Annotated in this window: 33 protein-coding genes (1 of these 33 only partly in view); 15 read left to right on the top strand and 18 right to left on the bottom strand. The window is 43.5% G+C overall.

Annotated elements, in window-relative coordinates:
* The 3 genes from RM049_RS19750 to RM049_RS19740 all read left to right on the top strand — a co-directional run.
* Positions 1 to 291: addiction module protein (locus RM049_RS19750; RefSeq protein WP_322705358.1), on the top strand; the 291-nt coding region annotated here is incomplete at its 5' end.
* Positions 288 to 446: a hypothetical protein gene (locus RM049_RS19745; protein ID WP_322705357.1), complete on the top strand. Its 159-nt coding sequence runs from the start codon at positions 288 to 290 to the stop codon at positions 444 to 446. The genes RM049_RS19750 and RM049_RS19745, both read left to right, overlap by 4 nt.
* Positions 447 to 848: 402 nt before the next feature.
* A complete protein-coding gene (locus RM049_RS19740) occupies positions 849 to 3,572 on the top strand; it encodes a CHAT domain-containing protein (RefSeq protein ID WP_416212650.1) in 2,724 nt (907 codons plus the stop codon).
* Positions 3,573 to 3,741: 169 nt separating this feature from the next.
* On the opposite strand, the gene RM049_RS19735 is transcribed toward RM049_RS19740, so the two are convergent.
* Positions 3,742 to 4,146, bottom strand: coding sequence for a four helix bundle protein (locus tag RM049_RS19735; protein WP_322705355.1), 405 nt, complete (start codon positions 4,144 to 4,146; stop codon positions 3,742 to 3,744).
* Positions 4,147 to 4,325: 179 nt separating this feature from the next.
* Here RM049_RS19735 and RM049_RS19730 point away from each other — a divergent pair, with 179 nt between their 5' ends.
* The 3 genes from RM049_RS19730 (at position 4,326) to RM049_RS19720 (ending at position 8,822) form a co-directional block, all read left to right on the top strand.
* Positions 4,326 to 5,294 carry a DUF1822 family protein gene (locus tag RM049_RS19730; RefSeq protein WP_322705354.1) on the top strand — a complete coding sequence of 323 codons (969 nt, stop codon included), beginning with the start codon at positions 4,326 to 4,328 and terminating at the stop codon, positions 5,292 to 5,294.
* Positions 5,295 to 5,477: 183 nt separating this feature from the next.
* Positions 5,478 to 7,820 (top strand): CHASE2 domain-containing protein, encoded by a 2,343-nt coding sequence (locus tag RM049_RS19725; RefSeq protein WP_322705353.1) that lies wholly within the window; start codon positions 5,478 to 5,480, stop codon positions 7,818 to 7,820.
* 198 nt (positions 7,821 to 8,018) lie between these two features.
* On the top strand, positions 8,019 to 8,822 hold the full coding sequence (locus tag RM049_RS19720) for a DUF928 domain-containing protein (RefSeq protein WP_322705352.1): 804 nt from the start codon (positions 8,019 to 8,021) through the stop codon (positions 8,820 to 8,822).
* 273 nt (positions 8,823 to 9,095) lie between these two features.
* Here the strand turns inward: RM049_RS19720 and RM049_RS19715 are convergent, their stop codons facing one another.
* Positions 9,096 to 11,201 (bottom strand): M3 family metallopeptidase, encoded by a 2,106-nt coding sequence (locus RM049_RS19715; protein WP_322705351.1) that lies wholly within the window; start codon positions 11,199 to 11,201, stop codon positions 9,096 to 9,098.
* 534 nt (positions 11,202 to 11,735) lie between these two features.
* On the opposite strand from RM049_RS19715, the gene RM049_RS19710 reads away from it, so the two are divergent.
* Entirely contained in the window at positions 11,736 to 12,692 is a 957-nt protein-coding gene (locus RM049_RS19710) for a hypothetical protein (protein WP_322705350.1), read from the top strand.
* A 315-nt stretch (positions 12,693 to 13,007) separates the two neighbouring features.
* Here the strand turns inward: RM049_RS19710 and RM049_RS19705 are convergent, their stop codons facing one another.
* Together RM049_RS19705 and RM049_RS19700 are read right to left on the bottom strand one after the other, a co-directional pair.
* Entirely contained in the window at positions 13,008 to 14,828 is a 1,821-nt protein-coding gene (locus tag RM049_RS19705) for an ABC transporter ATP-binding protein (RefSeq protein WP_322705349.1), read from the bottom strand.
* Between the two features lie 88 nt (positions 14,829 to 14,916).
* On the bottom strand, positions 14,917 to 15,717 hold the full coding sequence (locus RM049_RS19700; protein ID WP_322705348.1) for a DUF6816 family protein: 801 nt from the start codon (positions 15,715 to 15,717) through the stop codon (positions 14,917 to 14,919).
* A gap of 116 nt (positions 15,718 to 15,833) precedes the next feature.
* Here RM049_RS19700 and RM049_RS19695 point away from each other — a divergent pair, with 116 nt between their 5' ends.
* Positions 15,834 to 16,172: a carbon dioxide-concentrating mechanism protein CcmK gene (locus tag RM049_RS19695; RefSeq protein WP_322705347.1), complete on the top strand. Its 339-nt coding sequence runs from the start codon at positions 15,834 to 15,836 to the stop codon at positions 16,170 to 16,172.
* 5 nt (positions 16,173 to 16,177) lie between these two features.
* Here RM049_RS19695 and RM049_RS19690 read toward each other — a convergent pair whose 3' ends face one another.
* From RM049_RS19690 to ffh, 5 genes are all read right to left on the bottom strand, one after another.
* Positions 16,178 to 16,582, bottom strand: coding sequence for a ChuX/HutX family heme-like substrate-binding protein (locus tag RM049_RS19690; protein ID WP_322683193.1), 405 nt, complete (start codon positions 16,580 to 16,582; stop codon positions 16,178 to 16,180).
* Positions 16,583 to 16,859: 277 nt separating this feature from the next.
* On the bottom strand, positions 16,860 to 17,813 hold the full coding sequence (locus RM049_RS19685; RefSeq protein ID WP_322672512.1) for a PhoH family protein: 954 nt from the start codon (positions 17,811 to 17,813) through the stop codon (positions 16,860 to 16,862).
* 349 nt (positions 17,814 to 18,162) lie between these two features.
* Complete coding sequence (locus RM049_RS19680; protein ID WP_322672513.1) at positions 18,163 to 18,594, bottom strand: KH domain-containing protein; 432 nt, start codon at positions 18,592 to 18,594, stop codon at positions 18,163 to 18,165.
* Positions 18,557 to 18,817 (bottom strand): 30S ribosomal protein S16, encoded by a 261-nt coding sequence (gene rpsP, locus RM049_RS19675; protein ID WP_322672514.1) that lies wholly within the window; start codon positions 18,815 to 18,817, stop codon positions 18,557 to 18,559. Before rpsP ends, RM049_RS19680 begins: the two co-directional genes overlap by 38 nt.
* A 411-nt stretch (positions 18,818 to 19,228) precedes the next feature.
* Entirely contained in the window at positions 19,229 to 20,695 is a 1,467-nt protein-coding gene (gene ffh, locus RM049_RS19670) for a signal recognition particle protein (RefSeq protein ID WP_322705346.1), read from the bottom strand.
* 226 nt (positions 20,696 to 20,921) lie between these two features.
* Between ffh and RM049_RS19665 the strand changes: the two genes are divergently transcribed.
* Positions 20,922 to 21,602: a DsbA family protein gene (locus tag RM049_RS19665; protein WP_322705345.1), complete on the top strand. Its 681-nt coding sequence runs from the start codon at positions 20,922 to 20,924 to the stop codon at positions 21,600 to 21,602.
* A 195-nt stretch (positions 21,603 to 21,797) separates the two neighbouring features.
* Here RM049_RS19665 and RM049_RS19660 read toward each other — a convergent pair whose 3' ends face one another.
* From RM049_RS19660 to metH, 5 genes are all read right to left on the bottom strand, one after another.
* Complete coding sequence (locus RM049_RS19660; RefSeq protein ID WP_322705344.1) at positions 21,798 to 24,968, bottom strand: GAF domain-containing protein; 3,171 nt, start codon at positions 24,966 to 24,968, stop codon at positions 21,798 to 21,800.
* Positions 24,969 to 25,607: 639 nt separating this feature from the next.
* Complete coding sequence (gene rpmB, locus RM049_RS19655) at positions 25,608 to 25,844, bottom strand: 50S ribosomal protein L28 (protein WP_322680645.1); 237 nt, start codon at positions 25,842 to 25,844, stop codon at positions 25,608 to 25,610.
* Positions 25,845 to 26,031: 187 nt separating this feature from the next.
* Complete coding sequence (gene htpG / locus RM049_RS19650; protein WP_322705343.1) at positions 26,032 to 28,020, bottom strand: molecular chaperone HtpG; 1,989 nt, start codon at positions 28,018 to 28,020, stop codon at positions 26,032 to 26,034.
* Between the two features lie 220 nt (positions 28,021 to 28,240).
* Complete coding sequence (locus RM049_RS19645; RefSeq protein WP_322705342.1) at positions 28,241 to 28,882, bottom strand: class I SAM-dependent methyltransferase; 642 nt, start codon at positions 28,880 to 28,882, stop codon at positions 28,241 to 28,243.
* Positions 28,883 to 29,268: 386 nt separating this feature from the next.
* Positions 29,269 to 32,796, bottom strand: coding sequence for a methionine synthase (metH, locus tag RM049_RS19640; RefSeq protein WP_322705341.1), 3,528 nt, complete (start codon positions 32,794 to 32,796; stop codon positions 29,269 to 29,271).
* 601 nt (positions 32,797 to 33,397) lie between these two features.
* Between metH and RM049_RS19635 the strand changes: the two genes are divergently transcribed.
* The 4 genes from RM049_RS19635 to RM049_RS19620 all read left to right on the top strand — a co-directional run bounded on the left by RM049_RS19635 (position 33,398) and on the right by RM049_RS19620 (position 37,537).
* A complete protein-coding gene (locus tag RM049_RS19635) occupies positions 33,398 to 34,027 on the top strand; it encodes a DUF4126 domain-containing protein (protein ID WP_322705340.1) in 630 nt (209 codons plus the stop codon).
* A 661-nt stretch (positions 34,028 to 34,688) separates the two neighbouring features.
* A complete protein-coding gene (locus tag RM049_RS19630; RefSeq protein WP_322705339.1) occupies positions 34,689 to 34,823 on the top strand; it encodes a hypothetical protein in 135 nt (44 codons plus the stop codon).
* Positions 34,824 to 35,047: 224 nt separating this feature from the next.
* Positions 35,048 to 35,926: a peptidoglycan recognition family protein gene (locus RM049_RS19625; RefSeq protein ID WP_322705338.1), complete on the top strand. Its 879-nt coding sequence runs from the start codon at positions 35,048 to 35,050 to the stop codon at positions 35,924 to 35,926.
* Between the two features lie 354 nt (positions 35,927 to 36,280).
* Positions 36,281 to 37,537 carry an FAD-dependent hydroxylase gene (locus tag RM049_RS19620; RefSeq protein WP_322672523.1) on the top strand — a complete coding sequence of 419 codons (1,257 nt, stop codon included), beginning with the start codon at positions 36,281 to 36,283 and terminating at the stop codon, positions 37,535 to 37,537.
* A gap of 34 nt (positions 37,538 to 37,571) precedes the next feature.
* Here the strand turns inward: RM049_RS19620 and RM049_RS19615 are convergent, their stop codons facing one another.
* Positions 37,572 to 39,095 carry a site-2 protease family protein gene (locus RM049_RS19615; RefSeq protein WP_322683201.1) on the bottom strand — a complete coding sequence of 508 codons (1,524 nt, stop codon included), beginning with the start codon at positions 39,093 to 39,095 and terminating at the stop codon, positions 37,572 to 37,574.
* A gap of 194 nt (positions 39,096 to 39,289) precedes the next feature.
* Between RM049_RS19615 and RM049_RS19610 the strand changes: the two genes are divergently transcribed.
* On the top strand, positions 39,290 to 40,021 hold the full coding sequence (locus tag RM049_RS19610) for an MBL fold metallo-hydrolase (protein WP_322705337.1): 732 nt from the start codon (positions 39,290 to 39,292) through the stop codon (positions 40,019 to 40,021).
* Positions 40,022 to 40,280: 259 nt separating this feature from the next.
* Here RM049_RS19610 and RM049_RS19605 read toward each other — a convergent pair whose 3' ends face one another.
* Complete coding sequence (locus RM049_RS19605) at positions 40,281 to 41,468, bottom strand: RNA-guided endonuclease TnpB family protein (protein WP_322705336.1); 1,188 nt, start codon at positions 41,466 to 41,468, stop codon at positions 40,281 to 40,283.
* Between the two features lie 267 nt (positions 41,469 to 41,735).
* Positions 41,736 to 43,658: a DNA primase gene (gene dnaG, locus RM049_RS19600; RefSeq protein ID WP_322705335.1), complete on the bottom strand. Its 1,923-nt coding sequence runs from the start codon at positions 43,656 to 43,658 to the stop codon at positions 41,736 to 41,738.
* 193 nt (positions 43,659 to 43,851) lie between these two features.
* Here dnaG and RM049_RS19595 point away from each other — a divergent pair, with 193 nt between their 5' ends.
* A complete protein-coding gene (locus RM049_RS19595) occupies positions 43,852 to 45,204 on the top strand; it encodes an N-acetylmuramoyl-L-alanine amidase (protein ID WP_322705334.1) in 1,353 nt (450 codons plus the stop codon).
* Between the two features lie 104 nt (positions 45,205 to 45,308).
* Here RM049_RS19595 and RM049_RS19590 read toward each other — a convergent pair whose 3' ends face one another.
* Positions 45,309 to 45,476: the 3' end of an LLM class flavin-dependent oxidoreductase gene (locus tag RM049_RS19590; RefSeq protein WP_322705333.1), read on the bottom strand. 933 nt of this gene lie beyond the right edge of the window; the window shows 168 of its 1,101 coding nt (coding positions 934–1,101); its start codon lies off the right edge, out of view; its stop codon occupies positions 45,309 to 45,311.

Below are 45,476 nucleotides of genomic sequence, written 5' to 3'. Positions count from 1 at the left end.
AGAAGGAATAAAGCTGTACTGAGTTTTTTTCACGCAATCAAATATGAGTCCTATAGGCATTGGGAAGAAACGGTAGAGAAACTTAGGCTTGAACTTTCTCAGCTATCCATAGAAGAGCGTGCAGAGCTTGCTTACTTTTTGATCCATTCTTTAGACAAAGAAGTGGATAAAGATATAGACCTTGCTTGGGATATTCAGTTAACACAAAGGTTGGAAGATATTAGTAGTGGAATAGTTTCTGGTGAACAGTCAGATAAGGTATTCACTGAACTGCGAGACAAGTATTCGTGAAGCCGATTATTATCCACACCAAAGCACGAGAAGAGTTAGATAATTTCGGCTACTACGAGAAGCAAAAAGCAGGTCTAGGGCTAGATTTTTTATCTGAAGTGGAACAGTCTATTAGCAAGATTCAGCAAAACTCGAACATAAAAGCGCTGTATTAAATTGTAGGGCTGCGTCGTTATGTGATTCAGCATTTTCCTGATCTCATCTTCTATGCAGAAATTGAAGAGTTTATCTGGATTGTTGCAATAGCACATAGCAAGCGCAGACCGGATTATTGGAGAAGGCGATTTCAGTGAGTTTTTGATTAAGGTTAGCGATCGCTTTTTAACTACAACAGATTACATGATGAGGTAGAGATAATCGTAGGGGTACCACCAATATGTTGTGCCTCTACCCGTGTACTTCATTTATTTTGTTAATCAAGTTTCACCGCGATCGCTATAAATAAGAAAATTGTGGAAGCTCAAAGATTGATCGGGAATAGAGATGGTAACATTAGCCTGTTAGCCTAATAGTTCATCCTATGTGTTTCTGGTTATCACCTACCTCTCGTCATGCTTATGGCTAAAACAACTAGGATTTTTGGCGCAAATTCTCTAAAGTTTAAAAGCAGGGGTCGAGAAACGGCAAGGACGCGCTGGCTCACCCCCCTAACTCACTTTTTACGTTTGCCTTTGTACTTCCTGGTCGCTTTGCTATGCATTCTCGGTTCACCAGTGCTAGCAAAAGTTCCTGGCTCAATCAATTCTTTATCCCAACTGCCAATAAATAGTATAGTATCGCTGGCTGTGCCCACTGATGCCGCCTCACTCTTACAGCAGGGCAAAGTTTTATACAGTAATGGCAACTTTGCCAAAGCTGTAGAAGTTTTACAACAGGCTATCCAAATATATAAGCAGCAAGGGGAGAGCCTTGCACTAGCAGCCACATTGGGTAATCTTTCCCTAGCTTACCAGCAACTCGGTGCATGGAATCAGGCGCAGCAGGCAATTACAGAAAGCTTAAATGTACTCCAAGAACCGGATAAAAACCAAAATCTGCAAATATTTGCCCAATCACTAGATATTCAAGGTCGTCTGCAATTGGCAATGGGAAAGTCCGAAGCGGCTTTGGCAACTTGGCAGCAAACAGAAGAAATTTACAAACAAGCAGATAATCAAAGTGGTGTGGTGCGATCGCTAATCAATCAAGCACAAGCTTGGCGCACCCAAGGATTTTACCCGCGCGCGATCAAAACACTCGATCGAATAAGTCAGACGTTAAAATCTCAACCAGATTCTCTAGAAAAGACAGTGAGTTTGCGATCGCTCGGTGATGCTCTTTTGGTATTGGGCGATTTGAAAAAGTCACGTCAAGCATTAGAAGAAAGTCTGATAATTGCTCAAAATCTCCAATCAAGCGCTGATATTGGGGCTAGTCTGTTCAGCTTGGGGAATAATGCCCGTAAACAAAATCAAAAGGAACAGGCGATCGCCTATTATCAAAAAACAGTCGCACTATCTCCCTCACCCCTCACAAAAGTTCAAGCACAACTCAATCACCTGGGACTACTGATCGAAGATAAAGAATGGGCAAAGGTGCAAACTCTTTTGCCGTCGATTGAGTCCCAACTCAGGCAACTCCCCCTCAGCCGTGCGAGTATTTACGCTCATGTTAACTTTTCAGAAAGTTTGGCAAAAGTCAAGAGTGGTGTCTTACAAGCATCGAGTCATAGTTTTTACTCAGGATTAAGTACAAAAGATTCAGCAAAATTACTCGCTAGTGCCATCCAGCAATCCCGCAGCTTAGAAGACAAGCGGGCAGAGGCTTATGCTCTAAAGAGTTTAGGCGGCTTGTACGAAGAAACCAGACAGTGGCCAGAAGCGCAAGACCTGACTCGGCAAGGATTAGCTTTGGCACAAAGTAGCAATGCACCAGAAATTACCTATAGCTTGGAGTGGCAGTTAGGTAGATTGCTTTGGGCACAAAAAGATATTAATGGTGCGATCGCCGCTTATGATGCTGCTGTAGACACTCTTGAATCTCTCCGCAGAGATTTAGTAGTCAATAAAGATGTAGTAAACCAGGATGTACAATTTGATTTCCGGGACAGTGTAGAACCCGTCTACCGCCAGTCAGTAGAGTTACTGCTGCAATCTCAAAAAGGAAAACCAAATGAAAAAATATTGGATAAAGCACGCCAACGGATTGAAGCACTCCAACTAGCAGAATTAGACGACTTCTTTCAAGAAGCTTGTCTGCAAGGCCAGAAAGTAGCCCTTGATCAAGTAGTAGACAAAGACAATACCAAGGCTGCCATCCTTTATCCAATTATTCTTCGTGACGAACTCCAGGTAATTGTCAAAATTCCCAAACAATCTCTGCAAAGCTATAGTACCAAGATTTCCCAAGGGGAAGTAGAGCAACTCTTAATAAAACTGCGAAGAAATCTTGTCGATCCAACTGCTACTAAGATCGTCCAAACCCAATCGCAACAAGTTTACAGTTGGCTGCTTAAACCCATTGAGTCACAATTGCAGCAAAGTGGTGTCGATACGTTAGTGTTCGTCCTAGATGGGCCATTACGCAATTTACCAATGGCAGCTCTTTACGATGGTAAACAATATTTAGTAGAGAAGTATGCGATCGCCCTGAGCGTCGGTCTACAACTCCTCGACCCGAAACCGCTAATTAAACAGCAGCTCAGAGCGCTAACCGCAGGACTGACTCAGCCGCCGCCAGGATTTCCCAAGTTTGCACCATTGCTGGCGATCAAATCTGAATTTGACGGTATTACGAAAGCAGGAGTTTCGACAACTAGCCTATTGGATGGGGATTTTAAGAAAAAGAATTTGGAAAGTGAAATTGATGCTGCTTCATTCAACATAGTGCATTTGGCAACCCACGGTCAGTTTAGCTCCCGCCTCGAAGACACTTTTATTTTAGATTTCGATGGTCAGATAAATGTCAAAGATTTTGATACTCTCTTCCACAGCCAGGGTAAAACCGTAGTAGAATTATTGGTTTTGAGTGCTTGCCAGACAGCAACAGGAGACAGCCGTGCAGCACTGGGTCTTGCAGGAGCAGCTGTCCGAGCTGGGGCACGTAGTACCATCGCTTCTTTGTGGCAAATTGATGATGAATCAACAGCGATGTTTGTTAGTGCCTTCTATCGAGAACTCAAGAGTGGCAAAATCACCAAAGCCGAAGCAGTCCATCGTGCCCAACTACAACTGCTGAAACATCCCAATTACAGAGCGCCAAGCTTTTGGTCTGCTTATGTATTGATTGGTAATTGGTTGTGATTTGAGGATTGGCGACTGGGGACTGGGGATTGGGGACTGGGGACTGGGGATTGGGGATTAGGGACTGGGGATTGGGGATTGGGGACTGGGGACTGGGGACTGGCGATTGAGGATTGGGAATTGGGGACTCGTTCATCTAGCTCAAAACCTCAAATCTCTCAATCACTAATCACCAATTACCTAATCTAGTGCCATACTCTTCTTTACCTTGTTGTTGGGAACGAATGAAACGACAGTAACCGTTAAGACCTTTTTCAATCTGGTCTTTAAGTTGACTAACCCAGTGTAATTGTTCTGTATTGCAGTACCCCAGGCTTTCAGCAATAATGAAAGCACTTTTAGTCTCAGTTAATGAACCACGAGCAATGTACATAAAACGCAATCTATCTAGATAATGAGAACGTCCGTAGCTCTCAGCTATGTTCAGTAAAACACTACAAGCCGATCTTCGTAATTGATCGCTCAAATTGTAACGCTCAAAAGTTGGCAACCTATCTGCTAGTCGATAAGCTGCTTTTAGTAGCTTGACGCTATCTTGATAGAAGTCTAAAGACTTAAAACCTCTATCTCCCATATCATCTTAATAATATACAAACAATCCCTCAATTTTATGGGATATTTTTACCTAATCCCCAGTCCCCAGTCCCCAGTCCCCAATCCTAATTATCTTTTTCCAGTATTCAGTTTTGTGGCATAAATTTATTGAATGCGGGTGATATATACATAGCAGCATTGAACCCTAGAAATTGACTTATGAATAACTCCACCTATCAGCTAGATGATTTCGCTTTAACATTGCCAATTTCCCAAACAGCCCGCGTAACAGCCCAGCAATTTGCTAACCAGCAACCAAATCTTGAAAAAGCAGAGCAAGTCCGGCTGAATACTTTAGCTGTATGGGTGGTGAATGACTACTTGCAGATGATGGATATTCCTACCGATCTTCAAGCTAGTGACAGTTGGAACCCGATTGTGCGCCTTTGTGGGGATGTCGCTGATTTAGAACTGCCCTCAATTGGCCGTCTGGAGTGTCGCCCTGTCCATCTGCATCAGGAGATATGTTTTATTCCTCCAGAAACTTGGGAAGAACGGGTGGGTTATTTAATAGTTCAATTTGATGAATCGCTCGAAGAAGCAAGGCTGCTTGGTTTTATCCCTAGTGTAGCAACCCAAACAGTTCCTTTAGCGCAACTGCAACCATTAGAAGCGTTTATCGATCGCATCTGGGAACTGCGTCAATCTCCACTGAATTCATTAGTGAATTTGAGCCAATGGTTTGCTGGTATATTTGAGACTGGTTGGGAAACTATTGAATCGCTGTGGAATGTGCCGGAACTTATGCCAAATTATGCCTTTCGCAGTGTTGAAACTTTAGAATTAGATACCCTCAAACAACCAGAATCAATTACTAAACGGGCAAAAGTGATTGATTTAGGTATCCAAATCCACAACCAACCTGTGATGTTGATTGTAGAAATCAGCCCCGAAAAAGATCGACAAACTAGTATTCATCTCCAATTGCACGCCACTGGAAATCAAATTTACTTGCCACCAGGAGTTCATCTCACTGTTATAGATAGTTCAGGAGCAATATTTCTTGACGCTCAATCGAGAAAATCAGACAACTACATTCAGTTGCAGTTTCGTGGTGAACCTACAGAGCAATTTAGTGTTAGGGTCGCCTTGGATAATACCAGTATTACCGAATATTTCCGAATTTGAAATATGTAACTATCTTCCTTGTTTGTCAGTAATTTATTAAGTGATAATTCATTAATTGAAAATTAAAAATTAAAAATCCAAGCTAGTTTTTGGGGATTTTGAAAAAAATCTGTAGATACTTGTGAAGCTTGCGATCGGACATTAGAACAGGGCACGATCTTGCATGGGGAAATAGCGACGGTTATGGGTAAATTAGTGGCGATCAAATTTGGAGAGGGTAGTTTTGAGCAGGGGTTTGCTGTCACCCTCCAAATTGGTGAAGAACACGAGCGTGCTACAACCGAAATCACTGGGAGGCTCCCTTCATTCCCGGAAATGCCGCTCTATTATAGTCATTGGCAGTCTAGTTATCGGCAGATAGGTAATCGTTATCGCCTCCATGCTGACAAAATGCAAGTGACGAATGTATCGATGGTGCAAGACTGCGAAAACGCTTCTCATATTTTGCGGGCACGCTTTAATACCTGGCTGCGAGCAGAGGAATTTCGCCCTTTGAGGGAAAAATGGTTAGAAAGATTATCATCCAGCGACGAAGTACGGGTAATTTTGCAAACAGAAAATAGCCAATTGCAGCTATTACCCTGGCATCTGTGGGAGTTATTAGAACGCTATCCCAAAGCTGAAATTGCCCTTTCTTCACCATCTTACGATCGCATTCACAAGCCACGCACTCTCAATCAATTAGTCAATATTTTGGCAATTGTAGGCAATAGTAAAGGGATTGACACCCAAGCCGATCGAGCTTTACTGCAACAGTGTAGTAACGCACAGGTGAGCTTTTTGGTAGAACCACAACGTAAGGACTTGACTGAGCATCTCTGGGGAAAAAACTGGGATATTCTCTTCTTTGCCGGACACAGTTCCAGTCAAGGAAATGGCGAAAGCGGACGAATTTATCTGAATAGAACTGATAGTCTTACCATTGGCGAGTTAAAGTACGCTCTCAAAAAAGCCATTGAAAATGGTTTGCAATTAGCTATATTTAACTCCTGTGATGGCTTGGGATTGGCGCGAGAATTAGCTGATTTGCAAATTCCTCAAATAATTGTCATGCGCGAACCCGTCCCAGACCAGGTTGCGAAGGAGTTTTTAAAATATTTTCTCGAAGGCTTTGCCGGTGGCGAGTCTTTATATCAAGCGGTACGCCAAGCGCGGGAACGCTTGCAAGGACTTGAAGATAGATTTCCTTGTGCAACTTGGCTACCAGTAATTTGCCAAAATCCGGCGCAGATACCACCGACTTGGGATGAATTAAGGTCTACAAAATCTGAAGATGAAGAGCCAGCAAGTTTACCTTTGTCTAACAAACGCAGATTTAAGAGAACTGTGTTATCCAGCTTGGCAGTTACAGCCTTGGTTTGTGGCGTGAGATTGGTGGGATTGCTAGAAAATCCAGAGATTCAAGCCTTTGATTTAATGATGCGATCGCGCCCCACAGAAGGACTCGATCCTCGACTGTTGATTATCACAATTGACGATGAGGATTTAGCAATTCAAAGACAAAATGGCGAGTCCTTAATTGGAGCTTCTATTTCTGAAAAATCTCTGAATAAACTCTTAGCAAAACTGAATCAATACCAACCCAGCGCGATCGGCTTAGATGTCTACCGTGATTTTCAGGCCAAAGAGCCAGATTTAATTACTCGTCTCCAGCAAACTCAGAACTTGGTTGGCGTATGCAAGGGGAGCGATCGCACAGGAAATATCAAAGGCATTAAGCCGCCACCAGAAATCCCTCCAGCAAATCTGGGATTCAGTGACTTTATTCACGATCGCGATGGAGTTATTCGTCGGCATCTTCTGTTCATGAATCAGGAGACCACATCATCGTGTTTTACTCCATATTCCTTCAGTTTACAACTAGCATCCCTTTATCTGCACCCTTTAGGAATTCAAACAAAGTTCACCCCTGAAGGAAATTTGCAGTTGGGTAAGACTATTTTTGAGAATCTGAAGTTTCGTACTGGTGGCTATCAAAATATTGATGCTAATGGCGGTCAAATCTTACTCAACTATCGTTCTTCAAAAGAAATAGCCGAACAGGTAACGCTAACGCAATTTTTATCTAGTCCAATTAACCCCAACGCCATCAAAAACCGGATTGTTTTGATTGGTGTGACTGCAAAGGGGGATTCTCCAGACACTTGGTCTACACCTTATGGCATTCCTTTAGACGAGCAAATGCCAGGAGTACTGGTACAAGCTCACATGGTCAGCCAGATCCTTGGTGCAGTCCAGGATGGGCGGCCGTTGCTGCGAGCTTGGTCATGGTGGGCAGAGGTAATCTGGATTTGGGGCTGGTCTTTGATTGGGGGAGTCCTAGCTTGGCGCAGGTTTTCTTTACCCTGGTTGGCGTTGGCAATGGGTGTTGCTTCTAGCGTTTTGTATGTAGTTTGCTTTGGTCTGTTAATTTCAGGTGCTTGGGTGCCTTTCGTACCGTCGGCTTTATCGTTGTTAGCTATGGGAGTTTTAATGTCAATTTATAGTAATTCAAAAACAAAAGTGCGGGCGGGGAATGGGGAATAGGAGCAGGGGAGCAGGGGAGCAGAGGAGCAGAGGAGATGAGGGGACAAGGGGACAAGGGGACAAGGAGATAAACAAAACTCCTAACTCCTAACTCAGCACGGGCTAAACCTTAGCTTTCCGCTAACAGCACTCCTAACGCCCAGTGCCCAATCTAAAATCTAAAATCTAAAATCTAAAATCCGATGAGGTCAGGTTTCTATGAATTCAAATTCACAACCGATAAAGCTGTTTTTAGTAGTAGCTTTTAGCTGTACAAGTTTATCAGTTAGTCTGACTCCAGTACTGGCGAAACCAACCCCTAATCGCTCTGATACTAAAACAATCCTTGCTCAAGCTAAAACCTTTAATCAACCTCCAATTCCAGCTGGCTCCCCTCCTGGAGGTCGCGTTCGTGGTGGAGCGAAGCGCACCGGGCCGGAGGGATGTCCACTTACTAAACCTGACCTGACTGCTTTAGTCCCCTTTACTCAGGAAGCTAACTCAGTGATTAATGTCTGGGGACAAACAACAGTAGAACATCCAAGTTGGTTTTTCTATGTGCCATATACCAAAGATTTGCCCTATACAGTTGAATTTGTGTTGCAAGATCCAGATGCTAACGAGGTATACAAAAAAGCGATCGCTCTACCGGATAAGCCCGGAGTCATCCGCGTTTCTTTGCCTAGTACTGCTCCCACTTTAGCAGTAGGCCAACAATACCGCTGGTTTTTCACAATTAACTGTGACAAGCAACAGAATGCTCCCCCAAGTTTTGTTGAAGGGGTAATAAAACGAGTTAACCTCAGTCAACCAACAGTCAAACAACTAGAAACGGCAGAACCTCTAAAGCGCTATGCTATCTATGCCCAAAATGGGATATGGTACGAGGCACTGACAACGTTGGCTGAACTGCGTCAAAAAAATCCTCAAGATGCAGCCCTGAAAGCAGAGTGGCGAAATTTGTTAAGCAGCATCCGTTTAGATGATGTTGCCGGAGAACCCATTCTTCCAGGAACACCTTAAACTAGGAAAAAATTTTTAATATAGCAAGGGACTGGGGACTGGGGACTGGGGACTGGGTGAAAAGCCTTTTTGTGTCTAAGTTTTATCGTCTGTTGATGTCCTAACCACCTTGACTGTTGCTATACCAATTTGAAAAAAGAATGGAAAAAATAGACCATTTGTAGAGACGCGATTCATCGCGTCTTGACTTTACACCGATTCATCGATTGAATTGGTATAAGCAAAGATTTGATGTAGAGACGTTGCAATACAACATCTCTACAGTTGTGTTGTTTAGTTTGCAGCAGCACTTACTAAACCATTGTGCCTGAGCAAAGCGATCGTACTTGGTTCGCGACCCCGGAAAGTTTTAAACACCTCCATTGGATGCTTGCTACCACCGAGTGCTAGTACCGTATCCCGATAACGCCGACCTGTCACTTTTATAGCTTCTTCATTTTCTAGCCCAGCTTCTTCAAAAGCGGCAAAAGCGTCAGCACTAAGGACTTCAGCCCATTTATAACTGTAGTAACCTGCTGCATAACCACCCTCAAAAATGTGCCCAAAAGAACACAGTATTGAATCTTCTGGAAGTGGTGGTAAAACAGTAGTAGTCTTAGCTATGCGATGACGCACATCTGCTGGAGTTTCATTGCTGCCAGAACGATAGCGGTAATGTAGTTCTAAATCAACACTGCTAAGGTGAATTTGGCGTAACATACCAGTACCACTCATATAATTACGCGCCGCTAGCAGCTTTTGATAATAATGCTCTGGTAGAGCTTCTCCAGTTTCGTAGTGTTTAGCCATACCAAACAAAGTGGGTCGCTCATAACACCAGTTTTCCATAAACTGACTGGGTAGTTCCACTGCATCCCATTCCACATTATTGATACCTGCGGCTCCCGCATAGTCAACCTTGGTGAGCATGTGGTGCAATCCATGACCAAACTCGTGGAACAAAGTCTCTACTTCATAGAAAGTCATCAAACTCGGCTTACTATCTACTGGGGGAGTTTGGTTACATATCAAATAAGCCACAGGCAAACGGATGGCAGTTGCATCATTTTCATTTTTGGCACGATTGATGCATACATCCATCCAAGCACCACCACGTTTTTCTGCTGGACGGCTATAGGGATCTAAGTAGAAGTAAGCGATGGGAGAACCAGTTTCATCGGCTATTTGAAAATAACGGACATCTTCATGCCATACTGGGGCTTGGCCATCAGCAGGGGTTACTGTAACACCAAATAGCCGCTTAACAAGTCCAAACAAGCCATCTAGCACTTGGGGAAGGGGAAAATAGGGACGTAATTCTTCAGCGGTAAAGGCAAATTTTGCTTCTCGTTGGCGTTCTGCCCAAAAGCTGATGTCCCAATGTTTTAAATCTTGATATTCTTCTCCATAAGATGCAGCAAAAGCTTGGAGTTCTTTTAAGTCTTTGACAGCAGCATCATAACTGGCCTGGCGTAGTTCTTCTAATAGTGCTTCAACTGCCTCAACGTTAGGAGCCATTTTACTTGCAAGGCTCAACTCGGCAAAACTCTTAAAGCCAAGTATATCTGCGAGTTCTTGCCGTAACTCCAAAATACGCACAATTAACGGGTTATTATCTAAATCGCCACTAGAAGCGCGAGTGATATGAGCTTTGTAGAGCTTTTCACGCAAATCTCGACGGGTACTGTGCTGCATGAAAGGGCCGTAGCTGGGGAAGTCTAAAGTAATGCGCCAAGGGCCATTTTCTGGTGTGGCGTTCTCTTCTCCCGCTGCTCGTGCAGCTTGAGCGGCTAAACTCACCAAACTTGGTGGTAAACCGTCAATTTCTGCTTTTGTTGTCAGGGTTAAGCTAAAGGCTTTCGTGGCATCAAGTACATGGTTAGAGAATTTGGTAGAAAGTTCTGCCAACTCCATCTGAATGGCATTGAAACGGTCTCTTGCTTCTCCTTTTAAGCCAACACCAGAAAGTTCTGCATCTCGAATGGCGGCTTCTACAATGCGCTGTTGGGCTAATTCTAAAGTTGCCCAACTATCACTGCTACGAAGTGCCTTAAAAGCATTGTAGATGGGTTGGCTTTGACCGAGTTTGTTGATAAATTGTACGACTAGTGGCTGTACGATTTCATGAGCTTCGCGCAGTTCCGGGCTATTTTTAACACCCATTAAATGATTTACCGCCCCCCAACTCCAGGTAAGCCGTTCTGTCAGCTTTTCTAAGGGTTCTACTAAACCACTCCAAGTCGGCTGTACATTAGCCTCTAAGGTGGCAAGTTGCTGGTCAAGTTCTGCTAGCAACTGATTGAAGGCGGGTACTACTCGTTCTGGTTTAATTTCTGTAAATTGAGGTAAACCAGTGCCTTGGAGTAAGGGATTATCGGAAATAATGGTACTTGCACTCATGATTTTGTGTGAACTGCGAACGAAAAAAAATCATTGTTGATTTTTATTTATATATCTTCTAATGTAACGATCGCTGTGCTATTTAGTATTGCCATTGTGGCAAAAAGGTAAAAAAAACGATAATTCCTCACAAAAGTATCCCGATACGACTATTTTGTTTAGTTTATGAACCTTGCGATCGCATATCGTCGGCACTTGGCATCGGAAACAGAGTGTATTCACCTACCTCACTCTGACTAAAGGCAATGCCTGCGGCGGGCTACGCCAACGCAAAAAGACGCGATCGTGTATTATGTCAAACAGGTGACTCCTTCGTCAGCATGGGCGTTACCTGAAAAGCAGAGTTTCAGCCGGAGAATTGCACGTTTTCAAGGCTCAGAAGCGTACAAATTAACTGAGCGTCAGCGAGCGTCCTTAGCAAACCGAAAAAGAAGGCTCCAGATTTCCACATTTGTGATATTATTTGGCAACTCATCTTTTTACTCGTAAAATCGAAGACAAGATCAAGGTCAGTAGAAAAGAGTCCCTAAATTAATGAATACGTTAATCAGTCAGGGTGGAAGAGCTATCACTAAATTTCAGGTGATAGACCGGATAAACGATATAGCTTGGCAAGCTCACCAAGGCAGCGTTGCGGCGATTATTCAGTTATTGAACGAAAAGCTAGCCCAGTCGTGTGTCAGAACTAGAGCCATTTTTTCTGATGGTGTCTTACAAATTCTGTGCGAGGCAGCTAAAGTAGAGCAACTTGAGCAATCTCCCCTGGTAGAACAAATCCAGCAAATTCTTGAGTCTATCGCCCCGCGTCACATTCGCCGCGTCAAGATCAACAGTCGGATTGTTCGAGAACAACAATTGCTGTGGTTAAAAGAAATAGATAGCGATCGCGAAAATCAATTGCTTTGGTCACAGGAAATTACATTAATTCAGCCAAATGTTGTAAAGCAATTAATTAAAGATTTCACAGAAGCTCAAGCTGAACTAGGAAAACCAAATTATCCTAAAACTCAAGTCTCTCGTCCTTTAGTACTCATTAACAAAGAAAAATACAAAAATAAACCTAAAACAAAGATATTAGCAGCAGCAGGTTTATGCTCGCTGTTATTGCTTAGTTGGGTTGTTTATGCCCAGCTAGGTAATAAATTGAAAAACCTAATACAACCAGAAACTTCCAAATCTTTAACTACAGAAAACACTAACGATAGCAAAGCCCAAACACCGTCTCGCGCTCCTAACAATACCTTTTCTGAGCCTTCTGACGATCCATTTCAAATATCTGTGCGAATTGCCAACCAAGCTTCTGCATCTGGAAAAACAGCTACAACCTCAACTCAGTGGTTAGAGATTGCTGCTAAGTGGCAACGGGCTTCAGATTTAATGAGTACGGTACCACAAACCCACAGCCGTTATCAAGAAGCTAAAATTCGTACTCAACTTTATAAAAAATACAGTGAGGCGGCACAGAAAGAAGCAGATAAGAGTAAATCTTAGTTTTTTCTGATTGGAAGACTTCGATTAGTGATTAGTATCCAGTAGCGATCAATGGATCGTTTACTTTACTTATCGCGCTTCATCCAAGCGCGTAAAACTAATTTCAATGGCTAACGCTTTTCTTGGGGAATAGGAGCAAATTCCCCATTTGATAATATTAGTTATACCACCGAACAGACGCGAAAGGGTTTTAGATAACACATATTTAATTTTTGAAGATATCTATAAAGAAATCGACCTTATTGTGAATAAAGTCGATTTAATCAGGTGGATTCATTTATGGGGTTAATCCAAAATCCAAAATGTGTATGTCCCCTAACTCAGGAGTTCTCCTGTTTCTTGCAGGGAGTGCAAGCGGCGGTAAATACCCTCGTAACGCAAGAGTTCATCGTGGCTACCCACTTCTACAATCTTTCCTTGCTCTAGAACGACAATTTTATCAGCTTCCCGGACTGTGCTTAAACGGTGGGCAATAACAATGGTAGTGCAAGTGCCCTGAATCGATCGCATCGCTAGCTGAATTGAACGCTCAGACTCATAATCTAAACTAGAGGTGGCTTCGTCAAAAATCAGCACGTCTGGTTCCACTAACAATGCTCTAGCAATTCCCAAGCGTTGTCTTTGTCCTCCAGATAACCTGACACCTCGTTCTCCCACGACAGTGTAATAACCTTTGGGTAAGTGCTGCACTACTTCATCGACTCTGGCAATTCTACAGGCTTCTTGAACCTGCTCGAAAGTGGCATTCGTTCTGCCATAAGTCAGGTTATCCAAGATAGTACCGTTGAAAACGTCTACTTCTTGGTGAACGATCGCTAATCTCCGTCTATACTTACCGACATCCAAAGTGCGAATATCTTGACCATCAATCAGAATTTGACCTGCTTGAGGTTCAAAATATCGCAACAACAATTTCACTAAAGTAGACTTACCAGAACCGGAACGCCCCACTAATGCCACTGTTTGGTATGGCTCAATCAACAAGTTGATATCTTGCAAAACTTGGCGGTTGGCTTCATATCCAAAAGTGAGGTGTGACAACTCAATTTTTCCAGTAAATTTATAAGGTGATTCTAGTTGCTTACTCTCTTCTAAAAGAGTTGCTGAATCAGATGCAATTGGCTCTTGCAGAAATTCGTGAAACCGTAGCATGGAAGAATAACGACGGGCAAAAACTTCTGCCAAGCTACTAATAGGTTCTAATTCGGCATAAGCCATGCTAGAAAGAGTTAAGGTCATGACAAAGTGACCGAGAGAAATTTTTCCATTTACTGTTGCTGCTAAAGTCAAACCCAGTATTGCAAACACACAAAACTGAATTACAGTTCTTTGCCAAGTACCCAATATCGTATAACCTTTGTGAATGCGATAATTAAGCACCATTAGTTCGCGATCCAAACGTTGCTTTTGGCGTTTTAGTTCATTAGCTTCTGTAGCAAATGCTTTCACCGTTTTGATATTGGTGATTAATTCAGAAGTGCGGCTTTCGGTGTTCTCTCCATACTTATCTACACGACTTTCGGACTCAATCAACTGCTGTAAATGCTTCAAGCTGAAGCTGAGAATAATTACAAAGGAAATTAGATATACAATTGCAATCCGCCATTCAATGAACAAGATGAACACAAAAATCCCCAGTACACGAGCCAGTTTAGGAATCAACTGTCCGGCGATTTCGGGATATGCCCAAGTGTGGTTAGAAACACCTCTAGCTACTCTTCCGGCAATGCGTCCAGGGTTGTTTTCATCATAAAATTCTAGTGGCAGAGTCAGAACTTTAGCGATCGCTGTTTCGTTTTTCTCTCGACGCGACCTGAAAGCTATATCCCAATGAAACCAATTGGTTAACCAGGGTTGTGTTGGCGCTCTCACTACGGTGACAACGAAAATTAAACCCAGTAATACACCCAAAGATAGAGTTTTATTAACTGGGTAATTGGTGATGTCCGAAAAAGTTGCGATCGCACTTTGAAGTGGTTTGTCCAAGGGTTGAGCAGATAAAATGTTTAAAATCTGTCCGATCGCATAAGGGACAACCAAATCAATAACTTCGTAAACGCTGGATGCTCCAATACTAAAGAGACTCAGCTTCCAATCAGAGCGAAAGTAATTGACAATATCTTGAAATTTGGCCATGATGCACACCGTCCAAGAGCGCGATCGTAAACTTGGAATTTATATACTACAAATGTGTTACAGAAGTAGTCAAGAGCTAGATGACAAATCACTCTTTGGGAGTAGTTGGTAGCTCTTGAGGGAAAAATTCGAGGCGATAGCGGTAGAGAGCAACTGGTCGAAAACCAGCTTTAAAGTAATCTGGATCTTGGGATGAAAGATAGACAGCAGTAACTTGATCTGCTTCAATCACCGGATTAGATGTTGAAACTTGATGATAAGCCGTAGTAGATTCTACAGAGTTTAAATAGGGGCGCGAACCGCCTTTAAATAGTTGTTGAAACACTTCTGTGGTGATGAACTTGCCATCAGGGGTAGTTTCTGTAGCACGTGCAGTCACAATAGAAACTAGTTGGCGACTGCTACGCAAGAACGTAATTTGACGATTAGGTGAATCTGGATCTACTTTGACTGATAACACTGCTTTATCCCCTAAATAAGCTCTTACCAAATTCAAGCTATTAAACGCTCTATCCGCTACTAAAATTGGGGATTTGTCACCTATCTGAGTAAGTATTTTTAATCCAGAAATAGGTGGTTGCTGTTTCACAAATCTTACTACAAAACTCACAGGCTGATTTAATTGCCGATGATTACCTTCAAACCCTGGTGTTACAATTTCTGGTGCTAAAGGTGCAGCTAAATCTACTAAGGTACTTGTAACTTTCCAAGTTCCAGCCATCCATTCAGGGTAAACTAAATCACCCGAAGCAGGTTGCACTGAAGTTAGTTTTTCCCATTGAGGAAAATTTGCTAACCTTTGAGATAACTCTCCTGCAAAAGCTTCACCATCCCACATAAGGAATAAAAACAGCAAGCAAAAACTCCAAATTACCTTGATTACAAGCATTAGCAGTTTTGTATTTAATGGTTATTGTTTACCGATTAAAAATTAAGTAATTTTCTGTAATAAATTAAAACTTTGTAGTGAGATAATTAGCCCTATCCCAAATTTATAGTGATAGCATGACATTGGCATTAGGTATGATTGAAGTTTATGGCGTTCCCACAGCAGTGGAAGTGGGAGATGCCATGTGTAAAGCTGCCCGTGTAACCCTTGTTGGTTATGAAAACACTGATTTGGGACGAATTACTGTCTTAATTCGAGGAGCTATAGGCGAGGTGAATGTAGCAGTGACAGCAGGATTAAAGGCGGTGCTGCGAGTTGACGGTGGCGAGGTACTTTCTAATCACATTATTCCCCGTCCCCACGAAAATTTAGAATATATTTTACCGATTCATCGCAGCGTTAATATCGAGCAGTTCAGTGCAGATATCCGATTTCCTCCACCCCTATCAGTTTAGCTGTATTAAATTTCTGCTGGTAAAGGTTGCCAAACTTCCCCATACTTCTCTTTTAAAGTTTCCCAAGCTTCCACTTGTCCTAGTTCATATTCTCCTGGTTTACCCCATTGTAAAAATAAGCTTAAAGCAGACTCCTGTTTATCATCTAAAAACCGAATGGCATAGGTTGTAAAGTTACCTCTTTTCGCTTCACCTGTTTCAAATTTAACCTGAATAATTCTGTCCATATTCAAATGAAATTCAAAGCCTTCGGTGTGCATATTTGCATACTTACCCTTTGGTAATTCTGCATAAAATAGCTTTTCAATCTTGCCCCGTGCTTCTAATACAGCCGCGCTGCTAGTAACAATTAAACGCAAAGTTCCAAGAGTCTCACAAGCTTCTAAAAAGTCTTTTAATGTTGTGGTCATTTGTCATTTGTCCTTTGTCATTTGTCGTTGGTTAAACGATGATTCATAGTACCAATTCAATTAATGATTGCAACATATCCTTGGGTAAAGACGCGACGCCAGTCGCTACAACGGGGAGGCAGCGCGGTCTTGGGGGTTCCCCCCATGAGCGACTGCCGTGGGAACCCCCGCAACGCGCTGGCTCATGAATCGCGTCTCTACAAATGGTTTATTTGTCGCATTCTTTTTTCAAATTGGTATAACTAATGCCCAATGCCCCATGCCCCATTCTCAATCTCTATTTTTCGTATTGTTCATAAGCCGCAACAATGCGCTGAACTAGCGGATGGCGCACGACATCTTTTTGAGAAAATTCGCAAAAAGCAATACCTTCAACGTGTTTTAAAATTTGTAAAGCTACTCCTAAACCCGATTGTTGGTGAAGTGGTAAATCAGTTTGTGTCATATCGCCTGTAATCACCATCCGCGAACGGAAACCCAAACGAGTTAAAACCATTTTCATTTGAGCAGGTGTAGTATTTTGCGCTTCATCTACAATTACAAAAGCGTTATTAAGGGTGCGTCCCCGCATATAAGCCAGTGGTGCGACTTCAATTACACCGCGTTCCATTAAACTGGGTACTTTTTCTGGATCGATAAATTCATAAATAGCATCGTAAAGTGGACGAAGATAGGGATTAACTTTCTGCTGTAAGTCTCCAGGCAAAAAACCGAGCTTTTCACCAGCTTCGACAGCAGGGCGAGTTAAAATTAGCTTTTCAAATTGGTTGGCAAGGAGTGCTTGGACGGCGACAACAACAGCGAGATAAGTCTTGCCAGTACCAGCAGGGCCAATTCCAAAGGTAAGATCGCGTTTGCGGAGTGCGTCGATATATTGACGCTGGCGGAAGGTTTTGGCACGGACTTCTTCACCCCGGCGACTTTTGGCGAGGACATTTCGCTGTAAATCTTGTAGTTCCCCTTGCCGATCGCTATCTATGGCTTGACGGGCTGTTAAAATATCCGCACTGGAAATAGTATTGCCTTTAATCCAGAGGTCTTCAAGCGATCGCACTAATCGAGAAGCCAAATCAATTTGCTTTTCAGTACCAGAAATTACTAATTCCTGTCCGCGTAGCACTAAAGTGGCTCCTGTTTGCTGAGATAAGATTTTGAGATTTTCTTCTCCATCTCCAGCTAGAGCGATCGCACTGGTAATATTCGGCAGCTGAATTGTTAAGGCACCTGCCATAGTATTTCTTAATTGGTGAGGATCTGTATTTGACAAAGGTTAATTTTTCTCGCTAACGGCGAATTTATACTTTTATTACCTACATTTTGAAAAATATTTGCAACAAATTAATCATCCATAGGGGCGTACAGCTTGCCCTCATCCCCTAACCCCTTCTCCCAATATGGGAGAAAGGGAACTGGAGAATTTACTCCCTCCCAACATGGTAGAGGGGCTGGGGGTGAGGGCATAGCCCCTACTGGTGAAGAGTTCAAAAAAAGATTTAAAAATCTTTTTGTTACTTTCCATCTTTATAAAAATTCTGAGCGGAGGTAACAACAACCGCTCAGATTTACTCTCTAGTTTCAACCTAACGGAGGCGCGGTTTAACAATGGGTTTAGGCCCATCATTTCGCGGTTCTCTCTTAATCGGCGGTGGCGATCGATCTTCAGTGTCTTCATCAAAAGACATACCCTCCCGGCCCGGAGTGGTGCTGCCGTAGATATCCAGGTATGTTGATTGCCCAGCTGCGGCTGCGGCTGCGGCAATTACTGTACGAATTGCCTGAATATTGCGTCCCCCTCGACCAAACACTTTTCCTTTATCTGTGCTTTCAAAGGCGATGCGAACCCAAACCCGGTTGAGGGCCTGAGAAATTTCACAATCGACGCTTAATGTTTCTGGAGATTCCAAAAACGGCTGTACCAAAAACCGAACCAGCTCAACATAGTTGGGGCTAGCTGTTGGGAGTTTTGTTCCGAAATTATGATGCGGCTGTTGCACTGACCTGCTCAAAAACATTAGCTTTTACTAGAATGCGACGAACGGTATCAGTGGGTTGAGCGCCTTGTTGTAGTCGCTTGACGATACCGGGAACGTCTAGTCGCACTTCATCAGTTCTGGGGTTATAATAACCCAATTCTTCTAAGGGACGGCCATCGCGGCGAGCGAGGTTGTTAATGGCGACAATGCGGTAACTTGCTTCCCGCTTTTTACCGAATCGTTTCAAGCGCAGTTTGATCATGGTTGAAGAATCATTCTCCTGTAGTTAGATATTAATTAGCAACTAATTGGTGAGGAAGTAACCTAAATCTGGCTGCTGCCGATAAATTAAGGGTTAGTTTCCTCTGCTAATAAATTCTGAGGTCGAAATGCTAATTTTAGCACTGCCTAGCATTTGCTGCTATTTGTCATTAGTGATTTGTCCTTTGTCATTGGTCATTAGCGAATGGCACAATTGTAAAGCTATAAGCTTTACCCTAACGGGTTAAGAGCCTGGAGGCGGAGCCTCCAGTGGCTTGACCAGAGGCAGAGCCTCTTGGAATACATTCCCAGTCTTCAGACTGGGAACGAGGTGACACAAGCCTTTCGCCTTTTCGTTAGTGCCATTCGGTCATTAGCAAATTACCAATGCCCAATGCCCCATGCCTAATGACTAAAGATTGCCAAAGCCTTTTTTCTTTTTATCTTTGGGTTTTTTCTTTTTTGTGGCTGAGGCACCATCATAACCTCGCCATCCTGGGGCTGCGGGACGATTACCAGCACCGGCGAAGGCGTTGCCCATACCGCCGCCACCGCCGAACATTCCCGGCATTCCAGGGAAGCCACCTTGACCCATTTGCTGCATGAGCGATCGCATTTTTTGGAAATCACCCACCAGTTTGCTGACATCTGACTCTCTATAGCCTGAGCCAGCAGCAATCCGCCGCCGCCGACTGGGAGAACTGGCTAATAAATCGGGGTCGTGGCGTTCTTGGCGAGTCATGGAGTTAATCATCGCCTCACAGCGCTTTAACTGGGTTTCTCCCTGTTTGAGTTGATCGTCTGAAAGCTTGTTCATCCCTGGGATCATCTTGATCAAGCCTCCCAGAGAACCCATGTTCTTTAGCATCCGCAGCTGCTTGAGAAAGTCAGTAAAGTCAAACTTTGCTGACAAAATTTTCTCCTGCATTTTCTCAGCATCAGCTAAGTCAAACTCTTCCTGGGCTTTTTCTACCAAAGTTAGCACATCGCCCATTCCCAAAATTCGGGATGCCATGCGATCGGGATAAAACGGTTGCAGTGCCTCGACTTTCTCACCCACGCCCACAAATTTAATCGGCGCTCCCGAAATCTTTCGCACCGAAAGCGCAGCACCACCACGGCTATCACCATCTAACTTGGTGAGAATTGCCCCAGTAATTCCAATCTGTTCGTGGAAGGTGCGGGTAAGATTGGCGGCCTCTTGACCAGTCATTGCGTCCACCACCAACAGAGTTTCATGGGGTTGGACTGTTGCTTTGATGCGGGCTAATTCCGCCATCATATCTTCGTCAATTTGCAGGCGTCCAGCAGTATCAATAATTACTGTGTTGACACCTTCTGCTCTGGCGCGTTCTACACCTTGCCTTGCGATTTCTACGGGATCGGCGTCGCTTCCTAGTTCAAATACTGGTACGTCAATTTGCTTACCCAACGTCACCAACTGGTCGATCGCTGCTGGGCGATATACGTCTGTCGCCACCAACAAGCAGCTACGCTCTAATTTTCTCAGATGTAAGGCTAACTTAGCGGTAGCTGTGGTTTTACCAGTACCTTGCAACCCAGCCATCAGAATAATAGTAGGCTGTGCCTGGGCTTCTGCGATGGGAACATTTTCTTCTCCCATCACCTGCACCAGTTCATCATGAACAATTTTGATGAACTGTTGGTCAGGTCGCACGCCACTAATTACCTCGGCTCCCTGTGCCTTGGCTTCGACTTCGCTAATAAAATCTTTTACTACCTGGAGATTGACATCTGCTTCCAACAGGGCGCGGCGCACTTCGCGCAATGCATCTTGAATGTTGGATTGAGAAATTTTGTCCTGTCCCCGCAGTTTTTTCCAGGCGGATTCTAAACGGTCAGATAATGCATCAAACATAATGTAATTACAGGTAGTTCGCCAATGGGGAATTCTAAACCGCCGATGAATGCGATCGCGAATTTCCGCTAAAGTTTTAACGTGCTATCTACCAGCTTAGTATTTTTCACCGCGACTGTAGCAATCAGATACGGATTGGGGATTGGGGACTCTGATGATTGAATATTGCCTACTGCTGCGATCGCTAGTTCGTAATATTATCAGTTAGGTAGCTACGGTAGCCAAGATGTCGCAGCGAATCAAAGTATACTCATACTCGATTTACCACTCGTCAAATTCATATATTGGTATCGCTCTTGCTGAAAAAGCATTGCAGGGTTTACCTGTTGATATTGAACGACGACCAATTTACATACCAAAGGAGCGAGGTATAAAGATAGTTGATTTACAAGGGCGAAGTGAAAACGCCCTGTTATCGTCGTATCACAAAGAAGATTGTCTGCGGTGGGCGAAAAAGTACGGCATTGAAATTCGGCTAAAAGAATTTGAAGAATTTGGTAGGTGGGTCAAGCGCTGGGAGAAAATGAAATTTGGTCGCGAAGAACTTCCCGCGAGAGCATATTACGCTGCTTGTGGAACTGGGAAGGAGCATCTGCTGGATGCCGCCTTCTTTCGAGCGACGTACATTGACCAACTTGATGTCAACGATGAGTCTGTGATTAAGAAAGTCGCAGATGATGTTGGGTTGAATGGCGATCGCATTCTTGAGTTAATCTACGGGGAAGCAGCAAAACTTGCAGCAGTTGCGGCTTTGGCAGAATACGAACAGTTTGGCTGTCCCGGAGTCCCAACTTGGGTAGTCGAAGGTGAGAGGTTTTGGGGAAAGGATCGTGTTGATTGGGTAACAGAAAAGGTAAAACAATTATGTAATACTGCTGTTACCAAAACAATAGTGAGTGCTGAGTGATAATTTTTCAGGTGAGTTGGAAAAATCATCACTTTGCTTCTTTGTCTATTCCTGGTCTAACTCCTTGACCTGATACCAATTTTATATGAGGCTACACATTATTTTGACCCCTCCCAACCTCCCCTTGGTAAGGGGAGGTGCCGCAGGCGGTGGGGTTCTTTCTATGCGCCTTCATAAAGAATTGCTATTAGCTAGTTATTTTTTAGTTGTTACCTGACGAATCGGCAACTCAATCACAAAGTCTGTACCTTTGCCAAGCTCAGATTGGCAGTATATTTTACCGTTGTGTTTTTCTGTAACTATCTGATAGCTGATAGACAGTCCCAAACCTGTACCTTTACCGACAACCTTAGTAGTAAAAAATGGATCGAACAGTCGAGAAAGGACTTTTTCATCTATGCCGAGTCCGTTGTCGGCGATGCGAATGACAATCCAATCTTTATTGAGCAGGGAGGTAGAAATTCGGATTTTGCAGGGGTTTTTTGCCAGTGCTTCAGAAGATTCCTTTGTGGTTCGTTCTTCTAGAGCATCAATGGCATTGGACAGCAAATTCATAAATACCTGATTCAACTGACCGGGATAGCATTCTATTAGAGGTAAAGTACCATAATCTTTGCTCACATGAATGGTGAGGCTATCAGCTGAAGGCTTCAAACGGTTTTGTAAAATCATTAATGTACTGTCGATGCCTTCGTGAATATTTGCTGGTTTGAAGTCAGCTTCGTCTAGGCGCGAGAAGTTCCGCAAAGATGTGACAATTTCCCGAATGCGTTCAGTGCCGACCTGCATGGACTGGAATAATTGAGGTAAATCTTCGACCAAATACGCTATTTCGGCTTTTTTGAAGAACTCTTGGATTTCTGGTGCGGCATCAGGATAATGATGCCAATAAAGTTGCACATAGCGAAGCAATTCTTGCGTGTATTGATGAGCGTGTTCTAAGTTGCCGTGGATAAAATTAATCGGGTTATTAATTTCATGGGCAACTCCCGCCACCAATTGCCCCAAACTGGCCATTTTTTCAGCGTGGATAATTTGCATTTGGGCAGTACGCAGTTCATTCAGTGCTTGGGCGAGTTGATTCGCTTCTTCACGAGTTTGACCCAGCAAACTGGATTGTTGAAATAAGTTGGCTTGACGCAGCGCTACACTGAGTTGAGCCGCCACTTGGGTGACAAATTCCAATTCCGCTTCTTCCCAATGACGTGTATGGGTGCATTGGTGAATGCACAATAACCCCCACAGTTCATCCCCTTCCATCAATGGCACAATAATCTGTGCTTTGACTTGGAATCGCTCAATCACATCCAGATGAGGTACTTTCGAGCCAACGCTGTTGACATCAGATATTACTTGCACTTGCCCTTGGCGATATTGCGGTGCATATTGATCGCCGAAGCAATAGTCTTGCACCTTCACGGCGAGGGCAGAATCGAACTTGGGTAAGACATCCTCAGCAATAAATTCACCGCTACAGAAACCAACATTCGGATCGAAGCGGAAAATGCCAACTCGATCTGTATTTAGCGATCGCCGCACTTCCTGTACTGTAGTCTTAAGGATCGTCTCCAAATCCAAAGATTCCCGAATTTTGACGACCAAATCAAATAAAATCCGGCGCTGTTCAGCCGATTGTTGCAGTTCATCAGCGCGAGTTTGAATTTGAGTCACCATTTGAGAACTTTGCAGTGCCACTCCCAGTTGGCTAGCAACCTGTCCCAAAAATTCCACTTCCACACTATCCCACTGGCGCGGTGCGGAATGTTGATAGGCAGCCAGCAATCCCCACAAATTCCGTCCTACAAAAATTGGGGTTAACGCATAAGCGCGAATCTTGAACTGCTCCAAAATCTCTAGGTGACAGCGCGAGTGTCCAGCTTGATAAATATCCTCTACAGCAAAATTTTCGTTGTTGCGGTAGCGTCCGCCTTTGGTTTCTTGAAGGTGGGTATCTTCCCAAACGAGATTTTTGCCAAAGGGATTAATACTGTCCCACTGTGCCTCAACCATACCAAAATTACTGACGAATTCGCCACTCCAGTCTGGATTAAAGCGATAAACGCCAACCCGCTCAACTCGCAGCAGTTTACATACTTCTTGGCAAGTAGTTTTTAGAATTAAATCAATATTTAAAGAGGAGCGAATTTTCCCAACCACTTCAGTTAATGCTCGTTGCCTTGCGATCGCATCTTGTAGGGCAGAAGCCTGTTGTTTTGACTGAGCCAAATTCTCGGCTTGCTGAATCGCGACTCCCAATTGTGCCCCTACCTGTCCGAGGAACTCCACTTCGTAATTTGCCCATTGACGCGACCCAGAGTGTTGATATGCTGCTATCAATCCCCACAGTTTTGGGCCGATGAAGATGGGCGCTAAGGTATATGCCCGAATCTTAAATTGCTCCAGAATATCAATGTGACAACGCGAGTGTCCGGCTTGGTAGATGTCGTTGACAACAAAACTTTCGTTATTGCGGTAGCGTCCACCTTTCGTTTCTTGGAGGTGGGTATCTTGCCAAACGAGATTTCTGCCAAAGGGATTGATTCTATCCCACTGCGCCTCTACCATGCCGAATTGGCTGACAAATTCGCCGCTCCAATCTTCATTAAAGCGATAAATTGCTGCCCGCTCTAACTTCAGGAGTTTGCAGAGTTCTTGACAGGCAGTATCTAGAATAATTTCAGTATTTACAGAGGAGCGAATATTTCCTACCACTTCCGTCAACGCACGTTGGCGTGCGATCGCATCTTGCAGTTCTGCTGTGCGTTGTTTGGTTTGTTCTAGGGTTTCTGTCTGCTGCATTGCTACACCAAGATGGCTGGCAGCTTGGGCGAAGAATTCGACTTCGTGAGGATACCATTGCCGAGGAGCGGAGTGTTGATAAGCTGCAAGCATTCCCCACAATTTTGCACCAATAAAAATCGGTGCGATCGCATACGCCCGAATCTGAAACTGTTCTAATACTTCAATATGACAACGAGCGTGCCCTGCATCGTAAATATCAGCTACAGCAAACGGCTCATTTTTGCGATATCGCCCTCCCTGAGTTTCTTGCAAATGTGAATCTTCCCAAACTAAATCCTGTCCAAAGGCGGTCAATGCATCCCAAGGATGTTCTGCAAAGCCCAAGCGATCGATAAAACTACCGCTCCAATCTTCATTGAAGCGGTAGATTGCAACTCGCTCAATCTTCAATTGCCGACAAATATCTTGACAAGAAGTCGAACAGAGAGATTCTATATTTACAGATGCACGAATCTTAGCCAGAATCCTCGCCAATATTTTTTGATATTGAACCGTTAGCTGTAGCTGTTTGTGACACTCTTGCAGGCCTAAGTGATTCGACGTTTCATAACTGTTCGCTGTCATAAATTATAAATAAAATAGACTACCTACTTTAAGTATTCCCTTGTTTATTTGTAATTGCTCAACTAGTCTTAGTTAGTGGAGAGTCTTGATTACTTGTAGTTTGCTCTGCGGTTTTTAGTTTCTGGATTTTCTTTCATAGCTTTACTATCAAGGCTTCTTTTGCCTCCTTTGATAGTTGTTTGAGGTCGGGCAGTTTTTCTATTTATTCAGTTAATCTCTATCTCGGTCTCTTGTTAAGAGTGTTGAGCAATTACAAAATCAATTCATAATTAATTTTGGGTATAGAGCGGTCTAACTTCAATTATGAAAAATAGAAAACTGGTAAGTATTTTTATTCAGAGACACCGGGATTTATCCGTAGTGTAAAAATTACATAAAGAACTCATATTTGATTGCGTGAAAAAACTCAGTATAATTCAAAGAGTCTTTTTGGTCTTGCCTCTTGCCTGCAAAACCAAGTTAGTTCTCCAAATCAAAATGGATTCCTATATTTCTCTCTTACTGCCAACAGAATTCAAAATATAGAGAGCCTGCTACTCAAGGTGTAATAAACACTAGGGGCACACAGCTAGCTGTGCGCCCCTACAAATCACCTATATTCCAACTTACAAAAGTTTCAGGTTATGAAATCCAGATTACTTAGTAATGATTTAGGTTAATGCCAGCTTCTTTTGCCATTGCTTCTAACCCATTAATTTGTAGGGTTTTAATTGCTTTGGTAGACAACTTTAATCTTACCCAGCGATTTCCGCCTTCCCACCAAACCCGCTTGTCTTGCAGATTAGCGTGCTGAAGGCGTTTAGTACGGCGGTGAGAGTGGGAAACAGAAAAAGCGTTATTTGCCTTCTTACCAGTTAGTTCACAGCGACGGGACATAGCTACTATCTCCAGATTGTTATTTTAATACAGCCTTTCCATTTTAGGTCTTAGGCAGCAGAAGTGGGGAGATGAGGAGGGGGAGGAGGGGGAGCAGGGGGAGCAGGGGAGGCAGGGGAGCAGGGGAAGAATAACTATTAGTTATTGAACCAATGCCCAATGCCCAATGCCCAATGCCCACTCACCACTACTTACTCGCTTGTTCCGTCAGCTTGGTGAGTACCTCATTCGATCGCTCGACGAAGGATTTCATTCCCTCAGCGTCAAATCCTTTCTGAGACATCAGCGCTAAATCGTAAACGTGTTGACAAATCAAGTTGACTAACTGATCTGTAGACGATTCACCGTTACCTTGAATGATACTACCTTGGTTAATATTTGCCAGATTTTGAATTAGCGGGTGAGCAGTATTCACCAGCAAAATGTGGTCTTCGGGAAACTCTGCTGACTGCTGCTGCATCATGGCGTTCATTTCTCGCAGGCGGCGGAGAATTTCTGGTAAAAGCACGATCGCAGGTGGTGTACCTTGAGGATCGTCTGATTTCAAAGCTTCGGTACGGATGTTGAGTTTGGGTTTGTTGAGGGATTTCTCAAATAACTCTTTGATCGTCTCACTCCGAGTTTTGTTCGTCTTGGGATCGACAATTTCCTTATCTTTATCTTGTTCCAGCAGAGTATTATCTAAGTCTGAGTCTACCCGCGTAAACTTCACATCCTGATATTCCCGCTCTAGAAAGTTGATAAAGTGGGTGTCGATGAAGGAGTCCATAAACAGGACTTCCAAGCCTTGATTTTTGTGCAGTTCTATGTATGTAGATTGGGTTGCTTCATCGGTGCTGTAGAAAACCCGATTTTCGTTGCGTTCTTTGTTGCGTTCTAGATACTCTTTCAGCGTAGTATAGGGAGCGCTGGGAGTTGAGTTCTCTGCACTGGGTGAAGGAGTGACATCTTGCCAAGCATCCCCGTCTGAAGATTGGACTTCAACCACTGGCGTTTCAGCAGCAGGCTTTTCTGTCAGCTTGGCGGTGGTGCGGAAGACGATAATATCTTCGATTTGTTTTTTGAATTTCTCGTCGTTGAGAACGCCGAATTTTACAAAAGTGCCGAGGTCTTTCCACGCGCTAATGTATTGTTCGCGGTTATCGCGGAAAAGTTCTTTGAGGCGATCGCCTACTTTTTTGGCAATGTAGTCACCAATTCTCCGCACGGTGCGATCGCCTTGCAAAGCACTGCGCGATACGTTTAGGGGAATATCGGTACTATCAATCACACCCCGCATCGGCATCAAAAATTGCGGGATAATTTCTTCGCAGTTGTCGCTAACAAAAACTTGATTGCAAAATAGCTTGATCTGCCCTTTGGTAACATCTACATCCGGTCTCATTTTCGGGAAATACAGAATCCCGTTGATGATAAAGGGATAGTCTGTATTTAGATGTACCCATAACAAAGGTTCTTCCTGAAAAGGATACAGGTAGCGGTAAAACTCTAAATAATCTTCTTGAGTGAGATTATTCGGAGACTCTCGCCACGGTGCTTTTTGCTTATTTATTACTTCGCCATCTAGTTTAATCGGGACTGGCAAAAAGTCGCAGTAGGTCTTGACAAGATTCTTGATTCGTGCAGATTCGAGAAATTCCTCTTCTTCCCCTTGCAGGCTGAGAATAATAGTAGTACCGCGAGTTGTCCGAGAAGATTCTTCGAGAGTGAAAGCTGGCGAACCATCACAAGACCAGTGAACCGCCTGCGCTCCTTCTTGGTAAGATAAAGTATCAATTTCTACCTTTTGCGCCACCATAAAAGAAGAGTAGAAACCAAGACCGAAGTGGCCGATTATCGGTTGATCTGATTTGCCTTCATATTTATGAATAAATTCTTCAGCACTAGAGAAGGCGACTTGATTGATATATTTCTTAACTTCATCTGCGGTCATCCCGATACCGTTATCGGAAATTGATAGAGTTTTCTTATCTTTGTCAATGGCAATTTCAATTTCTGGTTCGCCGATATCTCCAGCATAATCGCCAGCGCGGGATACCATTTTTAGCTTTTGGATGGCGTCTACAGCGTTGGATACCAGTTCCCGCAAGAATATTTGGTGATCTGAATAGAGCGACTTCTTGATGATCGGGAAAATATTCTCAGTATGAATACTGATAGTGCCTTGTTCTAGCATAATTGGTAATTTTCGATGTTAGTATCTGAAACGATGATAGTAGGTAATACAACCTAGCCATCTGTTTTCCAGGATAAACCCGGAGAACATAGAAGGGTATGATACCAATTAGGATTTTAAAAGCATAGCTGAGGCGATCGCACCTTTTTTGAGCATTGTTTGCCGCCATTTTCTGATTCGGATTCCCCTACTTCCGACTCCCCACTCCCCAGATTGCTGTTTAAGTATTACTAAAATTCTTCTCCAACACCAAAAAATAATGGTATGGATAAGTGGGATCGATAAATTCTTGCTTAACAGTTAACCCAGCTTTGGCAACAGAGTTTAAAATCCGCGTTTTCGGATATCCTTTTAAACCCATTTCCCAGCAGTGTTCGTCACAGACTGGTGTTGTACTCCAGAATTTTGGCACATTGAATAGTAAATGCCTTGGTCTGCCGGAGAAAGAGGTTTTCACATGAAACGAGAGGTATTGAGTGCAATAAGGAATTGAAATCACCAAAAATTTCTTGGTTGCTTCGGCAAGTTTTCTCAATGCTTCTTCTGACTGTTCATAGGGAAAGTGTTCCAGCACTTGAAATAAGACAATCGCATCAAATTTATCTTTTGGCAATGAAAAATCTGTAGTCAAATCCAAAATTATTTCTGGTTTGAGGCTGGGGTCAATATCAGCAGTGGAGACGTTGTATCCATTATTCTTCAGGATGTCTGTTAATAGAGAATTAAAAATCCCAATTTCCAGAACGTTTTTTACCTGATTACCCAGCGAAAAAATTAGACGCAACTGGTGATGGTAACTGATAAGGCGATTTTTTGATAAATATTCTGAATTTCTAATATCTAACGAAGTGATGAGTTGCATAAATAAGCCTACCTAAGCTGAGAGATTAATAAATTTGGTGGGTATACAACTACAGGATTCCCGGAACAATCATCAAAATAACAGTACCTTGTTTCGTTTGTATACACTACATCTCCTAGAAGGCTACGGTACACACACATCTTGGTAATGAAGCCCAAACCTTGGATTTACCCCCCTTAATCCCCCCTTGTAAAGGGGGGAAATATCCGGTTCTGCTACTTACTAAGGAGAGAAATATCCAGTTCTCCCCCTTGCCAAGGGGGAGTTAGAGGGGGTGAGAAGGACTTGTATACACACCGTAGCCTAGAAGAAGAGAGGCTTTGAAGGGGGATTTTTCAGGGCAAAATATCACTAACACCAAGCGTATTACTTTAACGAGTAAGATTCTACGCGCTAAAGTATTTGGCTAACGGGTGATAGGTAATAATCGCAGTGGTAGACTGTTCTGGATAAAGTTGTTCGCTTTCATCCATATACAAGTTAATCCTGTCAGCCTGCAATAACTCCAGTTGCTTGTATTGGTCTTGGATATTTGGACAAGCTGGATACCCAAAACTATACCGCGAGCCACGATAGCGTTGTGCTAATATATCCCGAATATTATCGGGTTCCTCAGCAGCAAAACCTAACTCCCGGCGAATTCTGGCGTGTGTCCACTCAGCTACAGCTTCCGCCACCTGCACCGCCATACCGTGGAAATACAGATAATCGGTGTATTGATTGGCAGCAAACAACTTTTGAGCGAACTCTGTGGCAATTTCCCCGACAGTCACCGCTTGCATTGGGAAGACATCAATAATTCCCGACTCCTTCGGTGCAAAGAAATCTGCTATGCATAGCCGCCTTAAAGACTTTTGTCTGGGAAACTCGAAAGTTGCAATCTGTTGTGATTGACTTTCTGAGTCATATATATGTAGAGAATTCCCCTCGGCTTGACAAGGGAAATACCCGTAAATTACCTGGGGGTGTAACAGATTCTCCTCAATAATTCGCTGTTTCCAAGTTTCTAAAACTGGGTAGACTTTCTCAGCCAAGAAAGCCTGATATTCTTCCTTAGATTGTTCCTTTGGTTTGCGGAATTGCCATTGTCCAGCAATCAAAGCTTGTAAATCTAAATGCCAGAATATTTCCTCGATGGGAATATCGCTAGGCTGCAACAATTTCGTTCCCCAAAAAGGTGGGGTGGGACGTTCAATATCTACAGCCACAGCTTCGGAACGTCTCGTATCTACTACTTTTGGTTCAGCAGATGTTTCTTCAGCAGTTGTAGCTTTTGGTTCTTTGTGGCCATTTGTCGAAACTTCAGCGGTTTCGACTTCGTTCAAAAATCCTTGCAAATCTTGCCAGTTATCAGCAGCTTTTGCTGGCATTAATTTATCCATGAAGTGCAAGTCAGAAAAGGCATCTTTGCCATAAACAACTTTACCTTTATAGGTATTTTGGCAATCTTCATACACAAATTTGGGAGTCAGCGCCGCACCACCTAAAATCACGGGAACACTAATTCCCTTTTCATTGAATACCTCCAAGTTCTCTTTCATGAAGGCGGTGGATTTTACCAGCAAACCACTCATGGCTATACAATCAGCTTTGTGCTGTTCGTAAGCGTTGATGATGTTTTCTACTGGCTGCTTAATTCCCAGGTTAATCACCTTGTAGCCGTTATTGGACAAGATGATATCTACCAAGTTTTTACCAATGTCGTGGACATCGCCTTTAACTGTGGCAATGATAAAGGTTCCCTTGGCGTTGTTGCCTGATTCTGATTTTTCCATGAACGGTTCTAGAAATGCAACAGCCGCTTTCATGGTTTCGGCAGATTGCAAGACGAAGGGTAGCTGCATTTGTCCAGAACCGAATAATTCCCCGACAACTTTCATGCCATCTAGCAAGAAGGTATTGATAATTTCTAAGGGGGGATGTTCTTCTAAGGCTTTTTTTAGATGTTCTTCTAAGCCAATGCGTTCGCCGTCGATGATGTGGCGTTTGAGACGTTCTGGGATGGGGAGACTTTCATCTAAGGAGCGATCGCGTTTAGTTGTTACCCCGGCAAACGCTGTGGTAAGCTCTCCCAAGGGATCGTAAACGCAAACATTACCCTCAAATTTCCGTTCGTCATAAATCAACTGGCGACAGATTTCTTGATGGCGGGCGTCAATCTTCGATAACGGTAAAATCTTGTTAGCGCTGACAATGGCTGCATCCATTCCCGCCGTCGTCGCCTCGTGCAAAAACACTGAGTTCAGCACCATCCGCGAGGCTGGATTCAAACCAAAAGAAATATTGGAAACACCCAAAATTACATGACATCCAGGCAATCCTTCACGAATCCGCCGGATGGATTCAATTGTGGCTTTACCGTTTTCTCGGTCTTCTTCAATCCCGGTGGAAATGGGTAACGCTAGGGTATCAAAGAATATTTCTGTTGGTGGTATGCCATATTCTACAGCTTGACGGTATGCGCGTTGGGCGATCGCAAACTTTTTGTCTGCTGTCCGCGCCATTCCATCTTCATCGATAGTACCAATGACTACACCAGCACCGTATTTTTTCGCTAACTCCAGCACCTTCAAAAAGCGCGGTTCCCCGTCTTCGTAGTTGGTAGAGTTCAGCAAACACTTACCACCAGCAACCTTTAAACCCGCCTCCATCTTTTCCCATTCGGTGGAGTCAAGCATTAAAGGCAATGTCACATTATTAACAATGCGCGAAACTAATTCGTGCATATCTCGCACACCGTCACGTCCCACATAATCGACGTTGACATCGAGGATGTGTGCGCCTTCTTTGACTTGCGCCCTCGCCATTGAAACGAGTCCATCCCAATCTTCGGCGTTTAGCAAATCGCGGCATTTCTTGGAACCACTGGCGTTGAGACGTTCGCCAACTATCAAGAATGAATTATCTTGATCGTAAGGCTGAGTGGTGTAAATTGATGCTGCTGCTGGTTCTAAACTTGGTTGTCTAACTTTTGGCTTCAGGTCTTTAGCTACTTCTGCCAATTGTTGAATGTGTTCTGGACGCGTCCCACAGCAACCCCCGATCACTTGGACACCCAAATCTTCAACAAAATGCATCAATGACATCCGTAATTCTAACGGTGTCAGGCGGTAGTGCGCTTGACCGCCGACGTTCTCAGGTAAACCCGCGTTGGGTATACAGGAAACGATGAAAGGTGAATGTTCTGCCAGATACTTGATATGTGGTTTCATCAAGTCTGGGCCAGTAGCGCAGTTTAGACCGAGAATATCTATTGGGTAAGGTTCCAGAATTGTCAGCACAGCACTGATTTCTGAACCTACCAACATTGTGCCCATGCTTTCCATTGTCACAGACACCATCAATGGTCTGCGATCGCCCTTCTTAACAAACACTTCTTCAATTCCATTCAGCGCCGCTTTAATTTGCAGCACATCTTGGCAAGTTTCCACCAAAAATAAATCAACACCACCATCCCACAGCGCCTCTGCTTGTTCGGCAAAAGTAGCTTTCATGGTGTCAAAGTCAATGTGTCCCAAGGTAGGGAGTTTCGTTGTCGGGCCGATGGAACCTGCCACAAACCGGGGTTTTTCTGGCGTGGAGAATTCCGCAGCAACACGCTTGGCTAATTCTGCGGCTGTCTTGCTGAGGTAGTAGGCTTGGTCTGCCAAGTCATATTCTGCCAGCACCAGGGATGTACTACCAAAGGTATCCGTTTCAATGACATCTGCACCAGCAGCGAGAAAGTCGCGGTGAACCTTAGCCACAGCTTCCGGCTTTGTGTGGACTAAGTATTCGTTACAACCTTCATACTGTGGGCCGCCGAAGTCTTCAGCAGTGAGATTTTGGGTTTGTAAGTTGGTTCCCATCGCCCCGTCGAAAACGAGGACTGGGCTATCTGGACTACGCAGGCGTTCAAGGAAAGAATGAGTCATATTTTCCTAGAATAAATGAGGATATCAAGTGAGTCTTGTGATACTCGACTTACTTTATTATTTTCCAAGATTGTGATATTTTCGGCATCTTTTCATAAAGTCTGTTTTGCTGAAACTCACCATTGGCTCATTTTGACCTGATTTATCAAGGTTGGCGACGGCAGAATTATGCAAAAGCGTCCTCATGTCGTGTCGCTTGATTGCTTATTAAACTCGTAGAACCCCGCCTCGCCAAAGCTACGTTTTGTCTGCCCTCCTCGTAAGCCTACGGTTTACACAAAAGTCTGAAATAGCTACCCAGCTTTTACCCCACCCTAACCCTCCCCTTATAAAGGGGAGGGAACTGGATTTCTTATTTCCCCCCAATATATCGGGGGGATTAAGGGGGGTAATTTACCGAGGAACGAAACGCAACCTACATTGGAGTTATTTTTTAGGCAAAACCTACGCAGTATTGACACAGGTGGGATTTAACTGATTCTACATATAGTGAGATGAAATATTTCTGCCAAGTTTCTTATCTTGGGATCACAGCTTAGAGTTGTTACTCCGTTCAGCTCAAAGATGGAAAAAACACTAGGAGTATAACTTGAGTCTTACTATGGATTTAAATTCTTTGTTCAATCTCAATACATTTATTGAATTATTACTGGGGATTAGTTTGAGCGCGGCGGCTGGCTTTCGAGTATTTGTACCACTGCTAGCATTGAGTGTGGCTTCAGTTTTTGGACATTTAGATTTGCCAACTAACTTTGATTGGGTGGAAACACCTCAAGCTGTAATTGTCTTTGCAGTCGCTTGTTCGCTAGAAATTATCGCTTATTACATTCCTTGGTTGGATCATCTGCTGGATGTTGTTGCCACACCTGCGGCATTTATCACCGGGACAATCGTCACAGCATCCGTTGCTCCAGAGATGAATCCACTGGCGCAATGGACATTAGCTTTAGTTGCTGGTGGTGGAACCGCAGGATTAACTCAGGGATTAACGAATATATTGCGGATAAGTTCTACAGGCGTTTCCGGTGGATTAACCAATCCTGTTGTGTCAACCATTGAGCTGCTCATCGCCATCGGACTGTCTGTGCTGGCGCTAGCTTTACCAGTGTTAGCAGGAACGATCGTGATTGGTTTTCTAATAATAGCTATTCAAAGAATTTGGAATTTCTTCTTGAATAAACCGTCTTCTCAAATTAACAAAACCGTCTCTCCATCAAGAGAATTGGGATAAGTAGTTATGGATTTGTTTTATAGCTGCGACGCCGAATAGCCCGCACTTCTCTACGAGACGCTCCGCGAACGACAAGCTCAGTGACCATCGTAGACATCGCAATTATATCAATCCTAAATGAGTTGTGAAAATGCGCGATGTCCACATCCCCGACTTCTCGAACAAGTCGGGGATCTAATTTTTCACGAATGATTTAGGATCGCAATTATAAAGCGATCGTAGTTGTAGGATGTGTTACGCTTTCGCGCTAGCACACCTTTTGAACTTTGTGAATGAGTCTTTGAACTCCGTTAACGAGTCTTTTATACTCGTGAATGAGTCTTTTAGCTCCGTTAACGAGTCTTTGAACTCCGTGAATGAGTCTTTGAACTCCGTTAACGAGTCTTTTATACTCGTGAACGAGTCTTTTAGCTCCGTGAATGAGTCTTTGAACTCCGTTAACGAGTCTTTGAACTCCGTTAACGAGTCTTTGAACTCCGTTAAGGAGTAAATGTTATTGCCAAGCGATCGCCTACGACAAGTATTGTATTCTAAGCACCCTGCAAATTTAAATATTACAGCCCTTTCTACGCAGATAGAACACATTAATCTAGCCTCACTCCCCATAACCTGCGATACACTAAGCTGGTAAATATCGCTACAGAGTTGGTGAGGTTTGCTGGTGACGAACGAAGAACTGTTGCAAATTATTGACAAAGCTGCCAGGGAAAAGGCAACGCATCTATCCCTCTCTGGCAATCAATTGAGCAGCCTACCGCCACAAATCAGGCAAATCATTAAGAGCGCTACACGATGAAGACTTTCACACCCACCAATCCACTACCCACGGCATTGAAATTAAATGGCTTTTAACAGCACTATTGCAGGGATTATCAAGGTATATTTGACTAGAATTAAGGTATTATAGCGATTATTAGTTGGATACTATAAGCGGTAGGGGGTTTACAGAAGTGCGCCTCTACAACTGACACGCCAGTTTAGCTATAAATTAATATCTACGGTTTTACGGGTATTAGAAAAATGAAGTTTACAGACTGGGTGACTAGGGTGCTACTAATCTGGCTGATGTTCGCCACTTTAATTGTAGTGCTGCTAATTGGACGAGCAACAAAATTACACAACAATCCGACAACCTCCCGTGCAGCCAATCCACAGGTTACAGCTTTCAGTAAATATCCCCAAGCGCAATTTCAATCAGCGAAAGAGCCAGAGAAGAAATTTCAAAATGTTATCAAGTCCCCAGTCAAGACTAACCAGCCTGTCGCAAGATACATAACCACTCAAGCTTTTGCACAGTACAGACCTAATTATCAAGTTGTCTCAGTCGATCCAAGTAACTACGGTGAACGTTACGCCCAAGATGTTAATGGCATTCCTCTCAGCAACCAACCAATTATCGTCATCCATGAAACTGGTTATTCAGCTTCTAGCGCCATCAATTTCTTTCAAGTAGCCCATAACGATGAAAGTGTGCAAGCAAGTTACCACGCTTTAATCAAGTTAGACGGAACGGTAGTTTATCTAGTACCCCCAGACAAGCGGGCTTTTGGTGCAGCTAACTCTGTGTTTGAGACCCCACAGGGAGTGGAAACTGTGCAGACTAATCCGACTTTACCCGCGTCTGTGAATAATTTTGCTTATCACGTCTCTTTGGAAACACCGCCAGATAGTTATGACAGTAGCAGCCAACAAACCCATAGCGGCTACACGGAAGCTCAATATCATTCTCTTGCTTGGTTAATTGCTCAAAGTCAAGTTCCAGACGATCGCATCACTACGCACCATTTAGTAGACCGTTCTGGTAAAAAAGTTGACCCGATAAGTTTTGATGGTCAGAAATTTCTGAGCTTACTTAATACTTATCGTCAGATTAAACCAGTCTATCGAGTCAGCAAATAAATTATTCAATCTTGTGGGCTGGGATCTTGCCATATTTTGCCCTCAGCCCCTCTCCCAAGTTTGAGCTACGGTGTATACACAAGTCTGAAATAGTTTACTCACCTGGTTCTTCGTGTCAGTTTTACCCCACCCTAACCCTCCCCGTATGTATTGGGGAGGGAACTAAATTTCCTGTTTCCCCCCTTGATAAGGGGGGATTAAGGGGGGTAATTTGACTTGTGTATACACCGTAGCTCCCATGTTGGGAGAAGGGGTTAGGGGATGAGGGCTGTCTTTAATTTTGAATTGTTAACTTGCTCAAGAAGGCGCGATCGCGTCAAAATAAGAGTTAAGACGCTGTAATCTAACTTAACAATGACCACAACGCAGCTTGAGCAAATTTCCCCTCAATTAACACCGCCAAATGAGCGGGGATATGAATACGATCTGGTAATTGTCGGCGGTGGGATTATTGGGTTAACTCTAGCCTCTGCTTTAAAAGATTCTGGCTTGAGTGTCTTGCTAATTGAGGCGAAAGTAGCATCTGCGGCGGTAGCCAAGGGACAAGCTTATGCAGTTCACAAACTTTCGTCGCTAATTTATCAAGGAATTGGCGTTTGGGACAAAATGTTACCTCAAATAGCCAAGTATTGCCGAGTCCGTCTTTCGGATGCCGATCACCCCGATGTGGTGGAATTTACCACAGATGATATAAATACAGCAGAGTTGGGTTATGTAGCGGAACACCAAGCTTTGTTGCAGCCGTTGCAAGATTTCGTCCAAGATTGCCCCAATGTGACTTATTTGTGTCCGGCGGAAGTGGTAAATACGCAATACCAGCAGAATATAGTCGCCATTGAGATAAAAGTTGCCGATCGCCTCAAGACAGTTCGCAGCAAATTAGTTGTAGCAGCAGATGGATCGCGATCGCCAATTCGGCAAGCGGCTGGAATCAAAACTTCGGGCTGGAAATATTGGCAATCTTGCATCGTCGCCTTTGTCAAACCAGAAAAACCCCACAATAACACCGCTTACGAAAGATTTTGGTCTAGCGGGCCCTTTGCGATTTTACCTTTACCGGGGAACCGTTGCCGCATTGTCTGGACTGCCCCCCATGAAGAAGCAAAAGCTTTGTGTGCTTTAAATGACGAGCAATTTTTGGCAGAACTCAGCCGCCGCTATGGCGATCGGATGGGGAAACTGGAATTACTCGGCGATCGCTTTGTTTTTCAAGTACAACTCATGCAAAGCGATCGCTACGTTCTCCCGCGACTGGCATTAATTGGTGATGCGGCGCACAATTGCCATCCCGTCGGCGGACAAGGTTTAAATTTGGGTATTCGGGATGCCGCAGCTTTGGCGCAAGTAATTCAAGCAGCGCACAAAGCGGGTAAAGATATTGGCGATATTCAGATTCTCAAAGGTTATGAACGCTGGCGCAAGCTAGAGAATCTGACAATTTTAGGTTTCACCGATTTGTTAGATCGGATGTTCTCTAATAATTTCTTCCCCGTGGTGGTAGTTCGTCGCTTGGGTTTATGGTTCTTGCAGCGAGTACCTATATTAAAAGTATTTATGCTGAAATTGATGATTGGCTTAAAAGGGCGGACTCCAGAGTTAGCAAAACGATAAAGTTTGAGAATGCGATCGCTGATATGTTTACTTTTTAAATTTGCAAAAAGTTAGCGATCGCCTGCGGTAATGGCAGAATAATTACAATCAACAAAGCCATTGCCAGTAACCCCCAAACGTCACGTTTGTTATCCAATTCAGTGACATCATTCAGCGCAGGTTCATCAATCAACGGCATAAATAATAAGATAATCGCCCACACCAAAAATTCTTCCCGAACTAAAGAAAGTAACAGCAACAACACACGAGCGATTTGACCAATTACGATCGCAGTTCGTTGTCCAAACATTGCATGGACAATGTGACCTCCATCTAATTGTCCCACAGGCATTAAATTTAACGCTGTGACAACTAGTCCTAAAAAACCTGCTACTGCAACTGGATGCAAATCGAGGGCTGATGTTGCTGTTAACTGACTTCCCAAAGCTAACTTCGAGAGTATAGCCAGTAAAATTGAATACTTAGGATTGAGAGCATCAGGATTTAAAAGTCGGGTTTTTTCAGTCAGGGAAACTATATCAGAATGAGCCAAACCCCATATTAGTAGTGGCAAGGTGACAACAAAACCTGCAATTGGCCCAGCGATACTAATATCAAATAAAGCTTTGCGGTTGGGAATAGGACTACGCATCTGAATAAATGCGCCAAAAGTTCCCAAGAAGAAAGGCACGGGAATAAAGTAAGGCAACGTCGAGCGAATCTTGTAAAATTTAGCTGTTAAATAATGCCCAAGTTCGTGAGTGCCCAAAATAGCCATCAGTCCTAAAGCATAAGGCAATCCCTTGAATAGGACATCTGGGTTAGATAGAAGTTTGAACAAAGATCCAATTTGCCAGATAGGCGGCAGAGTAACACCAGTATTTTGCACTCCCACCAAGGTAGTAGTGATCAAAGTAGCTACTAGCAGCATCAGCGCTAATCCTGGTCGAGTTAATCGTTCCTGGTTGCGTCGTGGTGTATCTGTCTGTTTCGCAGCTTGAGTGTTGGGAACTAGGACAAAGAAAGGTTTGCCATTGAAGCCTTCTTGAAAAATCAGCAAGAAGCGATCGCCAAATTGTGCTTCAATATTAGTTTTAATCTGCTGGTAAGCGTTGCTAGCTTTAGTTCGCAACTGACCCCGGCAAATCACAGATTGTGGACGATACTCAATATTTTGAACGTAGTATACAGACCAAGGAAAACAATTTCGCAGTTGAGTTTCTTCGGCTGGTTCAATGGGACGCACTATTGGTTCTGGGATAGGCTGGATAGTCGGTTGTGATTCTGAGGCTGGGGTTTGGGCTTCGTCTGTCTGCGTATCTCTTGGTACTTGACGCCCCCATTGAAACAACACCCAGTACAAGACTGTGCAGACAAATACTGACCAGAGGATCAGCCCTGGCGGTGGAGGTTGTTTCGCTCCGTAGATTAGCGTCCATCCACTCAACAGAAATGCTGGTGTCATTAAAACCAGCCACAACAACCATACTGGTGTGCGGGTGATGCGAGCAACGCTGCGCTGCACCATTAGATAAGTAGCAAGCCCCAGCAGGAGGATAAACAGAAACCAAAATGCCATGTTCTCTTCAGTAATTTTGACAAAACGCCCCACCAGTAGCTTCAGCACCATAGCATTAACTACAAGGCAGACCTCAAATCCCAATTTTTTTTCACAACGGTTAACAGTGCTGGTTAACGCTCAAGTTGCAATTCTTGAGAATTTCCGCACTGTCATCAAATTGTCCACAACTCCTCAGTTTCGGTTCTTTGATTATGTGCCCTTTACCTCAACAGCCAAGTCATACAACTAAGCCACCACGGGCTGTCTTCCCTGACGAAGTTCTGAGCGGAGGTTCTCTGCAATCGGACTTCGCACAAGAGAGCATTTTTGCCTTTCCACCCAATCGGGACACATTAGGGGGAACCTCTTATTTTATTGTAAGAAATGAAGGCAATATCCTCATAGATTGCCCTGCACTAGAAAAAACAAATCAAGATTTTTTGGCAGCGCATGGAGGCGTGCGTTGGTTATTTGTCACCCATCGCGGTGCTATTGGCAAGACTGCTGAATTTCAGCAAGCTTTTGGCTGCGAGGTGCTGATTCAAGAGCAAGAAGCGTATTTATTACCAGGCTTAACCGTAACTACCTTTAGACAAGAATTTACTCTTGATGCAGCTATGCAAGTGATTTGGACACCAGGGCATTCTCCCGGCTCATCTTGTCTATACTACAGCGAACTTGGGGGTATATTATTTTCTGGTCGCCATTTACTCCCTAACCAGCACGGTCAAGCAGTACCATTACGGACAGCTAAAACCTTTCACTGGCCAAGGCAAATTCAGAGTCTTCGATTATTGTTAGAACGTTTTACACCAGAAACTCTCCAGTATATTTGTCCTGGAGCTAATACAGGATTTCTTAGAGGTAAGCGAGTTATAGATCGAGCTTATCAACACCTCGCCTCTCTGGATTTACCAGGTTTGCTGGGGATACAACCATTTTAGAAGTCGTATGGCTATTGAAAACCGCAAGGATGAAATTTTGTCAAGACAGCAGTTTTCATGTATTTGAACCATACCTGTCGTAGGGCACAAGGCCTTGCGCCCTACTAATCAAGATTTAGGTTGAGCGTGAGTGCAAGGCTACAACAGCTCTGTGATAGAAAATAACCGTTGTCGGTCTATTTGGTTGAAGCTTGATTTTTTCAGCGTAGAAAGCCTGTTGACATCCACCCCGCCGTGAACGGTCGGGGATTCCTAAGACTCACGACTTAGGTTTCTGTTTCTTTCCCTTACGGGTTTTTTGCAACTGCCCTTCAGCCTTAAGGCTGTCAGGTCTTATATTCGCTCCACAGACTGAAACTGCGAGTCCCGCAGCCAAAATATTCTTACTTGCGTTAATATCCCGATCGTGACGTATGCTGCATTTTGGGCAATCCCACTCTCTGATATTCAGAGGCAGTTTATCAACAATGTATCCGCAGTTCCCACAACGCTTAGAACTAGGAAACCATCGGTCAATCTTGACAAAAGTACGACCATACCAATCGCACTTATATTCAAGTTGTCTGACTAATTCAGCCCAGCTAGCATCACTAATAGAGAAAGCGAGTTTTTTATTTTTCACCATATTCTTCACAGCCAAGTCCTCAATAGCAATCGTTTGGTTTTCACGTACCAATCGAGTTGTCAACTTGTGAAGAAAATCATTTCGTGCATCACTTATTTCGGCATGGATCTTGGCTACTTTAAGGCGAACCTTATGGCGATTATTAGAACCTTTCTGCTTACGAATTAACGCTTTTTGTGCCTTACGCAATTTAGCTTTTTTTGCCTTAAACCTCTTGGGATTAGCAATCTTCTCACCTGTACTTAAGGCAACTAAACTGGTGATACCTAAATCAATGCCAATAGAGCTAGTAGATTTAGGTAATATGCAGATTTCTACATCTACTAATATTGAAACAGTCCAGCGTCCAGAGGGTGAAAGTTTTACTGTAATCGTAGATGGTTCCGCACCTTGGGGTAGTTGTCTGCTCCAACGAATAGCCAATGGTGTCGGACTTTTAGCAAGAAATATTTGCCCACCTCTAAACTTAAAAGCTGCCTTGGTAAATTCAGCATTACCCCCGTTGTGTTTTTTCTTGAAGTTCGGATATTTAGCCCGTCCTGCAAAGAAGTTGCTAAATGCTGTTTGCAAATGTCGTAAGCCCTGCTGTAATGGCACGCTGCTAACATCATTAAGAAATTGCAAGTCATCTTGCTTTTTCCAATTAGTCAGCATTGCTGAAGTTTCAATGTAACCAACTCGTTTCTGGTCTTCATACCATGCTTGTGTCCTTGCGGCGAGAGCGCGGTTATAGACTAAACGAGTACATCCCATCGTTTGCCGAAGCAAAGTCTCTTGCTCAGGTGTTGGATAGAATCGGTATTTGAAAGCTTTTTGTGTCATTCTTACATTATATTCGATATTCTGTAAGAACAAAAATTAATTAAAGCACTGACCGTAAACGGCGGGGTTTTAAACCCATTTTTCTGATAATAATATTGATACCGCTCTGGTTCCGCTTCTGGATCGGTTTATTGCCAGAGTTCCAAAAAGTGACGATAGCGTTTTTCAAGCATCACTAAATCCATACAAGCGATCGCAGCTTGAACCACTTGCGGAATAAGCAACTAGCAAATGATTTAGCTGAGATAACTAAGATTCATGACAGCCTTAATCACTAAATCTTTGTACTTCTTCTATGGAAAAATTACGCTGTTCGTTTAACTCCAGATATCGCTGTTTTTCGGCTGGAAAAGCCTTACCATAGTATTCATATCGCTCCGGTTCAGCTTTCTCATCACTTTGTTTCCATTGTTCCTCTAAGTGACGGTAGCGCTTTTGACTCATCACCAGTTCCATACAAGCGATCGCAGCTTGAACCACGTGCGAGGTACGCAATATTTCTTTCTTGCTTTTCTCATTTAGATGAAACAAATGGGAAACTAATTCCAATTCCTCTGCCAATTCTAGATATCTGTCTTGCAGATTTGATATTAAATTTATATGCTCCACCTTAAACTCTAAAATCTGTTGCCACAAAAATCGGTGATGAGAAAGGCTAAATTCTAAATTTTGCCCCTCTAGTTTGTCAATAATCGCTTGACGCTGTTCGGGGCAATGTAGGTAAATCTTCAGCAATAAAGCCTCTGCCAGTTCTAAAAGACTGCCTCCAGTAAGAGCATTTCTTTGATTGACGTTTATAGACTGCTGCTTGCGTAAAGACATTGGCTTACGGGAAGTGGCAACTGGCGCAATCTGAGTTAAAAGATTTTCTACTCGTAAGGGTTTAAGTATATCATCTCCAAAACTGAGTATTTCAGCACACTGGTCAATGTAATAGTCGCGTGTATCAATATTATTAATGTTTTTTAATAACTTTACTAGCTGTTTGGAGACTTGCTGAAAATCAGTAGCCTGTTTTAAGTCTCGGTCTTGAATAATTTGCTGAATCTGCCAGTCTAGCCAAAGTGGCGCATTTTTTAGCAGTTCTCCATAATCTTCTGAAGTGTGACTATGCAAATATTCATCAGCATCTTTGCCATCGGGTAAATTGAGAATTTTTAGCTGAACTTCGCCCTTGTATGCTAGTTCGGCAATTTCACCAATCGCCCGTTCTGCGGCATTGATTCCAGCTTTATCAGCATCAAAGTTGAGTATTAATTGTTTTGATTCGGTGTAGCGTAATATTAACCGGACTTGTTCTAAGCTTAAAGCTGTACCGAGTGAGGCAACGGCGTTATTAATACCAGCGGCGTGGAGAGCGATCGCATCAAAATATCCCTCCACCACCACGGCTCGATCGAGTTTAGAAATACCATCTTTGGCTCGATCGAGGGCAAATAAGGTTTTACCTTTACTAAAAAGTTCGGTTTCGGGTGAATTCAAATATTTAGGCTGTTCATCAGTTAGAGTTCTCCCACCAAAGGCAATAACGCGTCCTTGGACATCACGGATGGGAATCATCAAGCGATCGCGAAATACATCATAATACCCACCACCTTCCCGGCGTGGCTTAATCAATCCCGCTTTTTCCAGTATTTGCACTGGGTAATGTTTATCATCCACTAAATAACGATAAAGAGTTTCCCATCCTGCGGGAGCATAACCTAAACCAAATTGCTGTATAGTTTCTTCTTTGAGTTGGCGGTTAGATTGCAAATATTCAAGTGCTTTTTGTCCTTGGGATTGTCTCAAGGCGTGTTGATAAAACTGTGCTGAGGAAGCCAGAACTTCATATAACTGCTCGCGCAAAGATAGTTGGCGCTGTAATTCTTGGCGTTGTTCGGGTTCGAGAGTTTGTATAGGTACTTGGTAACGCCGTGCTAAATCCAGCACCACATCAGCAAAAGAACGCTTTCCCAACTCCATGACAAACTTAATGGCATTTCCTCCAGCTTGACAGCCGAAGCAATAGTACATTTGCTTGGTTTGGCTAACGGTGAAACTGGGAGATTTCTCATCATGGAAGGGGCACAAACCAACAAAATCCTTTCCTCGTTTGCGTAAAACTACGTATTCCGAGACGACATCTACAATATCAGCCCGTAGTTTAACTTCCTCAATTGTGTCTGGGTGCAAGCGGGGGATTTGCATATATTAGTCATTAGTCATTAGTCATTGGTCATTGGTCATTGGTCATTGGTCATTGGTCATTGGGCATTAACTTTGAAAAAAGGACAAAGGACAAAGGACAAATGACTTCTGATCGCTATTATATTCTTGTTGCTAGACCAAGAATGATGTATACAATTGCTTAAACTTAATTTTATCAGAGGAAATACTGAAAATGGGGCGTATTTTTATATCAGCAGCTCATGGAGGCAAAGAAGCGGGAGGAATAGATCTAGGTGCGATCGCAGGTGGTACAAGTGAAGCAAAAGAAATGATTTTGCTGCGGGATTTGATTGTTACGGAACTGAGAGCGCGGAGTTTGGAAATTTTAGCGGTTCCTGATGACTTAAGCGCCGCCCAAACTATCTCTTGGATCAATTCCCGCGGCCGCCGGGGTGATGTCGCCCTAGAAATTGCAGCTAATGCCGCTAACAGTCCTTCTGTGCGTGGGGCTAGCGTTTTCTACATCACTAATAATAGCGATCGCAAGAGCAATGCTGAACAGTTACTAGTAGGATTGTTGCGCCGCGTACCCCAATTACCGAATCGGGGAGTCAAGCCAGATACAGATAGTGGATTGGGTAGTTTAGCATTCTGTCGTCAGACAACGCTGCCAGCTTTGGTAATACAAGTGGGGTTTCTCAGCAATCCAGAAGATCGGGCTTTGCTGCAAACTCGTCGCCGCGATTTTGCTTTGGGAATTGTTGATGGATTGGTGACTTGGAGTCGTGTAATTGACCCCACTCCCGGAACTCCAGCCGAAGTAAATTATCCACCTATTAATATTAATATTAATGGACAAAGTTACACCGAGCAAGGAATTTTAGTTAATGGGAATGCTTACATCCCCATTGATTTAGTAGACCTTCTCCGAATTGACCTTTCAAAAGCGGCTAATGTCAATCGCATTACCTATCACAAAGTAGTTTATGTCAAAGCAATCGAGCTGCGAGATTTTAATGTTGCAGTTAATTGGGATGCGGCGACGCGTACTGTTAGCTTGCGCTCGAATTTGATGGTTTGCCCCGGTCAATTTTCGCGGGTAATGTCGAACGGTAATACTTCCGAAGTACAGTTACAATTATTTTTGAGAAATAATAATGAAAATGCTATAACAAAGTTTCCTGATATCCCCAAACTTTATCGGGAAGAAGCAGGTATAGAGGGAGTGAACTATGATATTGCCTTTTGCCAAATGTGTGTAGAAACGGGATTTTTACGGTTTGGTGGTGATATTAAACCTGAGCAAAATAACTTTGCAGGCTTAGGTGCGATCGGTGGCGGTTCGGAGGCTGCGTCTTTCCCAAGTGCGAGAATTGGAGTTAGGGCGCACGTTCAACATTTGAAAGCTTACGCTAGTTTAGAACCTTTGGTACAGGAAGTAGTAGATCCCAGGTTTCGTTTTGTCACACGCGGAATTGCGCCATTAATCGATCAGCTATCAGGGCGATGGTCAGCAGATTTAGATTATGGTACAAAAATTTCAGCAATGCTTAAACGATTATATGAATCAGCAGGACTTCTTTGAGTATTGAGTAAATTATTCCAAGTAGGTCTGCGTCAAAATTTGTAGTTGGAATAAAGCAAGAAGCAAGAGGGCTTTAGCCTAGTTTATCTTTGTTTACCGGGGTATTAACTGCTTACTCCAACTGTTTGCCGTTCTCGTCGTGCGACTTCTGCACGTACTAAAGGTATAACATCATGCCCATAAGCGATCGCATCCTCTAAAGGATCGAAGCCCCGAATCAATAAAGTAGTCACACCTGCATCGTAATAATCAACCAAAGCCTCTGCTACTTG

This window comes from Nostoc sp. DedQUE04 (genome assembly GCF_034530995.1).
Classification (GTDB): domain Bacteria; phylum Cyanobacteriota; class Cyanobacteriia; order Cyanobacteriales; family Nostocaceae; genus Nostoc.
This window is presented reverse-complemented; position numbering and strand designations above follow the sequence as displayed.

Coding starts and splice junctions, on each gene's coding strand:
- RM049_RS19620 (WP_322672523.1), top strand. CDS start 36,281: ATGACCACAACGCAGCTTGAGCAAATTTCCCCTCAATTAACACCGCCA.
- rpsP (WP_322672514.1), bottom strand. CDS start 18,817: ATGATCAAACTGCGCTTGAAACGATTCGGTAAAAAGCGGGAAGCAAGT.
- RM049_RS19690 (WP_322683193.1), bottom strand. CDS start 16,582: ATGACCACAACATTAAAAGACTTTTTAGAAGCTTGTGAGACTCTTGGA.
- RM049_RS19740 (WP_416212650.1), top strand. CDS start 849: ATGGCTAAAACAACTAGGATTTTTGGCGCAAATTCTCTAAAGTTTAAA.
- RM049_RS19730 (WP_322705354.1), top strand. CDS start 4,326: ATGAATAACTCCACCTATCAGCTAGATGATTTCGCTTTAACATTGCCA.
- RM049_RS19660 (WP_322705344.1), bottom strand. CDS start 24,968: ATGACAGCGAACAGTTATGAAACGTCGAATCACTTAGGCCTGCAAGAG.
- RM049_RS19720 (WP_322705352.1), top strand. CDS start 8,019: ATGAATTCAAATTCACAACCGATAAAGCTGTTTTTAGTAGTAGCTTTT.
- RM049_RS19705 (WP_322705349.1), bottom strand. CDS start 14,828: ATGGCCAAATTTCAAGATATTGTCAATTACTTTCGCTCTGATTGGAAG.
- RM049_RS19695 (WP_322705347.1), top strand. CDS start 15,834: ATGACATTGGCATTAGGTATGATTGAAGTTTATGGCGTTCCCACAGCA.
- dnaG (WP_322705335.1), bottom strand. CDS start 43,658: ATGCAAATCCCCCGCTTGCACCCAGACACAATTGAGGAAGTTAAACTA.
- RM049_RS19635 (WP_322705340.1), top strand. CDS start 33,398: ATGGATTTAAATTCTTTGTTCAATCTCAATACATTTATTGAATTATTA.
- RM049_RS19700 (WP_322705348.1), bottom strand. CDS start 15,717: ATGCTTGTAATCAAGGTAATTTGGAGTTTTTGCTTGCTGTTTTTATTC.
- RM049_RS19610 (WP_322705337.1), top strand. CDS start 39,290: ATGTGCCCTTTACCTCAACAGCCAAGTCATACAACTAAGCCACCACGG.
- RM049_RS19685 (WP_322672512.1), bottom strand. CDS start 17,813: ATGGCAGGTGCCTTAACAATTCAGCTGCCGAATATTACCAGTGCGATC.
- htpG (WP_322705343.1), bottom strand. CDS start 28,020: ATGCTAGAACAAGGCACTATCAGTATTCATACTGAGAATATTTTCCCG.
- RM049_RS19725 (WP_322705353.1), top strand. CDS start 5,478: ATGGGTAAATTAGTGGCGATCAAATTTGGAGAGGGTAGTTTTGAGCAG.
- RM049_RS19735 (WP_322705355.1), bottom strand. CDS start 4,146: ATGGGAGATAGAGGTTTTAAGTCTTTAGACTTCTATCAAGATAGCGTC.
- RM049_RS19715 (WP_322705351.1), bottom strand. CDS start 11,201: ATGAGTGCAAGTACCATTATTTCCGATAATCCCTTACTCCAAGGCACT.
- RM049_RS19710 (WP_322705350.1), top strand. CDS start 11,736: ATGAATACGTTAATCAGTCAGGGTGGAAGAGCTATCACTAAATTTCAG.
- RM049_RS19680 (WP_322672513.1), bottom strand. CDS start 18,594: ATGTTTTTGAGCAGGTCAGTGCAACAGCCGCATCATAATTTCGGAACA.
- RM049_RS19595 (WP_322705334.1), top strand. CDS start 43,852: ATGGGGCGTATTTTTATATCAGCAGCTCATGGAGGCAAAGAAGCGGGA.
- RM049_RS19645 (WP_322705342.1), bottom strand. CDS start 28,882: ATGCAACTCATCACTTCGTTAGATATTAGAAATTCAGAATATTTATCA.
- RM049_RS19615 (WP_322683201.1), bottom strand. CDS start 39,095: ATGGCATTTTGGTTTCTGTTTATCCTCCTGCTGGGGCTTGCTACTTAT.
- RM049_RS19665 (WP_322705345.1), top strand. CDS start 20,922: ATGTCGCAGCGAATCAAAGTATACTCATACTCGATTTACCACTCGTCA.
- metH (WP_322705341.1), bottom strand. CDS start 32,796: ATGACTCATTCTTTCCTTGAACGCCTGCGTAGTCCAGATAGCCCAGTC.
- RM049_RS19625 (WP_322705338.1), top strand. CDS start 35,048: ATGAAGTTTACAGACTGGGTGACTAGGGTGCTACTAATCTGGCTGATG.
- ffh (WP_322705346.1), bottom strand. CDS start 20,695: ATGTTTGATGCATTATCTGACCGTTTAGAATCCGCCTGGAAAAAACTG.
- RM049_RS19605 (WP_322705336.1), bottom strand. CDS start 41,468: ATGACACAAAAAGCTTTCAAATACCGATTCTATCCAACACCTGAGCAA.
- rpmB (WP_322680645.1), bottom strand. CDS start 25,844: ATGTCCCGTCGCTGTGAACTAACTGGTAAGAAGGCAAATAACGCTTTT.